This is a genomic window from Diplocloster hominis, assembly GCF_032380655.1.
In the GTDB taxonomy this organism is placed as follows: domain Bacteria; phylum Bacillota; class Clostridia; order Lachnospirales; family Lachnospiraceae; genus Diplocloster; species Diplocloster hominis.
This window is the reverse complement of sequence record NZ_JAWDIY010000010.1, coordinates 115,344-173,014: the sequence shown is the minus strand read 5'-3', so window position 1 is coordinate 173,014 and position 57,671 is coordinate 115,344. Positions and strand designations below refer to the sequence as shown.

Here is a 57,671-nt window from a genome sequence, read left to right as displayed (position 1 = left end):
ACTCTCCCAGCAATTCTTCCAGCGTCACATATCGTACCTCTTGCCCGGCAAGACCGGGATCCTGATAAGAATCATATGCCAGAATCTTCATGCCGAGAGCTGCGGCCAGCCTGGCTGTCTGCTGTCCGATCCGTCCGAAACCGATGATCCCCATGGTTTTCCCGTCCAGTTCGATCAGCGGATAATCCCAGAAGCACCAGTCCGGGCAGGCCTCCCATTTCCCCTGATGGACCACATCGCTGTGATAGCCGATATGATGGCAGATCTCCAGAAGCAGCCCTATAGCGAACTGGGCAACGGCAGCTGTGCCATAGCTGGGTATGTTGCTGACCACGATCTTTTGTTTTTTTGCCGCCCGGATATCCACCACATTATACCCAGTGGCCAATACCCCTATGTAGCGCAGGTTTTGCGATGCCTGTATGACCGCTGCACTCAGAGGAGTCTTGTTGGTAAATATAAGCGCGGCATCCCCAATCCTGCTTTGAATCATCGAGTCGTCATGAGGTGTACGCTCATAAACGGTCAGCTCTCCCAGCCTTTCCAGTCCTTCCCAGGACAGATCCCCGGGATTTTCGGTATATCCGTCCAACACTACGATTTTCATATTGATATAGCCTCCTTTTTCTGCTTTAGATATCTCTTCTCTGGTTCTCTTCCATCCATTTCATAATATACGTATAGTTTTTATCTCCTCCCCCCTGATTCGAAACCGCTTTGTACAGCTCATATATCATGGCGGACAGAGGAGAAAACGCCTTCTCCCGCTCGGCCGTCTCCCTGTACAGGCCGATATCCTTCTTCATAAGATCCAGCCGGAATCCCGGAGTATGGTCTCCGGTCAGGAAAAACTTTGGTACATTATTTTTGAAAATATAGCTTCCGCCGCTGCTGTCGTTGACCACGTCGCAGAGTGTCTGAAGATCCAAATCCAACTTTTTCGCCAGGCAGACAGTCTCAGCGGCGATCGCGGTGTTGGCGGCATTCAGCATCTGATTGATCATCTTGATATCAGATCCGCTGCCGGTGTCCCCGCAGTAGACGATCTTCTTTCCCATTGCCGAAAGTACCGGCCTTATGATCTCCAGCAGTTCTCTGCGGCAGCCAGCCATAATGGTCAGGGTCCCGTTCTCAGCTCCCGTTACTCCCCCGCTCACCGGTGCATCCGCGAACCCGATCTGCCTGCCGCGCTGGCTGATGTGCTGTAACACCTGCCGTTTGGTATCTCCCAGAGCCGATGTCATATCGATGCAGACCAATCCTTCCCGGGCATGCTCCAGAATTCCGTCTTCTCCCAGATAAATGTCCATAATTTCCTGGTCAGCGGGTACGATAGTGATGATCATATCCAGGGTACGGGCCATCTTTGCAAAAGAGGCAATCTCATGTCCTCCGGCTTCCTGGATACGGCTGCTGCTTTGCCTGTTCGAGGAATGCACATATACCGGATAACCGGCTTTGCATAGATTCAATGCCATCGGCAGCCCCATTTGACCCAGTCCGATAAATCCAATTTTCAACACCATATACTCCTCCTCTTGTTTAATTGCTATATTTTTAACATTCTTTTTATACTATTTTGTGTAAATTGCCATATAATGCATCATGCATTGTTTTTTCACCGTTAAAATACCACATAGATTGTAGAATGTCAATCTATTTATTTATAAAGTATGGCTTTCTAAACGATATTCGGCAAAATGTGCCGAATATCGTCCTGCCTCAGCGAATCTTCATTCCCACCTGAATGCATCGGAACATCCTGTTCGCGGCATCATCCAGCATTTCCTGTGCATGGGCCATCACCTCTTCTTCACTGGTGACAGAAGATACGGATGTAAATACAGTGTCTATGCCATAGTCATAAATGTCCGAAGCATTCCTGCCAATAGCCCCCACCAGGGCCACAACCGGTATGTTCTTTTGTTTACACCGCAATCCCACACCGCTTGGCACCTTGCCAAACGCAGACTGCCAGTCCAGCTTCCCTTCCCCGGTAACTACCAGATCCGCTCCTTCCAGAAGTTCATCAAAATGCAGCATATCCAGGACAGTCTCGATGCCGGGTTTTATCTGCGCATGCAGGAAAAAATGCAAAGCCGCACCTATTCCTCCGGCCGCCCCGCCGCCCGGTATATTGCGGATCTCAACATTATATTTGGACTCCACAACAGAAGCGTACTGCAGCATACCTCTCTCCAGCTCTTCCAGCATACCATCGGTAGCGCCTTTCTGCCTGCCGAATACATGGGTTGCCCCATCGGCTCCAACCAAAGGATTTTTAACATCACAGATCAGGGTAAACTCACAGCCGGCAACCCCTGGATGCAGTCCCGTAGTGTCCAGGTCCCGGATATGGATCAGATTTTCACCCGCCGGTTTCAGTTCTGCTCCATCGTCATCCAGGAAGCGTACCCCCAGCGCGGCCAAAGCACCCATCCCGCCATCATTGGTGGCACTTCCGCCCAGTGCGATGTAGATATGCTTAAAATTCTGATCAAGCGCCGCGCGGATCAGCTGCCCGGTTCCATACGTAGACGCCCGAAGCGGATTGCGTTCCTCCTTTTTTAACAAAGGCAGGCCCGAAGCTTTCGCCATCTCGATAATCGCAGTGCTCTCATACAGCTTTCCAAATCCGCTCTCGATCTCCCGCCCTAACGGATCTAACACGAGCTGCCGGATATATTCCCCCTTGGTCTGATCGACCAGGGTTTCCAGCGTTCCTTCTCCGCCATCCGCGATCTGCACAGAGACCGTCGTCACATCACCAAAAACCTTCCGGGCCTCCCGGGTCAATATCTTAGTAACCTGCAGAGAAGTCAGAGTCCCTTTAAAAGAATCCGGTGCAAAAACAAATTTCATACATTTTCCTCCAAAGGCGCCCTTTTTCCTGCACGCCATTCTTTTAAAACTATTGTAAAAGATCTGCCGCAATATTCCAACCGGCTTTAGCACAAAAAAATGCCATAATTTTGTGCCGTGGGCACAAATTACGGCATCTTTATCCGATCCCATTCCTGAACTGCTCATTTACGACATCCGCTGCCTCACCTGCCGCTCTCCAGATAACGGCACAGATACTTCAGGAATTCTCTCTCCCTGGTCTTCTGCACCGGATTCACATTCAGCAGCTCCCTGATCTTATTCAGCCGGAATACCAGTGTGTTTTTATGTATAAACAAATCCTGGCTGCTCTTTACCAGATTATAGTCATTCCGGTCCAGCGCCCGGATAAGCTCTACCAGCGTCTCCTTCGTCTCCCCGTCCAGCTCCGAACAAAAGGCATGAAACATCCCATATAATTCCGTCACCGGCACCAGGCTGCTAAAATACTCATCCACAAAATCATAAAAAAATAAAAGTTCCCTGTTATCTGCCGTCCGGTCCTTCAGCCACTGGCAATGACGGAATCCCACCTGATATTGATCCAGAGAATTTTGAATCGACCCCACAAAATACCGGCAGCAAATTCCCTTTTTTTTCGCATCATCCGCAAAAGACTCCACATATGTCCGGATCTCATCCCTATATCTGCCCGGCACATCCTTCGCGCTGCAACCCACAGTCTTAAAAATCAAGACCATCCCTTCCCCCGGAATAAAAGATATATCCTGTTTTCCATGAAGCGGACTTTGCTTGATTCCCGCCAGCAGCTGTTCCTCTGCGCTGTACCGCTTGGTCCCATCGCCGCTCTGCACGCCTGCCAGAATGGGTATCCTCACAACATGCCTCTCATAGTTCAATCTCTTAGCCAGCTGATACAGCTCATCCCGATCCCGGTATCCGCCGTACAGCAGGAATCCCATAAACTTTTCTTTCTCATTCCTGCGCCTGGCCATATCATCCTTGTAATGCTCGTATTCCAACATCGTCTCCACCGCCATCTTCATCACCAGCGCGATCTGCTTAATCTCCCGGGCCTTCCCCGTAATCCCGATCACCCCGATCCGCTTCCGGTTCTCAACGATAGCAATATTTACCCCTTCCTTCACCCCCAGGAACTCGTCCTTTTCACTGACACTGATCTCATCCCCCTCCCCCTGAAGAATCCGATAAGCGACCTCATGAAAGCTCCCCACTCTCTTCTCATCCTTGCTGGCGATAATAATCCCCTTTTCATCCATAATATTCACATTATAATCCGTATAACTGCGCACCCGCTCCATAAACTTCCCGGCCAGAACCTTATCCAGCATGCTATCACCTCCATGTCCCACTCTAAAACTCTGTCACATAAACGCAACGATCACGATCTCGTTTCCGTCCATATCACCTAAACACTTCGCAGGCCCCCCAATCGTATTTCACAGCTTCGGGCAGCGAAAGCCCTTTTTCCTTCAAACATTCCATCAGGGCACCATTCGAAACGCTATTATTTCTATTCGAACGCTATTATTTCTATTATAACCGAATCATCCCTCTACAACAATACTCATACCATCTCCATATCCAATCGCATCCAACCGCAATCCAACCGCCCCTCCCCCATCATCAATCTATGTCTATGCAGATACGCCCAGCCATAAAAATGTTTTCCCAAAAGTATGGAGGGAGCCGGCTGTTATGGGGCTGGGGCGCAAGCGGCGCCCGGCTCTGACAGAGATCCCGGCCTTGCGGGCGGAGCGCATCCGTCTGTTCCGGCACTTAGGGCGCCCGAGAGAAATCTTAATGAAATCTGCCCCGGCTGTTATGGGCAAAATTCTGTTTTCCAAACAGAATTCCGGTGGCTTCTGAGCTGCGATTGCATCAAGCAATCGGAGCGAATAAGCCACGCACCCATAACAGCCGGGGCAGATTTCATTAAGATTTCACTCGGGATCAAGCCCTAAGTGCCGGAACAGACGGATGCGCTCCGCCCGCAAGGCCGGGATCTCTGCCAGAGCCGGGCGCCGCTTGCGCCCCAGCCCCATAACAGCCGGCTCCCTCCATACTTTTGGGAAAACATCCCCTTATTCCCTGCGCAGCGCCTCAATCGGGCTTAACTTCGCCGCCTTCTTAGCCGGATAAATCCCAAAGAACAATCCCACTGCAGTAGAGAACAATGTCGCCACAATAACCGTTCCAAAGCTGGTCTTCGGAGCAATCGTCCCGCCGGAAAGCATTCCGATCAGCGCCGCCCCGCCTACTCCGACCAGGATTCCGATAATACCGCCGATCACGGTGATAATCGAGGATTCGGCCAGGAACTGAAGCATGATCGATCCCGTTCTGGCGCCCAGCGCCTTACGGATACCAATCTCCCTGGTACGCTCGGTTACGGATACCAGCATGATATTCATTACTCCGATACCACCCACCAGCAGGGATATGGCGGCGACCAGAGCGATAAATGTAGTGATCATATCCAGCATACTGTTGATCTGGGCCATCTGGTCGTTGAAATCCTGCATCATGTACGCGCCTTTTCCCGCGTTCTGATGTCTGGCCTCCAGCATCCGTATGGCTTCATCGGCAACAGCGGCTGAGTACTTATTCCCCTCTGTTACAATGTAGATGCTGTAGAATCCGGTATCCTCCGGATAGTAATCAAATGCCGACATGGCCGTGTACGGCATCTCGATACTCATGGGCATTCCATCATAGGTATAGGTGACGAATGTTCCGTTTTCCACTTTTTTTACACCTACGATAGTCACTTCCTTGGTAATATTCCAAAGAGTAACTTCCATAGTCATGCCGATTACATCATCGGTACCGAACATGGCGATGGCATCTGTCTGGCTGATGACGCCCACCAGCCTGCCGTCTTCAAAGTCTTCCTCGGTAAAATAATGTCCCCGGGCAAGTTCCTGATTCATAACATATTGATAATCAGAGGTCCCTGCCGTAATCTGCAAGTCAAAATTTCCTTTTCCAGTCAGAACGCTTCCGTAGAATCCTTCCGTAGGAGACACCCCTTTTACATGGGCAATCTTGCTTTTGATGGAGTCGATATCCTCCTGCGTAATATAACTGCTTCCGCCTTCCGCGTTTTCATTTACATAGATATATACCTGGCCTCCGGCGATGGCGTTCAGTTCATCGCTGAACTGGCTCTTTACACCGGTACCGATCGACATGATCGCGATAACCGAGGCGATACCGATAATGATTCCCAGCATGGTCAGAAAGGAACGTCCCTTATTGGATCGGATATTATCTATGGCCATCTTGAGATATTCTAATAGTTGTGCCATATGTTACTGCTCCTTCCTGTTACTCCTGTACAGCTCCTGCTTCATCAGCCTGAGCTGCTCCGGCAGTTCCGGCTGCGGCTGCGTTCACATCCACCGGATTTACCTGCATGCCTTCCTGCATATTGACAGTCACGCTGGTGATTACCTGATCTCCCTCGTTGATTCCTTCTTTTACCTCGATATATTCATCGGAAGAAATGCCGGTGGTCACCATTCTCTTGGCTATTTTCCCGTCCACTACCACGTAGCAGAAGGTTCCGTCCGTTCCGGTGTTGATCGCTTCAGAGGGAACCAGCACAACATTTTCCGCATGATCGCCCTGAATGGACACCTTAGCCTCTACACCCAAATAGATATCTTCATCGGGATTGTCAAATTTTACTTCCGCTGCCACTACCGGGGTTCCCTTCTCATTGACGGAAGCCATGCGGTTGATTCTGGTCACTTCACCCGTATATTCTTTTCCCACCATGGTAATGACCGCTTTCTGGCCTACCGCTATCTTTTCCAGATCGTATTTGGATACTTTGATTTCCAGAACCACATCCTTGTTACTGGATACCGTGAACAGTTCACCGCCCTGTGTTGCAGGGCCGCCCTGCTGTGCGCTGACCTTGGTCACCACGCCGGAGAAATCCGCGGAGATTCCCTCGCGCCCTTTTTCCAGTAATTCTTCCACACTCAGTCCGCTTAACTTGGTTAATTCGTTATTCGCTTTCAACTGAGCCGAAGCGTTTCCGGTCAGGATGGAAGCCTCTGCTGAAGATTTCTGAGCCTCGTACTCGGATTTTTTTGCCTGTAATTCAGCCAGTTCGGAATTAGCGCTCTCCAGACGTGCCTGCAGTTTTGCATCAGCAGTGTATGTAGGCATATCACTGGCCGGAGTCTGCGTAGGGACCGGGGTAGACGGTACCGGTGTCGCATTCGGATCTGCCGGATCCGGGGTGGCTGTCGGAACCGGTGTGCTCTGAGGCGCCTGCTGCTGTTCCTTTTTCCAATCCTCCAGCTCCTGCTGGAATTCTATCGCATCCGCATTCATCGCATCCTGAATACGGGTGATCTCATCTTTCTTTTCCCGGATCTGCTGATCCAGAGTATCCAGATTTGATTTCGCATCGTTTAAGTCAGCACTGCCTTCCCGGCTCTTCTGCACGGAATCCTGATAACCGTACTGGCTTGCGGCCTGCTGCAGTTCCGCTTCTTTATTTTTGTCTTCCAGATCCGTCAGATCGAATACGACCAGCTTATCGCCTTCTGATACGGGATCCCCTTCTCTTACATTTAACTCCTGGATCGTGGCATTTACGGGCGAGAAATAGGTCTTGACCTCCTCGCTTTTAACGATGCCGCTGGTATCCAGTGATGTCTGAACATCTCCCTTTGCCGCGGCCGCTACATTTACCGAAGGGTAAACAGGTTTCTGAAATAACTTCGGCACTACAAACAGTACCAATAACGCGAGAACTACCCCCAGTGCGATGAGTATCCGTACCAGATGTTTATGTTTTTTACGGGGCTTAGGCGCCATCGGCGCCGCGCTCTGGGCAGGTGCACCTTCTGCTTTATTCTGCTTTTTCATTTTCCACACACTCCTCACTCTTGTTGTAATAATCAGCTTCGACATAACCGTCTTTGATCCGGATTACCCGCTTTACCTGCGCGGCAATGTCGTTATCATGTGTAATCAATATAACCGTTCTGCCCGTCCGGTGCAGCTCCTTTAACATTTTCAAAATGTCGGCGCTGGACTTGGAATCCAGATTACCAGTCGGTTCATCGGCCAGTATCACCGGGGGTTTCGCCGCCACTGCCCGGGCGATAGCCACTCTCTGCTGCTGCCCGCCGGACATCTGGGATGGCTTGTGATCCATACGATGGGACAGCCCCACCAGGTTCAGTGCTTCCACCGCCAGTTCATGCCGCTGTCTTTTTCCAATTCCCCGGTATATTAAAGGCAGCTCCACATTTTCAATGGCAGTCAGATTAGCAATCAAATTGAATCCCTGGAAAATGAAACCGATCTCACGGTTTCGGATATCCGACAATTCATTATCCGTCAGTCCCGAGACATCCTGGCCATTCAGATAATATAGGCCGGATGACGGTACATCCAGACATCCCAGCATATTCATCAAGGTTGATTTACCGGAACCGGAGTGTCCGATAATCGCCACGAATTCTCCCCGATCAATCTCCAGGCTGACATGGTCCAGAGCTCGCACTTCATTTTCGCCCGGATTATAAATCTTGCTAAGATCCTGCACTTGAATGAGCATATCCATGTTCCCTTCACTTCTTTCTAGTTTTTGTATTACTTGATTAATACAATAATACGAACCGCTTATTTTGTCAACATATTTTTTCCATCTGTGAGTATATCAGGGGTTTCTTCATTTTTTGTGGTGGAAATTCAAAAGTTTTTCTTAAGAAGAATAAGCGGTATCTTCCTTTCCGCCGCAATGCGATCCCCGCGGAGCGTTTTATTTCATAGGAGCACTTTCCCCTATGAAATAAGAAACGCCATCAGAATCCTTCCTGATGGCGTAATCTGCGCAGCTCATATCTGCGTTTACCACTTTCCCACTCAATTCTGTCCATCTCTGTTTCCAGTCTGAGGCCGGGTACTTCCTGCGCTTTTCCCTGCTCGTCGATGGCTACCATCACCACATATGCGGTATTGATCAGACGCCTGGTGCCATCCAGCGCTTCCACATAAGTATCTACACGGATCTCCATGGAGGTCCGTCCTACATAGGTTACTTTCCCTATTAGTACGATCGTCTGGTTTTTATAAGCAGCGTGTTTGAAGGTCAAATGGTCAATAGCCGCCGTGGTGATCTCCATTCCGCAGTGTCTCCTGGACACGATTCCCGCCATCTCATCAATCCACTGCATGAGCATTCCACCGAACAGCCTTCCATAACCATTGATATGTTTCGGCAATAATACATATGCCTGTTCTGTCTTGGAATCCTCCACTCTCTTCGTAATCATGGTGTTTGCCCTCGCTTTCTATCTTCTGATTATAGACTTGCCGGGCAGGGTTGTAAATATGTAATTAAGTGGGAATGCCAGGAGCCTTCCCGGCTCAGCGGCTTCCTCTATGAAGGATCGGGCTGATGTATTTGTAGAGAAGGAAGGTAATCAGGGAGACCACCACTCCTTTCAGGATGTTAAAGGGGGCTACCATCAGGATGACGAAGGTGGGCAGGCTTTTCACGACCGGGTTGATCGCAGAACCCATCTCTATGATGGACGTTAGCGGCCAGCCAAATGCGGAAGCATAAGCAGGGAGCAGCACGTAGGCGTTGAGAAAACAGCCCAGGATCGTCATGGTCACGGTGCCTGCTGCCATTCCGATGATAGCGGTCTTTCTGGATTTGCGGTGCTTATAGATCATACCTGCAGGCAGGATGAAGGCACAGCCGATCAGAAAGTTGGCGGCTTCACCGACTCCGGCTGTTATGGTACCGTTGATGACCAGATTCAAGAGGATCTTGACCAGTTCGATGAGTATCCCCGCTACAGGGCCCATAGCGAAACAGCCGATGAGGACCGGAACCTCGCTGAAGTCCAGTTCATAGAAACTGGGGGCCATAAAGGGCAATGGAATTTCAAACAGCATTAGTATGGTGGCGATGGCGGACAGCATGCCGATCTGAACGATGGTGCGGATGTTTACTCTGCTTTTTTTGATGACTCCTACGTTTGTGCTCATGTTTGCACTCTCCTTATTCTGTTATGATGGTGGTTTGTGTGTATAAGGATTTTCCTGGCGGTTTCATTATTTTGCGGCGGACCGCGTAAGCGGCATCTTCCTTTCCGCCGCAGTGCAATCCTGCGGAACCTTTTATTTCATAGGAACTCTTTTCTATGGAATAAAAAATAGTAACGCTCGAAATAGCCTCGCTGACTATTTTCATACATCACACGTAAGTGCCTTAAATACAGGCACTAAGTGCTCATAGCCATAAAAAATAGCCCTGAATGTAATATTCAGGGCATTGTAATTAGACTTATATACGGATCTGTGCTGATTCTATCACAGATCAGCAACGGTGTCCATATCTCTCTTCTTTCATCCAGACTTTACTGTCGGTCCTGGAATTGATGCATTTCTATTAGAAATGACACTCACCAGATCAGCCGCCTTGCAGCGGGTCGCGGACTTTACCGCCGGTCGGGAATTCTTCCATTAACGGAAGTCACCCTGCCCCGAAGAATCTCCTTATGCAGTTCTCTGTTATCATACTGCGGCTGGGAGCACTTGTCAAGAATTTAAAATCCATTTATGTTAACAAAAACTCTTTATGCCTCTATTATCTTGCGAATAATTTCATTAATATTACTTTGACTCACAATTTTCTCCGCGTAAAATAATTGCAGGATACATTTTCCTTCTCCAAAGTTATCTACCGGATCAACCACACTCAGGCCGTAAGCCCTTATGCGCGAAGTTACAGGATCATAGTCAGCTGAATTCTCTTTTTCGCCAGATCCACACTCATGACCTTTACTTCTACAATGTCACCGACGCTGACTACTTCCAGCGGATGCTTCACGAACTTCTTGTTGGTCAGCTGGGATATATGAACCAGACCGTCCTGATGGACGCCGATATCCACGAATACCCCGAAGTCAATGACGTTGCGGACCGTGCCTTTCAGCACCATTCCGGGGGTCAGATCTTTCATTTCCAGCACGTCGGTGCGCAGGATCGGCTTGGGCATCTCCTCTCTGGGATCACGGGCCGGCTTTTCCAGCTCCTTTACGATATCCCGCAGGGTGATTTCTCCGATCTCCAGTTCCTGGGACAATTTCTTATAATCCCGCACTTGTTTGGTAATGCCGTTTAGCCGGCGTTCTTTGATATCTTCCTTGGTATAGCCTAACTTTTCCAGCAGCTTCTCCGTAGCTGCGTAACTCTCGGGATGTACACTGGTGGCGTCGAGGGGATTGTCGCCGTCCAGGATTCTTAAGAAACCGGCACACTGCTCGTAGGCCTTCGGCCCCAGCTTGGCCACTTTCAGCAGGCCTTTTCGTCCCCGGAACCTGCCGTTTTCCTCCCGGTAAGTGACGATGTTCTGGGCGATGACTTTGGAGATACCCGAGATATAGCCCAGAAGGGAGGCGGAGGCGGTGTTCAGATCCACTCCCACTTTATTTACCACGTCCTCCACTACGCCGCTTAACTGCTCACCCAGCTTTTTCTGGTTCATATCATGCTGGTATTGGCCTACGCCGATGGATTTGGGGTCGATCTTGACCAGTTCGGCTAAGGGGTCCTGCAGCCTTCTGGCAATGGAAGCGGCACTTCTTTGTCCTACATCGAAGTTGGGGAACTCTTCCGTGGCCAGCTTGCTGGCAGAGTAGACGGAGGCTCCGGCTTCGTTGACGATCACGTACTGTACCCGATGGGGGATCTCTTTTAAGAGGTCCACGATGATCATCTCGGATTCCCGGGATGCCGTTCCGTTGCCAACGGAAATCAGGGTGATATTATATTTTTCAATCAGTTTCTTTACTATTTTCTTCGATTCTTCGACTTTGTTCTGAGGAGCTGTGGGATAGATGACAGTGGTGTCCAGCACCTTGCCGGTGGCGTCCACCACCGCCAGCTTACAGCCGGTCCGGAATGCGGGGTCCCAGCCCAGCACCACCTGATTCACGATAGGGGGCTGCATGAGCAGCTGCTCCAGATTTTTTCCGAATACCTTGATGGCTCCGTCCTCGGCTTTCTCAGTCAGGTCACTGCGGATTTCCCGCTCGATAGCCGGGGCGATCAGACGTTCATAGCTGTCTGCCGCCACTTCTCTAAGGACAGGTGTGGTGTAAGGGTTGTCCCGGGTAATCACCTGTTTTTCCAGATATCGAAGGATCTGCTCTGTGGGGGCCTCTATTTTAACAGTCAGGAATTTTTCCTTTTCCCCCCGGTTCAGCGCCAGAATCCGGTGGCCTACGGCTTTGGCGATCGGTTCTTCGAAGTCATAGTACATCTCATAGACAGACTGAGCCTTCTCATCCTTGGCTTTGGAGATCAGTTTGCCGGACTGCACCGTAGCTTTTCGAATATAACTGCGGTAGTCCGCTTCGTCTGATATTAACTCTGCCAGAATATCTTTTGCACCGGCGATGGCCTCCTCCACTGTATTGACTTCCTTCTCCGCGGAAAGGTAGTTTTTGGCCTCCTCTTCCACAAGCTTGTCCGTCAGCTGCAGCTGGATTACCGAAGCGAGACCTTCTAATCCTTTTTCTCTTGCAATCGTGGCGCGCGTGCGGCGTTTTGGCCGGTAGGGGCGATACAGGTCATCGACCACGACCAGCGTCTGGGCAGCCAGGATCTGGGCCTTTAGTTCCCCGGTCAGTTTCCCCTGCTCTTCAATGCTGGACAGCACCTGCTGCTTCTTCTCCTCCAGATTCCGAAGGTAAGTCAGCCGCTCCCCTAAGTTACGCAGCACTTCGTCATTTAAAGATCCGGTCACTTCCTTACGATAACGGGAAATAAACGGTATCGTATTGCCCTCGTCCAACAGTTTCACAGCGGCGTCTACCTGCTCGATATGCACCCCTAATTCTTTTGCCAATACCTCATTAATATTCATAAAATGCTCCTTTGTAAACAGTTATCTAAAGATTAATTATAAATCATCCAAAACTGTGATTCAAGAAAGAATTGTTTTTCAGTGGTCTTGGTGTTACAATAGGGGCAGTATCCATAACAATGATAAAAGGAGAGGAAACCTTTATGGAATATAATAACGATCCGAATTCAAACTATAATCCGAGTCCTTATGGCAATTCGGATTCCGGACAGAATCCTGATCCTAACGGACAAAATTCGAATCCCTACGGTCAGAATTCCGATCCCTATGGACAAAATTCAAATCCCTACGGACCGAAGACCCCGCCGCCCTATAATCCCAACTACCGGCAGACACGGCCCAATGGAATGGCCACAGCCTCCATGGTAATCGGTATTCTATCAATAGCCGGCCTTTGCTGCGGCGGACTGGGGGGGCTTATGCTGGGCTCCCTGGCCCTGATCTTAAGTCTGCTGTCCCGGCGTTCTTCGGAACCCAGAAGCTCTCAGGCGCTGGCTGGTATGATCACGGGCATTATCAGTATGGTTATGGGGGTTGTCATCTTCCTCGTTTATCTGATCTTCATCTTCAGCTCCTCAGATTTCGAGAATATATATGAAAATTATTACAACAATCTCCCCTATGGCGGTTATTACAATGATTTTGACTACAACGGTCAGTTTGATTATAACGGCCTGGATGTCAATGTTCCGAAAGATGTCTGAATCTGCCGCCCTTGATCTTAATTACGAAATCTATAGAAATTGGAGTGTATACCATTATGAAACGAACTTCTGCCCAATTGAAACAAATGGCAAAAGACAGGCTGATTGGTAATTATGGAATGTGTATCGCCCTGTCTATCATCGTAAGCGTAATCTCCTCCGCAGTGATGTTCGTCTGCGAATTTGCCACCGGCATATATCGCTATCCGATGACAGCCACCCCATATATCATGTATTTTGTTCTGGTGATCATTCTGTCGCTGTTAATCTCTGTTTTCAGCGCCGGTCTCACCTTTTATTATATGAATCTGTGCCGGGGCCGCAAAGCGGATATCGGAAATCTGCTGTTTGCATTCAAACATCACCCGGACAAATTTATTCTGGTCTCGCTGCTTCTTTTTTTATTAACCTTCCTATGTCTGGTTCCCGGTTACGCCATCCTGTTTATCTGGCTTTTCACACATACCGGATCTGAACCGCTGATGGCATTTTTAGTTATTGTCCTGCTGATCATCGGCGTGGTGATCGATTATATCCTGATGCTGATGTTTTCCCAGCCCTTCTATATCCTGCTGGATGATCCGACAAAAGGCGTGATTCAGTCTATGAAAGAAAGCGCTCAGCTTATGAGAGGAAATAAGGGACGTTATTTCTATATCCTCTTAAGCTTCATCGGCTGGATGCTTCTGGGCGCTCTTTCCTTTGGGATCGGTATGCTCTGGGTCAGCGCTTACCTGTCCGTCACTCAGGTTTATTTCTACATGGATATCACCGGGGAACTTGACCGTCCCGCCGGGCCTGTTGTGGATGCCCAGCCAGAACCACAGCAATATATATATTGAAAAAGAGTTTCGCTTGCGAAACTCTTTGCCTACGGCGGGCCGCGTAAGCGGCATCTTCCTTTCCGCCGTAGTGCGATCCCCGCCGATTCGGCGCCCCCTGCCTGAGAGGCATGCATTACGGGATGCCAGGAATGGTATCCCTTTTTATTACATGAGGCTGTCGGGAAATGAATCCGTCTTACCGGATTTCCCGACAGCCCCATATTTGACAAGCTGTACGTTAACTGTCAACCTTTATCTCTACATTCCTCTTCCGGTCCCCACTTTAATCTTGCGGACCGCTCACACTTTAATCTTCCAGTCCAAAGTAATCATGGACAGCCACCATGGCTTTTTCCGCTTCGCTCTCATTGATGAGAACCGTTACCCTGATCTCTGAGGTTGATATCATCTTAATATTCACCCCTGCGTTGTACAAAGCTTCGAACATCTTGGCAGCCACTCCCGGATTCGACATCATACCGGCTCCGATCACAGATACCTTCGCCACATTGTCTTCATACGTAATCTTTTGGGCGGTGATTCTGCCCTTGTTTTCTTCCAGGGTATCCAATGCCTCCCTTAAGTCCGTACGGTCCACCGTGAAGGAGATATCTTTGGTCCCGTCCCGGCCGACAGACTGCAGGATAATATCTACATTGATGTTCTTACGCGCCAGCACATTAAACAATTTGAACGCGATACCCGGTTCGTCTTTCAGTCCGATCACAGAAATTCTGGCTGTATTCTTATCAGCGGCAACTCCGCTTAATAACATTCCTTCCACTTTAACTTCCTCCTTCACAACTGTTCCTTCAGCGGTATTTAAACTTGAACGCACGACTAACGGCACTCCATACTTCTTTGCCATTTCCACAGAGCGGTTGTGGAGCACTTTGGCTCCCAGTGTAGCCATCTCCAGCATTTCGTCGTAGGTGATCTCCTTTAACTTCTTAGCATTGGGTACAACTCTTGGATCGGCAGTATATACGCCTTCCACATCTGTATAGATCTCGCAGGCGTCTGCACGAAGCGCGGCTGCCAGCGCTACCGCCGTGGTGTCGGAACCTCCGCGGCCCAGCGTCGTTAAATCATCGTATTTATTGACACCCTGGAAGCCTGTGATGATTACGATTTTCCTGCTGTCCAGTTCATGCCGGATCCGTTCGGAATCAATTCTTTTCAGTCTGGAATTCCCGTATTTGGAAGTGGTGTGCATGGCCACCTGAAACGCATTCAAAGAGACGGCCGGTACTCCCAGATAGTCCATCGCCATAGCCATCAGTGCCACACTGGTCTGCTCACCGGTCGTCAGCAGCATATCCAGTTCCCGCTTAGACGCAAGGGGGTTGATATCATAAGCCTTCGCCAGCAGCTGGTCCGTGGTTTTTCCCATAGCAGAGAGCACCACCACGATATCGTGACCGCGCTTATAATCCTCAATGCATCGCACAGCCACATTCATGATTCTCTCTTTATCAGCCACTGATGAGCCACCAAATTTCTTAACAATCAGCATATTTACCTCCTATACCGCATTACACACGGTGTATCTTCTACTGTCCGGAAAACAGATAATCTATCATCTTATAGCCTTTGTCCACACGGTTTCCGCTCTTCTGCGCTTCCCTCTCATTATATTTCCAGCTATATGAGCCGGGGGCACTGCTGTCATACAGCAGATAGGGAACCGGATCTGATGTGTGCGTCCTGACACAGATCGGGGTGGGATGGTCCGGCATAATCAGCATTCGAAAGGGTTCCCCGGACGCACTTAACTTTTCTTTTAACGGCCCGATCACCCGGCCGTCCAGGTATTCGATGGACTGGACTTTCCGCTCTATACTTCCCTGGTGCCCCATCTCATCCGGAGCCTCTACATGAACATAGACGAAATCATACCCCTCATTTAAAAGCACGTCGGCCGCCGCCTGGGCCTTTCCTTCATAATTCGTATGTAACGTGCCGTCTGCGCCTTCCACGATAATATTTTTCATACCGGCACCTACCGCGATTCCCTTCAACAGGTCTACCGCGGAAATCATGGCTCCCTTTTTATGGTTTTTCTCCTCAAAGGAGGACAGGGCCGGCCGGGTACCGGCTCCCCAGAACCACAGGGAATTCGCAGGATTCAACCCCTTTTCCCTGCGGGCCTGATTCACCGGATGATGCACCAGTATATCGTAGCTTCTCTTCATCATATCCCTAAGAACCGGATCTGTGGGAAGATGTTTACCGATCTGCTGTCCCAGCACATCATGGGGCTGCGCCAGATCGATCACCTGTCCCTGATCCCAGATCAACAGATGCCGGTAGCTGGTTCCCACGTAAAACTTGTATCTGTCGCTCTCAAGTTCCGCTCTCACCGCCTCCAGTAGCTGCGCCGCTTCCTGTGTACTGATCTCTCCAGAGCTGTGATCCAGAATCACTTTCTCCTCGTAGGGCACGTCATCCTCCGTCAGGGTGACGATATTACAGCGCATGGCGATGTCGGTCGGTTTCATATCCACACCGATGCTCAGCGCTTCCAATGGGGAACGGCCGGTATAGTAGTCTCTGGGATTATAACCCAGCACCGCCAGATTGGCCGTGTCGCTCCCGGGTTTCATCCCTTCCGGGATCGTCTGCACCAGACCGATCTCTGAAACAGCCGCAAGTCCATCCATCACCGGTGTCTTGGCATATTCCAGAGGAGTCATTCCCCCCAGCTCATCAATAGGCCGGTCTGCCATACCGTCCCCTAAAACCACAACATACTTCATGATATCCTCCAGTACCGCTGTTTGCGTCTATTTACGTTGGTATTTTATACCACTTTTTATTTTTCTTTTTCAATCTACTATAATTACTTCGTTTTTAATCGCTTTTTACTTCATTTTTTAAATTCGCTCTTCCACACGGATTCGTTTCAGGATTCCAGGCACTTTTGCCGCTTTTTTCTCATAATCCGCCTCGCTCATCAGCCCGCTGACAAATCCGAACTCATCTTTATATTCCGGGACCTGAACCAGCTTCACATCGCCGAATACTTCTTTTATTTTCCCTAAATCCGTGTCCGCGTTTCCGGAAACCCGAACAAAAAATTTACTCCTGGAATCCGCGATATCGCCCAGCTCCAGCTTCTGGCTGCTCCAGGATACCATAATATTGCGTTCCTGATGCTTCGCCGCATCGATCACATCTGAAACCACTGCGCTGGCGGTCGGCAGTTTACCTGCTCCGCTTCCATAGAACATCACATCTCCCAGCACATTCCCATGCAGGAAAATAGCGTTAAACACGCCGCTCACGCTGTAGAGCGGATGATCTTCATTTAACAGGAAAGGCGCTACCATCGAATAAAACCGTCCATTCTCCTTCCTGCTGGTCGCCAGAAGCTTGATGACCATTCCCATCTGCTTCGCATAGGCGATGTCATGTACGGAGATCTTCGTTATTCCTTCCGTGTATATATCCTGATAATCCACCTGCTGTCCCGCAGCCAGGGAGGTCAAAATCGCGATTTTCCGGCAGGCATCGTAGCCCTCCACATCCGCTTCCGGATTCCGCTCCGCATAACCGCGGTCCTGGGCTTCCTTCAAAACCGTGTCGAATTCCAGCCCCTCTTCTGACATCTTCGTCAGGATATAGTTCGTCGTACCGTTCAATATACCGGTAATCTCATCAAATTCATCCGCAGTCAGGGAGGAGTTCAGCGGCCGGATAATGGGTATTCCGCCGCCTACGCTGGCTTCAAACAGATAGTTGATATTCTTATCCTTGGCAATCGCCAGAAGTTCAGCTCCATGCTTCGCAACCAGCTCCTTGTTGGAGGTACACACGCTTTTTCCCGCCAGGAGGCTGCGTTTCGAGAATGTATAAGCCGGTTCCACACCGCCCATTGCCTCCACTACAATTTTAATTTCCGGATCATTTACAATCGTCTCAAAGTCATGTACCAGAACCGGTTCCACCGGATCTCCCGGGAAATCTCTCAGATCCAGGACATATTTCACCCGGATTTCCTGACCGGCTTTTTGATCAATGCTGCTCTGATTTGTATTTAACACTTCCACTACTCCGGACCCTACCGTTCCGTATCCCAATACCGCGATTTTAATCATCTCGTCACTCCCTAGCTAATATTTTAATATAATGAATTCCATTATTACGTTCAATAGTATCCAGCATCTGTGTCACATCCCCGGTTGTCGGTAAAATATCCACGCTGAGGGTCAGCGACGCGATCCCGTTAACAGGAATACTCTGGTGTATCGTCAGAATATTTGCGTGAAAATCCGCAACTGTCTTAAGCACCTCAGACAATAATCCCGGTTCATCGTCCATCTGCATCACAAAAGTTATGGTCTTTCCCCGGACATTATCATGAAACGGAAATATGTCATCCTTGTACTTATAGAAAGAACTTCTGCTGATCCCCAGCATTTCCGTAGCCTCCTGTACGGTTTCGACCTTCCCCGATTCCAGCAGGCGCTTGGCTTCGATCACTTTCAACAGCACCTCAGGCACTGCTTTTCGTTTCACCAGATAGTATTTACTTTCTTCTGCCATATGATCACCTTTCGTGTTTGCACAGGAAATACATTTGTATTCACAACAAAGATATTATCACACTTACCTGCTTCATGCAACCTTTTTTTCGGTTTTGGGGCTGGCGTGGGGGGACTGGAAATGGGACTGGAAATGGGACCGGGATGAGAGGGAGACGGCGGGGGCCTGGCGGGGGGCGGAAAACCTTGTGGGGCTATATCGCTTCGGCCGGTCCTAAGAACGGGTAACTCCGATGGAGGGAGAACCTCTTATTAGCAGGGTCCGGGACAAACTCGCCAAAAACCGGCTCGGACAGTGTCCCGGGCCCTGCGAGGTTCTCCCTCCATCTGCGTAACCCGTTCTAAGGCCGGCCTCAAGCGATATAGCCCCACAAGGTTTTCCGCCCCCCGCCAGGCCCCCGCCGTCTCCCTCTCATCCCTGCACTATTTAAAGCCAGTTTCCATGTTTCGCAGACCGGGTTATGTTTGTTCAATATTTTCAATTAAATAACTGTCAAAAGGAATTAAAGATAAAGAATTAACTTGCATTTTTATTTTCTGCTGATATCTTAGCCCGGATTCACCGGAACCTAAATTTTGCCATTTTCGCAGAAAATCAATTATAAGTAAGTGCCTAATCTTAAGCACATGCATCTTAAGAATGCTGTAAAGCAGGAGCAGGCTGCCGTGGGGAGCTGAGGGCCGGAGCGGGCTGTCGTAAGGACTGGCTCACAGAGCGGCGGCCCAAAAGTAACGGGGGCCAAATCGCTTGAGGCCGTACCTTAGAACGGGTTACGCAGAAGAGGGCGAAACCTCGCAGGACCCGGGGCACTGTCTGAGCCGTACTTTGGCGAGTTTGCCCCGGGTCCTGCTAATGAGAGGTTTCGTACTCTTCGGAGTTACCCGTTCTTAGGTACGGCCGATGCGATTTGGCCCCCGTTACTTTTGGGCCGCCGCTCTGTGAACCAGTCCTTACGACAGCCCGCTCCGGCCCTCAGCTCCCCACGGCAGCCTGCTCCGGCCCTTCTTTACAGATCACTCCGCTGTAGTTTTATTGGAAAGGCTCTGCCATTTTAGATATGCGCTGATAAAGGGGTCCAGATTTCCGTCCATTACGCTGTCTACGTTGCCGGTTTCCTCGCCGGTGCGGTGGTCTTTGACCATGGTGTAGGGCTGCATGACATAGGATCGGATCTGGTTGCCCCATCCGATCTCTTTGACTTCACCGCGGATGTCTGAGATTTTATCTGCGTTTTCCTGCTTTTTCAGCATGTAGAGTTTTGATTTTAACATCTGCATGGCTTTGTCTTTGTTGCTGTGCTGGGAACGCTCGTTCTGGCACTGGACCACGACCCCGGTGGGTATGTGGGTGATCCGGATGGCGGAGGAGGTCTTGTTGATGTGCTGTCCGCCGGCTCCGCTGCTTCGATAGGTATCGATCCGAATGTCGTCGTCGTTGATTTCCACGTCCAGATCTTCTTCGATGTCGGGCATGACATCGCAGGAGGCAAAGGAGGTCTGCCGTTTTCCTGCCGCGTTAAAAGGCGAGATTCGTACCAGACGATGGACTCCCTTCTCGGACTTCAGGTAGCCGAAGGCATTTTCTCCGGATACCTGGAAGGTGACGGATTTAATGCCGGCTTCATCTCCGTCCAGATAGTCCAGCACTTCCAGTGAGTAGCCTTTGGACTCGGCCCACCGGCTGTACATCCGGTAGAGCATTCCGGTCCAGTCGCAGGATTCTGTGCCGCCTGCTCCGGCATGGAGTGTGACGATCGCGTCGTATCCGTCAAACTCATCGGAGAGCAGGGTCTTGATACGGATCTTATCCAGATCGGAGCTAAACCCGTCCAGCATCTCCTGAATCTCCGGGATCAGCGACTCATCATTTTCCTCGTATCCCATTTCGATCATGGTCTGAATATCGTCGTAGGTCTGCTCCAGATCACGGCAGGTCTCCACATCCGACTTCAGGCCTTTTAATTCTTTCATCAGCTTCTGGGAACGATCGGTGTCATCCCAGAACCCGGGAGCTTCCATTTCCCGCTCCAGCTCTTCGATTCTCTTCTCTTTGACTGCTAAGTCAAAGTGAATCCCTCACTTCCGCTAATGGAGTCTCATATGAGCTGAGTGTAACTTTGAATTGATCTAATTCTACCATTGCTTCACCTTCTTTCCTGTATTTCACATCGTTTTGCATGTTGGATTTACAATCTTTCATTTCGCGGCGTCTGGGCCTGAACTGTTAAGCGCGGCGGCCGCAGCATTGTTTGTATTTCTTTCCGCTGCCGCAGGGGCAGGGATCGTTGGGATAGACTTTTTCGGACTCGCGGCGCTTGGGCGCTTTTACAGCGCTGTCATCTTTGTTCGTCCCGGTTACTTTGGCTACCTGCTCACGTTCCGCTTTCTCTTCCACACGGATGTGCATCAGAATGCGAACCGTATCCTCCTGGATGCTGGCGGTCATGACGTCGAACATCTCGTAGCCTGCCATCTTATATTCTACCAGCGGATCTCTCTGGCCGTAGGCCTGGAGTCCGATCCCCTGACGGAGCTGATCCATATCGTCGATGTGGTCCATCCATTTCCGGTCGATTACCTTTAACAGGAATACACGCTCCAATTCACGCAGGGTCTCTGCTTCGGGGAATTCCGCTTCTTTGGTCTCGTAGAGCTTAACGCCTTCCTCCTTCAGTTTGTGTTTTAACTGGTTCTTTTTCAGACCAGCCACTTTCTCTTCGGTGATCGGCGCTACCGGAATGATCTGGCGCAGCATCAGATTCAATTCTTCCAGATTCCATTCTTCCGGATCCTGGTCGTCTCCTATAACAGTATCTACACAACTTTCCGTAATATCCGTAATCATCTTGTAGATAGAATCCCGCATGCTCTCTCCGTCCAGCACCCGGCGCCTCTCTTCGTATATAATTTCCCGCTGCTCGTTCATTACCTGGTCGTATTGCAGCAGATTTTTACGGATTCCAAAGTTATTATTTTCAATCTTCTTCTGGGCGGTTTCGATGGCGTTGGACAGCATCTTGTGCTCGATCTGCTCGCCCTCGGGAACACCCAGGGTATTAAACATGGTCAGCATCCGCTCAGAACCGAACAGACGCATCAGGTCATCTTCCAGTGAAATATAGAAGCGGGATTCTCCGGGGTCTCCCTGACGTCCGGAACGTCCCCGCAACTGGTTATCGATACGTCTGGACTCATGACGTTCCGTACCGATGATCTTCAGCCCGCCCGCTTCCCTGGCCGCGTCGTCCAGCTTAATATCCGTACCACGGCCGGCCATATTGGTCGCGATGGTCACAGCGCCGTGGATACCGGCCTGAGCGACGATCTCGGCCTCCAGCTCATGGAATTTCGCATTCAGCACGTTGTGCTGGATTCCTTTTTTCTTCAGCATACCGCTTAAGAGTTCAGAGGTCTCGATGGTAATCGTACCCACCAGTACGGGCTGTCCTTTGGCATGGGACTCCACGATCTCGTCGATGACTGCTTTGTATTTTTCTTTCTTAGTCTTGTATACCGCGTCCTGATTGTCTTTACGGATCACAGGACGGTTGGTGGGGATCTCCACAACGTCCATTCCATAAATCTCACGGAATTCCTTTTCTTCCGTCAGTGCGGTACCGGTCATACCGGATTTTTTCGTATATTTATTGAAGAAATTCTGGAACGTAATCGTTGCCAGGGTCTTGCTCTCTCTTTTTACCTGCACATGCTCTTTTGCTTCGATCGCCTGGTGCAGACCGTCGGAATAACGTCTGCCGGGCATCAGACGGCCGGTAAATTCATCCACGATGATGACTTTATCTTCCTGAACCACATAATCCTGATCCCGGAACATCAGATAGTGGGCCCGCAGCGCCAGGATCATATTGTGCTGGATCTCGATATTTTCCGCATCCGCCAGGTTTTCAATCTTGAAGAATTCCTCTACTCTGCGCACGCCTTCCGCAGTCAGGTTCACCTGCTTATCTTTTTCATTTACAATAAAATCACCGGTCTCCTCGATGTCCTCTCCCATAATGGCATCCATCTTGGAGAATTCTTTGCTCTCCTCACCGCGCTTTAAACGTCTGGCCAGCATGTCGCACACTTCATACAGTTTGGTGGACTTGCCGCTCTGGCCGGAGATGATCAACGGGGTTCTGGCCTCATCGATCAAGACGGAGTCGACCTCGTCGATGATCGCATAGTGCAGCTCCCGCTGTACCAGCTGGGCCTTATAGATCACCATGTTGTCCCTCAGGTAATCAAACCCCAGTTCATTATTGGTTACGTAGGTAATATCGCAGTTATAGGCAACGCGTCTCTCATCGTTGGTCATGGAATTCAATACAACGCCGACTTTCAGGCCCAGGAACTCATGTACCTTTCCCATCCACTCCGCGTCACGGTGCGCCAGGTAGTCATTGACGGTTACGATGTGTACGCCTTTGCCTTCCAGCGCGTTCAGATAGGCCGGCAGCGTGGATACCAGCGTCTTACCTTCACCAGTCTTCATCTCAGCAATACGGCCCTGATGAAGAATGATGCCTCCAATCAGCTGTACCCTGTAATGTTCCATATTCAGTACACGTCTGGCCGCTTCTCTGACCGTTGCAAATGCTTCCGGCAGAATATCATCCAGTGTCTCGCCGCTTCCCAGACGCTGCTTAAACTCTCTGGTCTTGTCCCGCAATTCTTCATCGGACAGGGACATCATCGTATCTCTCATAGCCTCGATCTTGTCTACGATTGGATAGATGCGCTTCAGCTCATGGTCGCTGTGGGTACCAAATACTTTTTCTATTAATTTCATACCTTGTTCGCTCCTATTTTATCTTTCTATATGGTCACATATACCACATTGTAACACCATCGGGGGGCGAATTCAACAAACTTCTGGTGAACTTCTGCTGAAATACTGCTGAACTTCCATGATTTGAATTGATGGACTCATCCGTTATTCTCTCCCCTATACTGAAAAAATGTGGCCGTAACAGTCAACTATTATTGTTACGGCCACTTTTTACAAACTGATATGAAGCTGCATCCGGCTTAAGGAGAATCTCCTGTGCGGGGAGATCTGTATTTTAGGATCGTATTCAGTGAGCCTGGGGGGAGGGCGATTTTATAGGACAATAGGGTATTTTACAGCATGGCTCACATATACAGGGTGGTTTTGGCGGGCACGGCGGTTCTGGAGGGCACGGCGGCTTTGGAGGACATGGCTTCGGCGGGCACGGCGGCTCCGGAGGACATGGCTTCGGCGGGCACGGCGGCTCCGGAGGACATGGCTTCGGCGGACACGGCGGCTCTGGAGGACATGGCTTCGGCGGACACGGCGGCTCCGGAGGATATGGTGGTTTAGGCGGGTATGGCGGATACGGCGGTTCTGGTGGATATGGGGGTTTAGGTGGATAAGGCGGGTATGGTGGTTTAGGTGGATATGGGGGGTACGGTGGTTCTGGTGGATATGGGGGTTTAGGTGGATATGGCGGGTATGGTGGTTCTGGTGGATATGGGGGGTACGGTGGATATGGTGGTTTAGGCGGATACGGAGGTCTAGGCGGATAAGGCGGCCGATCAGTATCCTGCGGACACATCCACCATGGAATACAACACGGCCATCCTATAAAGGGCGGATATGGCAAACCACATATCAGGCCGCCGGCATTTCCATTATTGTTACTGTTATTATTCGTATTATTATTGTTATTGTTGTTATTATTGTTGTTATTCAGTATTTGGATACCATTGCCATGGCTTTTCCCCTTGCCTACTAATTGAGGGTTGATCAGGCATACGCAGATATCAGCGGACTGTGTTACAGTCTGATCCTCAAAGGTGGCGCCGATCGGCTGATAGTTTAACGCTGTACTGTTAGGTTTCATTGTGATTACGCGGGTGATCGTCCCGGTAAGGGTTGCTTTTACGCGAAAACACAGGCTGTTGGAACACATACGCAGTGCGATATAAAACTCTTGATTTAACGTCGGATAGGTTATCGGATTACCGCAAAAGTCCACGTACGTGGCTGTGAAGTCATCGTCACATACGCACAGAGGTTCTATCGTAATCGCGGGCTGGCCGTTAAAGTTGGAGAGAAGCCGGAAAGGTCCCACCATTACCCGGTCACAGACCGTGCGTATTTCATTTGGACAGCCGCGAAATATGAGATATGGCGTTGCTGGATTACCGGGTATACTGCCTTTGTTGCAGCAGTTGATGAGTTCATTGCTGCAGGTACAGGTAGATGCCCCCAAAATGCTGGAATTACCGGTCGTGCCGGCATCTGCGTAGCTGCCGGCCAGTTCCAGAAGTTTTAGTACTGCGGCTCTTAAGCGGTCGGATTTGGGATGGGGCGCTCCGGTTGTACAGTCCAGAAAGTAGACTTCGTCCGGGGCGATCTGGCCCAGCAGTACCCACACCGCTATCTGTACCACCGCATAGGCATCGTTGTTATCCAGAACCGGGGAGGCTTTGTCGTCGACACCGACCAGCGCGAAGGTATCGGAAGCGTTTACTGTGGGGAATGCGTTTGCCAAAATCCATGCCAGCATAGTTTTTTGCCTGGCCGTTGCATTTGGAAACAGGCTTTCGAATGTGGTACTTTGATAAGGGACGTCACCGTAGGGGCCATCGGCGAATTTATCCAGGCAGTAAGCCAGTCTCTCACTCCCCTGCGCGGTAAGGAAAAACTGGAAGATCTGATTGTGGTCTTCTCTGTTCAGGCGATACCGGGAAGCTCCTGTATAGGACAGGCTGCAGTAGCTTTCCGGCCCTGCATTTCCATCAACGGTTCCTGTAATATCCGAACCCTCGTATATAAGGAAGGGACGCGACAATGATACCTGCAGCGCATTATCTATTTCTATCATTTTAATTACTCCTTTTATAGTCCATTGGTAAATAGTTCTTACCTATAATAGATTATGCCGGTTAAATGAATGAGTTCCGGCCGTACGGAGTTTTTATGCAGCAGGTATCCCAAAACATGGTTTCCCGGTAAAAAAGCGCTGTCGTTCAGATTGTCCTCTGATAACGACAGCGCATCTTTATTCTATATCTTTAGAATTCCGGTTCGATCAGTCCGTAGGTATTTCCTTTTCGTTTATAGACAACATTTACTTCGTCTGTTTCCGCATTGCGGAAAACGAAAAAGCTGTGTCCTAACAGTTCCATTTGAATACAGGCATCTTCCGGATACATGGGTTTCATTCCGAAACGCTTGGTACGAATAATCCTGATTTCGTCATCTTCCTCATAATCCTTGTCAATATAAGCCTGTTGGAAGTTCCCCGAAGCCTGCTGCTTTTTATCTACGATTTTGTTCTTGTATTTCTTTAACTGCCGCTCGATCACTTCTTCCACCAGGTCGATGGAGACATACATATCATTGCTGACCTGTTCTGAACGGATAATGTTTCCTTTTACCGGAATGGTTACTTCTATTTTCTGTCTTTCTTTCTCAACACTCAAAGTTACGATAACTTCTGTTTCAGGAGTGAAGTACTTTTCTAACTTTCCTAGCTTGTCCGTAATTGCTGACCTTAAACCTTCTGTCACATCGATATTTTTTCCGCTGATTATAAAACGCATGATGCTCAACTCCTTTATGAATTATTCCCACATTGGAGCGTTTTACCGCATTCACATATGGTATTATTATTATACCATATTAACAGTTTTTTACAATCATTTTACCGGATCTTTGCATTGATCAAGCTTCCCCGGGATCAGAACCTCAGCTTCCGCCCCCGGCGCCTGCGGCGCGGGCGTCTGAATATCAGGATCAGAACAACGATCAGTATGACGGCCAGGACCGCCGCGGCTGCGATGATCCAGGGATTAATCTTCAGTATCCCTTGGGCGGAATTCTTCCGGCTTAGATTTGTAGAAGCCTGGAACTTGTACGCATTCTCTGCGTTTAACACGACTCGTCCGGTACCGACATAGTAACCGTTATAGGTATAACGCATGCTTCCGGCCGTCTCATCGTCCTGGGCATCGGGTATGAACTCTGCCTCGATCTGGTCCCAGCTGGCCGGTCCGGGAATCACGATGTAGTCCTCGGAGTTGATGCCTAACAGGGGCTGTTCTTTCATAAAATCGCCCAGCCCCAGTGGATTGTCATCCGATTCCTGTTCTGCCGTCTGGGCGTCTGCATCTGACAGATTCATACGTTTAAAATTCTGAAAGCCGTAGTCCAACAGCGCCTTGGTATCGGTATATTGGCCTGTCTGGGAAGATTTCATAATCACGCAGATCAGATCCATATTATTTTTGTGGGCAAATGTGACCAGGGTGTATCCGGCAGAGGCTGTCCAGCCGGTCTTTCCTCCTGTCCAGCCGTCGTACGGATATTTCCCATTGGACTTCATCTCGTGATGATTCGCCCTGGCTCTGGGTTCCGGGCAGTACTCATCCGCCGGTATCGTGTAAACCATGGTTTGCGCGATCTGGCAGAACACCGGGTTTTTGAGGGCTTCCTGAGAAATCAGCGCCATATCATAGGCTGTCGTATAGTGTTCCGGGTCCGGCAGGCCGCTGGCATTCATGAAGTGGGTATTTTCACAGCCCAGCTTTTTTGCCTCTTCATTCATCATGTCCACGAATTTGGATAAGCTTCCCCCTATATGTTCCGCTACCGCATAGGACACGTCATTGGCCGAAGCCAGCATAACCCCATAGAGGCACTGCTCCATGGTCAGCTTATCCCCCTCGTCGATCCCCCCCAGTTTGGCATCCGAAGCACCTACGCTGAATACGGCATCATGAGAAAAAGTCACGGACTCATTTAAAGAACTGTTTTTAAGCGCCAGCAAAGTTGTCATAATTTTGGTGATACTGGCCGGATATAATTCTTCATGACTATTCTTTTCATATAAAATAGCTCCGGTGCTGGCCTCCATGACGATGGCGGACTCCGCCTCCACACTGGGCCCCTGGGGCCATCCTTCCGGGAACTCCGCAGTTGGCACGGCCGCCAGCGCAGTCATAGCGTTTTCTATGAGAAACATATATATAATAATGGAAACTATGATATATTTGTATTTCTTTCGAAACATGAGTTCTCCTTTAAACCTGTCTGTATTGAGAATCCGGTTATAGACATGCCCGGATATTATCTGCATACTAAAATTTCCGTATCCATTATAGCAGAGAATTTTGTCTGAAATTCTTAACTTTTTGTGAAATCTTTCGTTAAAACACGAAAAATGGAGAATTCTGTCAGAATTCTCCGAATCCGTGTTCCCTATCTACTCTTATTCCCTGGACGCTTCGCAAAAGTCCAGCACTCTATTATAATCCATGGAGCCGCCAAAAAGGTCCAGCGCACTGCCGATCGTCACATCCAGGCGATTCTGTCCCAGTATGTATAATTGCTCCAGATGGTCGAAATTTCCAACACCGCCGGCATAGGTGACCGGGATTCCCTCCCACTCCCCTAACATTTCCACCAGATCGTACTCGATTCCCTGTGCCCTGCCCTCCACGTCCGCGGCATGGATCAGAAATTCGTCGCAATAGACGGCCAGTTCATCCAGTGTTTCCGGATTCACTTTGACTTCCGTAAAATTCTGCCACCGGTCCGTTACGATATAATAACCGTCCTCTTTTTGCCGGCAGCTCAGGTCCAGAACCAGGTGTTCTCTCCCCACCAGACGGCTGATGGTCTTAAGATTTTCCTCCTGAATTTTCCCTTCCCGGAATACATAGGAGGTCACGATCACATGGGAAGCGCCCATCCGCAAGTAATCCAACGCGTTGTTAAGGGCGATCCCCCCGCCGATCTGAAATTCTCCCGGGCAGGCTTTTAACGCCAGTTCCGCCTGGTGCCTTGTGGCCTCATAATAAGGGGAGTCCCTGTGATTCAGCAGTATGATATGCCCGCCGCTAAGCCCGTCTTTGTGATAGAACCGGGCATAGTAGGCCGCATCCTTCTCTGCCACGAAGTTCTCTAAAGCCTGGTCTCCCTGGTCCTGCAGGCTTCCTCCGATGATTTGTTTTACCTGTCCGTTATGTATATCAATGCATGGACGAAATTTCATATACAAAGCCCTGCCTTTCTGATAACGCTCCTTTGCAAAGGGGAAAGTGTTCTTCACTTATTATCCTATAAGGCGATGGTCTTGTAAATATATACTTTTATCTTTCTGCTCAATCCTTTCTGCCAAATCCTAGTTCTTCTTAAAATTCCTCTTAAAACTGTCCATACTGATTGCCAGCAGCAATACGAACCCTTTCACCAGAAGCTGATAATACTCACCCACATTAAGAAGTGTCAGGCCGTTGTTCAGCAAGCCGATGACTATCACTCCCAGGATGGCGCCGAGCACATCGCCCTCGCCTCCGAGAATGCTGACGCCTCCCAATACAATCCCGCTGATCACGTCAAATTCAAAGCCGTTTCCGGTGGTAGGCTGTCCCGAGTTGACTCTGGAAAGCCAAACAATACCGGCCAGACCTGAGAAGAATCCGCAGACACTGTATGCAAGTACTTTTACCTTTGTCGTATTGACTCCTGAAAGGTTGGTGGCTTCCTCGTTTCCGCCGATGCAGTAGAAGTATCTTCCTATATAAGTTTTGTTGAGGAATACCGCCCCCAGGACCGCCACAATGATTAATACGATTACCGGAATAGGTATCGCTCCCACATATCCTTGTCCCAGTATCTTAAAGGACTCGTTAAATCCAAAGATTGGCTGGCCTTTGGAAATAATATAGCTCAATCCTTTCAGCATGTTTTGCATACACAGGGTCGCGATCAGCGGTATTAATTTGCCATAGGCAACCAGAATGCCGTTAAAGGTTCCCAGCAGGGTTGTGATCAGAATCGCCGCAAGGCTTGCGGGGACCGGATGCATCCCCATATTTACCATCATAAATGCGCAGACGATATTTACCAGGGTAACCTGCGCGCTGATGGACAGATCGATTCCGCCGGTCAGCATTACGCAGATCATACCGATTCCCGCAATCCCAATCATGGAAATCTGACGGAATACATTCAGAAAATTATCAAAACTTAAGAATGCCGGAGACAACACGGTAAAGAATATAATAATACCAATCAGCAACAAAACAATCGGCAGTTTACTGGATTTTCTTATTTCTAACACAATTCCTTTCATCTTCCATCCTCCTCCATTATGTCCCGGAGGCCAGTGACAGGATACGCTCCTGGCTGAACTCCCCTTTGGTAAGTTCCCCGGTCTTACGGCCCTCACACAATACGATAATCCGGTCTGAGACACCGATCAGTTCTTCCATCTCCGATGAAATCATGAGTATACATTTTCCTTCCTCCGCCAGCCGATTCAGGAGCTTATAGATCTCCTGCTTTGCGCCGACATCGATTCCTCTCGTAGGCTCGTCGAAAATCAGATACTCACAATTGGCTCCCAGCCATTTGGCCAGTACTACCTTTTGTTGATTACCGCCGCTTAAGTTTTTGGCTTTCTGTTTCATGGAAGGAGTCTTTATGTTCAGCGCGGTTTGCTGGTCTTGTGCCATTTTCCCTTCCTGTCTTTTCCTGATCATGATCCCTTTGGATATCCTCGGCAGGGACGGCAGGGATATATTTTCCTGCAGGTCGAAATCCAGCAGCAGTCCCAGCTGCTTTCTGTCTTCCGGAATCAGGCCCATCCCGCAGCGCACGGCCTGCTTCGGCGAACGGATTGCGGTCCGTTTTCCGTCCAGGTAAAGCTCTCCGGTCTCCGTTTTTTTCAGGCCGTAGATCAATTGGGCCAGCTCCGTCCTTCCTGCCCCCACCAGGCCTCCAAGGCCCAGTATCTCACCGTGCCTTACGGACAGGCTGATGTCCTTCACTCCGTTTCCGGAGAAGTTTTTAATCTCCAGCCCCACTTCCCCGATCCTGCTGTTGCGGGCCGGAAATGTCTCGTTTAAATCCCTGCCTACCATATAATGAATTAATTCCGTTTTATCCGTATCCTTTGTGTTCAGTGTGGTAATATACCGGCCATCCCGCAGCACGGAGATCCGGTCTGTAATCTGGAACACCTCATCCAGCCTGTGAGAGACGTAGATGATCGTCACACCAGCTTCCTTCAGCTTCAGAACCAGCCGCAGCATGGTCTGGACTTCTTCTTCCGTCAGGGCTGCGGAGGGTTCGTCCATGATCAGGACTCTCGCATTCTTTGACAGTGCTCTGGCGATTTCGACCATCTGCTGATAGGCTACGGTCAGCTTTCCCACCGGTTTTCTGACATCTATTTTGATACCCAGATCCTCAAATATTTTACGGGAACGCCTCTCCATCTCTTTTCGCTCGATCATCACGCCTTTTCGAACCGCAGAGCCCAGGAAGACATTTTCCGAGGCGGAAAGGGCAGGTACCATCATTAATTCCTGGTAAATAATCGCAATGCCCAGATCCTTGGATATCTTCGTATCCATGGCTTCTATTTTTTTTCCGTCCATATAGATGGCGCCGCCGTCCGGCTGAATCGCCCCGGCGATCACCTTGATCAGCGTGGATTTTCCCGCGCCGTTTTCTCCCATAAGCGCATGGATCTCCCCTTTTCTGAAATCTAGGCTGACCTTGTCAAGGGCTTTTACCCCGGGGTATTCTTTCACGATTTCCTGAACCGATAGTATGTTGTTATTTTCCATATCTTCACCCTTTGCTTCTGAAATTGCATGTGGTTCTGTTCTTCTGAAATCTAAACTTCCCTCATTTGAAATTGCGGGCTTCCTTCTTTTAGAAGCTTCCTTCTCCTGAAATTGCGGGCCGCCGATTTCATCTAATCTGCACAGCCCGTCTCACATAAGGCAGGCTGTGCACATTTTTGCTATTTCAGATATTCATCCACATTGGAGCTGTCCACGACTTCATTCGGGGTATAATATACTTCTTCATAGCTGCCGCTGAAAAGCGCCTGCAGAGCTTCCATAATTCCTTCCGCCTGTCCCTTCGGGCTGCCCAGGCTCACAGACATTTTAAAAGGTGTATTGTTTTTGATCTTTGTCAGCGCTTCGTCGGTTCCGTCGATGGAGAAGATGCCGACTTCATCGGCCCCTGTTCCCTTTGCCTCCAGAACCTCGCTTGCACCCAGGGCTCCGCCGTCGCCAAAGCACATAAATGCTTTCACGTCCGGGTGTGCCTGCAAAATATTTTCCGCGTTGGACATGCCGTCGGTTACGTTGGCCGCGGATGCGGATGCCACCACCTGTGCGTTGGGAGCGGTCTCTTTTAACCCTTCCTTCATGCCATCCACACGGTCGATACATTCTTTGATGGAAGGCCATTCATAGATCGCGACCTCTGTCTTCGCATCCTCTCCGAACGTTTGATTCAGCCATTCGCCGCAGGCGGTTCCCACCATTTTCCCTACGGTAAAGTTATCATTAATATAGGAAAGATCCGCTTCCGGGAAAGATACGCCGTCCGCCATCATGTAGATGTCCTTGTCATGCGCTTTCTTCGACACGTCCGTCAGGGAATTCGCATCCGCCGGCTGAACGACCACTACGTCCACACCGCTGGTCACAAAGTTCTCAACCTGGGTGATCTGCTTTCCGGAGTCTGCGCCATTATCGACCGCTGCTACCTCCCATCCCAGCTCATCGCACATTTCCGTGATATACTGAATCTTAGCCGCCCAGGTGGGATTTGCCAGATCCTGTATGGTATAACCGATCTTATAGCTGCCTTTCTCTGCTTTCTGATCCTCTGTCTGCGCCGCGTCTGGAGCCGCCGTGGTCTGAGCCGCCCCGGCTTCGGTTCCCTGGGGAGCGTCTGCATTTGCAGGTTCTTCCGCCTTTGATGTACATCCTGTCGTCATCATGAGGCCCGCCAGTATGGCCGCCAATACACTTTTCATAAGTTTTCTTTTCATTTTCCTTCTCCTTTTAACTTTAATATTTTTTGATTTTATTTCCAGGGCGAAATGACATATTTCCCCTTGGCTCTTCGTTCCGGGCTGCTAAGTATGCCTGCCAGATCCGTAAGTCCCGCGGTTTCGCAGATCATGGACTGCACATCCACCTGGCCGGAATCGATCAGATCCAGCGCTCTCTTCTGGGTATAGGGATTAATATAGGAAGATTTCAGTTCGATTTCCTTTTCAAATATTTCAAAAGGCCTTATGGCCAGCTCATCATCTGGTTTCGTGAGGCCGAACATCATCACAACCGATTTTTTCCCTGCCAGGTCAATGGCCTGGCGGATGGTATTTACATTGCCTACGCACTCGATCACCGTGTCCAGTCTGCTGATTCCCTGTTCTGCCAGTAGCTTCCCGACATCCGTCCCGATGGGGTTCACACACAGATCCGCTCCCATCCTGCGCCCCATGTCCCGTTTGCCTTCTACCGGTTCCAGCAGGATCACCGAGGCCGCTCCGGAAAGCTTGGACAGCTGTACCATCAGCAGCCCGATCATTCCGCCGCCGATGACCGCCACATGGCTGCCGGGATGAATCCCGCACATGTCTATTCCGTGCAGACAACACGCCAGTGGTTCTGTCATCGCGCCCTGTTCAAAGCTGGTATGCTTTCCCAACCGGTACACCTGTCTGACATCCACGCTGCAATATTGGGCAAATCCCCCGTTCACGGTAGTCCCGTAGCCGGTCATGTGCTCGCAGTAATGTGCGATTCCATCGCGGCAATAGTCACATTTTCCGCAGTAATGATTGGGATCCACGCTCACCCTGTCCCCAACCTTTATGTCCGTAACCAGGTTTCCCACCGATTCCACAACTCCTGAAAACTCATGGCCCAGGATCGTGGGAGGCGTACAGGCCGCCGCGCCCTTATCCCCTTCAAAAATATGTACGTCCGTACCGCAGATCCCGCAGGCCTCCACCTTGATCCGCACATCTCTTTCGCCTACCTGCGGCATGGGCACCTCTTCTACTTTCATCTCATGTTTTCCGTAAAAAACTGCTGCTTTCATTGTCTGCCTTCTTTCTTTAAATGCTGGTTTAAAAATTCCAAAACCATCTGTTTCACTTCCTCCTGCACAAATGGCTCATCCGCATGTTCCGCGCCTTCGATAATGCAGCACTCTGACGGTATCCCGCGGTCAGTCAGCGCCCAATATAGTTCCTCGCTCTGTCCGAACGGCACCTGTGTATCCGCGTCGCCATGAAGCAGCATCACCGGCGGTGTCCGGTCACTCAGCAGATCCGGTATATCGGGGTAGCGCTTAAAATCCGGAGGCACCGGAACCACTTCAGGGCAAAAATCCATTTCCGATGGTTTGGTCACCGGATAGAACGCCACAACCGCCTGTACCTTTTCCGGATATACCTCATATCCGCCGGTCTTATACGTCTGATCCTCACCGGTCGCTCCGGCCAGCAGGCTTAGATATCCGCCGGCGGATTCCCCTACCAGGGCAAAACGCTCCGGATCCAGATTGTACTCTTTTTCATGGGCCCGCAGGAACCGTATCGCTGATTTTATATCTTCCAGCTGCTCGGGAAAACGGGTTCTGCAGGTGGTACCGTATTCTACGCTGGCAACCGCGTATCCCCTCTTCGCGAACCAGGCAAGCTCCGGAATCCAGACGTTCCGGTCCATTGTGGTAAATCCGCCTCCGCACAGCCAGATCAGCAGCGGCAGTTTTTCTTTCCTGTCGTATTCAAAAAACTGTCTGCTGCGCATCAGGCTTAATTTCAAAGGCCGGTAGGTGGAGTCACACCATTCGCTGCGCTGCCCGTAAACGATTTCCGATGCCAAAGTGATGACCCGGTTTTCCTTTGGTATTGATAAATGTCGTAGCATTTCCGCCCCCTTTTGCAATTCACTTATGTAAATGTGTTTTGTTAAACTAATTATTATATTATCAGATTTGCAATCATATAACAATTCCTAATTTTGCTAAATTTAAACTATATATTTTGTGCATAATTCACATAATTTGGGATATTTATTTTTATGATGTAATCTTTACAAGTAATATTTATAAGTATATATCTTGATATATCTTATATATCTTTAATATATCTTGACACGTACCACGATACTTACCGTGACGTGATATCATATCCTGAATCGGTCTGTATTTGTAAAAAAATCTATATAAATGGCTATGAGACTATAAGGATGATAAGAGAACCTCCGTAAATCTGGCTGAGATTGAGTAGAAATTTGTGGTTAATCAGATAGATAACGGAAGGATTGACATTTTTATTACTTACTGCTATATTAGTTTTATACATAACTTTTGCAAAAGTCCTATGAGGTGAATAAATTGAGCGTAACTACACTAACATCCACAGATTTAAAGAAAATTAACCGAAGTAAAGTATTTGAAAATATCTATAATAATAAAATCACCTCCCGTCAGACGATCGCCGGCGATCTGAATCTCAGTCTGCCCACCGTAAACCAAAACCTGAAAGAATTAGAGGAAATGGGACTCATCGAAAAGAATGGCCTGTATCAGTCAACCGGAGGCAGGAAAGCGCAGATGATCTCCTGTGTCCACACAGCCCGAATCGGTATCGGAGTAGAAATTCTAAAATCGATCTCCTACATCGCTGCGATCGATCTCTATGGCCACTCGCTGGAAGAATCTTCGCTTATGCTCCAGTTCGATAACACAGAGGAATGTTTCCGAAAATTAGCGGACTGGATCAACCAGTTCATCCGTGAAATTCCATATCCCGCTGAACATATTCTGGGAGTGGGCATCGGAATTCAGGGGCTGACCTCACAGGATGGCAAACTGGCAACTTACGCGGAGATCCTGGGTGCCACCGATATGTCTCTGGACAGCTTTTCCAGGTATATTACCCTTCCCTGCATCTTAATCCACGATTCGGAAGCCGCCGCCTTCGCTGAGCTCTGGCACCAAAAAGAGATCACAGACGGTGTCTATATATCGCTGAACCGGAATCTGGGAGGAGCGGTTATACTCAACAAACATATCTATCACGGCCAGGAAGCCCGAAGCGGCGTTTTTGAGCATATGTGTATGGTGCCGGACGGAAAGCCTTGTTACTGTGGGAAAAAGGGCTGTGTGGAAGCGTATTGCTCAGCCAACAGTCTAAAAGAATTAATGAAAGAATCTGGGATAGAAGAAGATTTCAACAGCTTTTTTAACTATCTGCGGCATGGCGATAAGATACGGCAGGACCTCTGGACCGCCTATCTGCGCAAACTGGCACTGGCAATCAGCAATCTTCATACGGTTCTGGATAATGATGTGATCCTGGGCGGGCTGGTTCAGACCTATATCCGGGAGGAGGACATTACGGTTCTATATGACTTTGTGCGGGATTATTATCCATTTCCGCTTCATGACTTCTCCATAAAGCCAGGGGTCTGCGGGGAACGGTCCGCTACCATCGGCTGCGCGCTTTATTACATTGATCAGTTTTTAAAAAGTATCTGACTTCTGCCGTCACGCACAGAACGGCAAAAAAAGGGCACCGGCCTATAGGGCGGTGTCCCTTTCAGGTTTACCCGTACTGTATTACTGTGCTGCACCGTTCGGGGTTGCAGTCGTTTCCACACCATCGTTGGTTCCGTTTCCGGTCAGATCATCAGCGGCATCTTTCACGCCGTCTACCGCTTCATCAACGGCTCCGGCAGCTCCATCGATAATATCCCCGGCAGCATTTCCTGCTGTGCCGTCATTATTGTCGGTGGCATCAGTTCCTTCGGTAGCACTGTTGTTGGTGGTTCCGGGTGTAGCTGTAGCGGCAGGTGTCGCTGTGGCATTGGTTCCGGACTCCGTGGTGGTACCTGTACCGTTATCTGTGGTGTTGTTATTATTTTTCTTGTCGTTGCTGCAGGCCGTAGCCAGGCAAATCATAAGTAATACTGTCACACTTAAGAATAATTTCTTAAACTGTTTCATAATAGTATCTCCTTTTCCATATTCTATAGACAGCAATGTTCTTGCTTTTCTGTTTTTAATATGGGCAATTTTCCTTTTTTTATACATGAATTATTTGTGGAAATCACAAACCTTTTCTTATAATGTATGGTTTGCCTGGAGATCCTATTTATTATAGCTATGAACACTTAATGCCCGTTTTATGGGCATTTACGTGCGATGCATGAAAAATAGTCAGCGAGGCTTTTTCGAGCGCTACTATTTTTTATCGCTATGAGCACTTAATGCCTGCATTTTAATCCTTTAAAAGCCCAGTTCTTCACCGATAAGAATCACATGAATCCGGTCTTTCTGACAGGAATATCTCGTCACCACCAGATGACCGCAGATACAGTCGTCGCTGAGACAGTCACCGCAGCGCCCGGTAATGGAACAAGGCGTCTGGCAGCCCAGCCGGACGGTTTCTGAAGGAGCCGCCTGATTGCGTATTCTTAAGACAGCACTGTTAACATCGGCTGCCAGTTTGTTCATCCCTGCCAGAATAAAGACCTGTTTGGGACCTTTCATGAGGCAGGATACTCTGCTCCCGGTCTGATCGATATTCACCAGTTCCCCATCCAGCGTAAACGCATTCGTACTCATAAAATAGCAGTCGGAACAGATCGTTTTCGCATAGACGGCCAGCTTTTCTTCCGGTGTTCTGGCGGCTTTCTTATCGATCAGAGTAAGGCCCGCCTGCACTGCAGCGTTCAGCACTCCCGTCTGGGCTACGGTCTGGGAGCTTCCGCAGCCGATGACACCCTGGGGCGGAAGCAGCTTTAAAACCTGTTCCACCGCGGCTTCCCTGGAATCACAGTAATATCCCCGGATTCCTCTTCTTTCCATATTTTTAATAACCGTTTTAGCTGCATTTTCATAATATTGCTTTTTGGGCTGCATACATACCTTCCTCTCTTTCATTTATGAATTTTTCCACTCTCTCACGATCAGGCATCGCAGGCATTCCGGTATGTCCGGCAGCGCACAGCGCTCCCGCCGCATTGGCATAACGGACCATCTCTTTTCCTGCATGCTATGTCCTGGTTCTCCCACCTTCTTTCCTGATTTCGCCTATCCGATGGGAGATACCGGCTGTCGCCGGGTATATCCTTACATACTCCTCATAAAACTCTGTATAGATGTTGTAATTTTTCCTATTTGTGTAAAATCTGCCTCCGGTTTTGACATAGAATGGCACGGTTTGGGGGAGATCCGTGTAGATTCCGGCACCTATTCCCGCCAGCATGGCGGCCGCGGCGCAGCCGGCCTCCGGACAGGATACTTTATATATGGTCTTTCCGGTAATATCTGCCTTTAACTGCAGCCAGAAATCAGAACCGGCCCCGCCGCCGGACGCGTACAGGCTGGGTAGCGGACGGCCGCATCCACGTTCCAACTGCTCCATATTTTGTCTGAGTTCATAGGTAACCCCTTCTAACACGCCTTTGATCAGGTCTTCCCTGGTACTGGAAAGACGTAGGCCCAGAATAGCTCCCAGAGCCCCGGCGTCTTTGCTGGGAGGGCCGGAGCCCGCAAAATGGGGGAGCACCAGCAGCCCCGTCGGCCCGTCCGGACACTGTGCCAGCAGTTCGCTGTATACATCCGTACCGGCCGCAGCGGCTTTTTGCTTCTCTTCACGGCCCAGCTGGTCCCGGACCCATTTTAACATGGCTCCGCCGCATACATTAGTTGCTGTACAGGTGTAGGAACCGGGAATCACATGGTGATTACAAGGATAACCGCCTGCCAGAAGCGCGGAAGAAAGAATCGGCCGTTCACTACACACAGACAGGGATTCCATGGTTCCGGTCCCTACCATGGCGCTGTCCTTTTTATACACTCCGGCGCCCAGCGCAGCACAGGACTGATCGAATCCGCCTGCCACCAGCAGAGGCGGTGACCGAAACCCAAGCTGCTCGGATATGGCGGACTGCACCATCCCCACCACCGTTCCCGGGTCCACCGGTGCGGAAAGTCTGTCCTCAGGGATGGAATATTTCTGCAGAAGCTTATCACTGTACCGGTTCGTCCGGATATCGATGAGCATGAACCGGGCCAGAACACTGCGGCCGGAACAGCGGATGTCTTCGCCTGCCAGTCTTTGAAAAATCAGATCCTCCCAGGACAGATACCGTCCGATGCGCTGTTCCAGATCCGGCCGGTTATTCTGATACCAAAGCATCCGCAGCAGGCCGTATTTGTGGTGCAGGGGCAGACCGGTCATTTGATACAGCTCTTCCTTTGTGTACTGCTCCAGCAGCTGTTTCGTTTCCTCCCGGCCTCTTTCATCCATGGACATGATCACCGGGCCCAATGGTTCGCCATGCTGTCCTGCCGGGACAAACTCATCTCCTGACACACTGGCTGCCAGGGCTGTCACCGGGTCTTTTTTTACTTCATGGTTTACGGCCTGTATACATTCAAACAGATCTATGATCACCTGCTCGGAATCCAGCTCGTATATACCATCCCGTTGTATGATCCGGCCATGTTTATTCCTGCCCTGTTCCTGACTGCTTTGGCTTACGGCTCTTTTCTTTTGCCCGGTATAACTTTCCTCGTATCGGCTTCCCTCATTCGGTATACCACTGCTATGATTCCTTGGGCCGTATTCCCTGTATTTTCTGCTGAGCAAGGTCCCATCCTCCGCAAACGCGCAGACTTTACAGCCGGTGGTTCCGATATCGATCCCCATCAAACTCATAAGGCCACCTATCGGTTCGCGAAAATCCGCATCAGCCGGGCAACTTCTTTCGTCACACCGTGTTTCGCCTCCACCAGAAGTTCCGGGAACCGCATACAGCCATTTTCCAGAACCCGCGCGATCTCATCGACCGCTGCCGTGGATACTCTCGTAAAGATACTGATCTTGTCAACGCCAATCTCTATGGCCCTGCGGTAAGCATCATCGGACACGCCGCTTCCCCCGTGCAAAGAGATGTAGACGTCGGTCTTTTGGCAGATCTTTTCCAGCCTGTCATAATCCAGATGGCTCTCGCCGGGTGTCTTTCCATGCATGGTACCGACCGATACCGCCAGTATATCCACACCTGTTTTCCGGGTAAACTCGTCTACCAGCTCCGGATCGGTGATGGCATCGTGATCATATTTTGCCGCCGCGTCTTTTCCCACAGTCCCTATTTTCCCAAGAGGCGCTTCCACCAAGGCGCCGGACGCGTGGGCCATTTCCACGATTTCCCTTGTCTGCCTGATTTTTTCCTCAAATGCCAGCTCATATCCATCGAACATCACCGTGGAGAATCCGGCTTTCAGCGCTTTTTCCACGGTCCCGAAGGTCTTGCTGTGATCCAGCTGTAAAGCGATTTTCGCCGTGGATTTTTCACTCTGGTTTTTCATGATGTAGGAGATCAGCTCCCAGTCTGAGAATTTGATATGGCTTTCCGCCAGCGGCAGGATCAGCGGGTAATTGACCTCCTCCGCAGCCGAGATGATTCCCTGGACCATCTCGATGTTAAAGCAGTTAAATGCTCCCACCGCGTATTTTTCTTTTCTCGCGTCTTCCAGTAACTCCTGCATTTTTACGATTGACATAGATTTTCTCCTTTCTTTCTTCCCTGTGCTCTTTTCTTCAGGGAGTCTCCCTCATGGACTTCATAGTTCAGAATATAATTGGTAATCTGGCATTTCGCCTGGGACTCGGCGTTCCGGATGATATGCTCCACCGCAGTCCGGGCTATTTTTTCCACTGGCTGCAGAATACAGGTCAGCCTGGGACGGATCAGCCCCGTAAAGTCGATGGCGTCGAAGCATACGACGGAGATATCCTCCGGTACATACAGACCCGCCTTCTCCAGGGCGAGAATCGTGCCGTAGGCCTGTATATTGTTTGATACATAGACCGCAGTAGGCAGGTTCGGCCGGCTTATGATACGGCTGACCACCTCAGATGTACTCTCCGAAGTATATTCTCCGATATATACATCCCCTTCCTCACAGGACAGCTCATGATCCCGCATACAATCACGAAATCCCTTAAGCCGGTCTATGGCTGTCGTCTCCTCCAGGGTACCGGATATAGCCACGATGTCCTTATGACCGTTTGAAATCAATTTTTCCGTCAGTTCGTAGCCTGCCTTATAGTTATCAATCCCCACAAATGAATAGCTGTTTTGGGTTACCCGCGGTATATTGTCCACGAACACCACATTTCCAAGCTCTTTTTCCCGCTCATAGATGTCATTCCGGCAGGCCTGGGAGATAATAATACCCATAACATTTTTAACTTTCAGCAGATCGTAGTACATCTGTTCTCTCGTTATATCTTCGTCGGTATTACAGAAGATCATATTATAGCCATGATAGCTCAGCTCCCGGTCGATGGCCTGCAGCATCCGGGTGTAGAATACATTGGTGATATCCGGCAGGATCACACCCACGATGGAACTGCTGCTGAGCTTTAACGATCTGGCCATATTATTCGGCACATAGGATAATTTGTTGGCCGCATCCATTACCCGCTGCCTGGTTTCCTCTGATATCCGCCCTTTTCCATTCAGCGCCCTGCTTACGGTTGAAATGGACAGTCCAAGGTATTCGGAGAGATCCTTCAGATTCGAGCTCATATCGGCTTACCTTTTCATATAATCACAGACGATGCGGATCTGCGCTCCAAAATGTACGTCATGGCAGAGTGTCGGAATGATTAATTTTGCTATATAATTCATACGATTCTTCCTTTCCTTCTATAGCGCAAACGTTTGCTCACAAAATTGAAAACTACTGCCCCGGCGTGAATAGAATATTCTAAGGCAAGCACAGGACAGTAGGTCTAAGTTTGGGGGACATGTCCATTTCAGTTTGGGACATGTCCATTCCAGTTTGGGACATGTCCGTTCAGTTTGGACATGTCCCAATTTGAATAAAATTGTCTGATTAGCAGTCGATTTCGTGGATAGTGCCTATCTGGGGGCTGAGTAAATCGCAGCCGCTTTCGGTGATAACAATGGGTTTTTCCCAGCGCAGACCGAAGTTCGGTCCCATGGCAAAAGTATCGATTTGGAACGTCATGTTGGGTAAAAGCGGATAATCCGAGATTGTTTCCATCCACGGTGCTTCCACTTCGATCAAGCCCAGCCCATGGCAGGGACCGTACAACAGGTTATCGCCATATCCGTTGTCCTGAAAGTATTTAATGAAATCTTTGGCGATATCGGCTGCAATTACACCAGCTTTTAACTGTTTCTCTGTCCACATATGAGCTTTCAGACAGAATTCCACCAGGTCTTTTTTGAGTCCGGCCAGCGGTCCCATGGATACGGGCATCCCAATAGAAGGGGAATACCCGTCTATCTTGGCTGCCAGATTAATCTGGACAATGTCGCCTTTTTGGATTTCTCGGTAGGAGGAACGGGAAATGGCGTGCTGGGTTGATTTCTCCGAGAAAACGTAGAGCGGAAGACCTTCGTACTCACCGCCGTTTTCATAGATTGCCTTCTGGGCGATACCCACCATCTGCAGCTCAGTTACGCCCGGACGCAATGCCCTGATTACTTCCTGTGTGGCGATCTCCGTAATCCGTGCCGCTTCTCTTAAGCAGGCGATCTCATTATCGGATTTTACACTTCTTAAAGTTGTCATAATGTCGTCACAACGGATCAGTTCCGCCTCAGGATAACACTCTTTGATGCCTTCGTAGATCACAAGGTTCGTATCCAGCCAGGCAGCCATTCCGATCTTAATGTGATCACCGGTAACACCTAATTCTTTGAATACTTCCCTAAAGTTTGTGGGATGCAGCTCCGGATACTGGGGATTCGCTGACTCCCGGTATTCACGGAGCACGCGGACCTTTTCAATATGACCAAAATCAGAGGCAAAAATTTGACTTTCCGGGCCTACCATCAAGGCGCAATCTCCCGCCGGGGTGATGGCCACGCCGGCTCTTTCAAATACCGGCCAAAAACCGGAGAGATATCTGGTGTTGGCATAGTCGGCCTCTGAGCCGTTTACCACTAATATATCGAGTCCTCTCTCGCCGGCCAGTTTCGCCGCCCTTAAGATTCTTTGTTTATATTCTTCGTCAGGAATCATTACTCTGTTCATATGTTGTTCCTCCATTATTTTTATAATCTATTTATTGTTCAAAGCCGTAACCCATTACCGTATAATAGGCCAGGTTTGTCTGTCTCGCATCCAGCCTGCCGTACTGTACGATAACTGGTACATCACTCTCCACTTTCATTGCGTACTGTCTGCATAGGGCCTGGGTGTGTTCTCCAAAGTATTGCTCTTCGTGGGTTTTCATGCACCGAACCCTGTAAGCTTCTATCGTAATTCCTTCTACTGTATCCGGATCCGCATCCTCGTAGTAAAAGGTTATGCGGATATGCGCATCCCGGTCATTAGGATTTAGCACAACCACGGATTCATGTCCCTTTAATTCACTGTCTCCAAATGGCGGCCTGTCCCCATCTGGAAAGAACCAGACTTTTTTCCCATATTCTTTCACGTTCCGTCTCCTGTCGTTAAATTCTTATCTTTGTGGAAATATATCTCTTTTTTGTGCAACGGGCGAGCAATCGATTGCTCACCCGTAAAATCACTTTATAAACTTTACGATATTGTCGGAGCAATTGGTCTAATTAATCTTCTTCAGGGAGCTTCCCTCAATAAATGTATAATCCAGGAAATTCGTAACGGTCTTTAAATAATTTCCATCATTCTGAAGATTGTCAATGATCATCTGTACCGCAATCTCTCCGATCCGTTCTATCGGCTGGCTGACTCCTGTAAATACCGGTTCAATCAGCTTAGCGTCGTCCAATCCGTCGAAGCAGACCAGCGAAACGTCCTCCGGCACCCGGACTCCTCCTTCTTTCAGCGCATACATCGCGCCGAAGCCTTCTACGTTATTATGAGCGTATATTATAGAAGGAAGATTATCGTGTTCGATTAGTCTCTTTGTAATTTCATATCCGCTGGTATAGTGACAGTCGCCAATATAATGCCGTTTCGGATTAAAGGGTATACCGTAGTCGGACAGACAATTTTTAAAACCTGTCACACGGTCAATGCTGGAGGATTCATCCAGATTTCCGCTGATCATAGCGATGTCCCGATGGCCATGATCGATTATCTTCTGAGTCAGTTCATAGGAAGCCCTTTCATTATCCACACTCACAAAAGAATATGGTTTATTTGTAATATACGGCGCATTGTCCACGAAAACATAGTTGCCCAGCTTACTCTCCTTTTCATAGATATCGCTTTTACAAGTTGTCGCGATAATCATTCCGCTTACCTTCTTGGATTTCAGCAGCTCAAAATAAGCCTTTTCCCGTTCGATATTCTCATTTGTATCACAGAATATAATGCTGTACCCTGCATCCCATAACATCTGGTCTATACTTTTCAGCATTTTTACGTAAAAAGTATTGGCCACGTCCGGGATAATCACTCCTACTGTGGAGCTTCTCTGCATTTTTAGTTCACGGGCTGTTTCATTGGGACGATAATGAAATTTCTCTACCGCTTCAAATACTTTTTTCCTGGTCTCTTCACTAATACGTCCTTTGTTATTCAATACTCTGGATACACTAGAAGGAGATAACCCCAAATATTCAGCGATATCTTTTAATGTTGCGCTCATACCTGCTCCTGTATTTTAAAATTTCCATATCTTATGTGTCTGCCGTTGCTAAAAAGCATGGCTTATTGGGATCCGTCGAGCGAATTGCTTCCTTGTGGTTAGTATGGATATGGTTGTCTAAATTGTAACATTGTTCTTTTTTTTACGCAATCCAAATCCATGTTCACTAATCATTTACAAACCTTAGTAATCAGTTACAAACCTTAGTAATCAGTTACAAACCTTGACCTTACACAGCTGTCCTTCCAGGGAATTTGAGGATTAATCGTACAGTAACGGCGCTATCTTCGGATCATCCATATTACTAGCGTCATACCAATAGCAACCGGTATCGACAAAGGATTCTACACTCTCTCCGTTGACCAGCTTTACTGCAGCTTCTACTGTCTTGTAACCCATTCCAACCGGATCCTGGGTAATCGCCCCTGCGATTTCACCATTTTTGATTGCTTCTTTCATGGCTGCTGAGGAATCAAAGCCAATCAGCTTTATGTCTTTTAGTTTATTTGCTTCTTTCAGTCCATTGTAAGTACCGACACATGCCCCTTCATTAGATGTATAAATCAACTGGATATCCGGGTTAGCCTGTACCATACTTTTAGCGATCTCTGCAGATTTTAAGTGGTCACCCTCGCCATACTGTTCATCGACAATCTCGATATCCGGATAATCTGCCTCTATCTTTTCTTTGAATCCTACAACTCTCTCTACAGCATCAACAACTGTCTGGGAATGTCCAACTATGCCAACTTTTCCTTTTCCGCCCAGAAGCTCAGCCGCATGTTCTGCTGCCAGTGCGCCGGCCGCCTTGCTGTCGGTCGAACATTTCGCATCGGATTCCGCTTCGCCTACACCGGCGTCAAAGCCTACCACTTTGATTCCTTTTCCTTTTGCTTCCTGGAGAATACCGGCTACGGATTCATTGTCAATCGCTGCCATACAAACAGCCACCGGGTTGTTTCCAAGAGCAGTTTTCAGCATGTCGACCTGTTTGTCTACCATGGTCTCCTGCTCCGGCCCTTCAAAAGTAATTCTCACGCCCAAATCGGCAGCAGCGTCTTCAGCGCCGGATTTTACCGCCTGCCAGAACTGATGAGAAAATCCAAGCGCGATCATAGCTACATAGGGTTCTTCTCCATCAGCTGCCGGCGCGGAAGCGTCTGCATCTGCGGGAGCCTGGTCCGATGCAGCGTCGTTCTGCGCAGGTTCACTTTTTGCCGGTTCCTCACTCTTGGAGCCGCAGCCTACGGCGGCGCCTGCCACCATCGTTAAGGTTAAGAGAACTGCTAATAACTTTTTCATTACTTTTACCTCCTTTTATTTTGATAAGTAATGGTATATGCTAAGCCCTTATGGGCTGATAGCCGGTTGATAGCCTTTTTTCTTCTTAAAATCAGCCTTTTTTCCTTCTCATCTGATCGAAGAATACGGCCAGAGCCAAAACCAGGCCTACGATAGCCGATTGGATCTCCGTGGACACGGCCATAATACGAAGCCCATTGGTCAGAGAACTGATAATCAGCGCTCCGATCAGTGTCCCTACAATGCTTCCCTCGCCGCCGGTCAGGGAGTTCCCTCCTATTACAGCCGCCGCGATGGCTTCCAGCTCATACCCGGGCCCCAGTTGAGGCTGCGCGGAATTCAGACGGGATGACATCACCAGGCCCGCAACGCTACAAAACAGCCCGCAAAGAGAATAGATACCAATCTTCCACTGATTCACTTTGATACCGGAGAGTCTGGCCGCTTCCTCATTGGAGCCGATCGCCAGATCGTAACGTCCGATCAGGGTTCTGGAAAACAATATATGAGCGACCACCGCCGCGATAATCAGAATGATAATCGCATTGTAGAATCCGGGAATCCCCAGGAATTCACCGATGGCAATATTCTGATATCCTTCCGCCCCGGTAAAATAGACGGGTTTGATTCCGGACACCACCAGGGAAAGCCCTTTCGTAATCATCTGCATGGCCATGGTAGCAATAAACGGCGGAAGCATCATTTTAGCCACGGCGAATCCGTTGATCGCGCCGCACAAAGCGCCTATAAAGAAACCGAACAGGATCGCGAGCCAGATCGGAAAATGCCATAGCGTAAACGCCGTACCGCTCATTACGCAGGAGAAGGTCATAACCGTACCGACGGAAATATCGATTCCACCTGTGATGATGACAAAGGAACATCCCAGAGCCAGCAGGCCGTTCACACAGGTGGCCAGCAGGATCGTCATAATATTGTCATAGCTGGCGTAGCTGGGCTTCATAATGCTGAAGAAGATAATCAGCAGAAAAAAGGTTGCCAGTATGATCAGTTTGTGGGAAACATCTTTATTTTTCAGTAAACTTTTTACTTTCATTGTTCTTTCCTCCTTCTCCCTTATGCCTCTCGTTTGGTGGCATATCCCATGATGACATTCTGATCGATCTCGTCCCCCATTACCTCTCCGGTAATTCTGCCCTCACACATGACCAGAACTCTGTGACAGGTCCTTATAATCTCCGGTAATTCCGATGAGATTACGATGATCGTTTTGCCCTCAGCCGCCAGTATATTCAGCAGCTTATAGATTTCATTCTTGGCTCCGATATCGATCCCTCTGGTGGGTTCGTCGAAAATCAGGATATCGGAATTCCGGGTCAGCCATTTGGCAAGTACGACCTTTTGCTGATTCCCGCCGGATAGAAGTTTTACTTTCTGTTTGATCGAAGGAGTTTTGATACTCAGCGATTCTTTTTGTTTTGTCGTATTGTCACGGGACTTTTTGAAGTTGATAAATACCAGCGCTTTCAGGAAATCTTTCATATCCGCCATACAGACATTTTCATCTACCGAAAGGCCTAGCGCCAGCCCGTACCGCTTACGGTCCTCAGATAAATAGGCGATTCCTGCATTTACCGCGTCGCTGGGACAGTTGATCTTCACCTGCTTGCCGTGCACCAGGATCTCTCCGCTCTCGTGGGGATCGGCTCCGAATATGGCGCGGGCTGTTTCGGTTCTTCCGGCTCCCACCAGACCTGCCAGTCCCAGGATCTCTCCCTCTCTTGCCTGGAAGGTTACGTTCCGTACCATACGGCCGGCGTTCAGATTCCGGACTTCCAGGGAGACTTTCTTGTCTTTCTCTGCGAAAGCTTCCTGTTTTGTAACAAATATTTCCCGGCCGACCATCATCTTGATAATCTGGTCGATGGTGGTATCCTGCGTATTCACAGTATCCACATAGCCCCCGTCCCGCATGACCGTGATGCGGTCCGAGATCAGTTTCAGCTCTTCCAGCCTGTGGGATATATGTATAATCGCTCTGCCTTCTTCCCGCAGCATCCGGATCACCCGGAACAGGTCCTCGATCTCGTTGTCCGTTAAGGCCGCGGTGGGTTCGTCCATGATCAGAATCCTGGAGTCATAGGAGAGCGCTTTTGCGATCTCTACCATCTGCTGCTTGGCTACGGTTAAGTCCCCAACCTTTACCGCAGGATCAATATCCTGATTCAGTCTCTCGAATAACTTTTTCGCCTCCTGGTTCTGCGTCTTTGCATCCAGGAAAATCTTTGCTTTAGTTTTGTACTCCCTCCCAATGAAAATGTTCTGCGCAGCTGTCAGATGGTTCATCAGATTTAATTCCTGATGGATCATAATGATGCCCTTACGCTGAGCATCCCTTACATTGTTGATGCTGATTTCCTCCCCATTCAGCAGGATCCTGCCGGAATCCTTCGTATAGACGCCGGTCAGCACCTTCATCAATGTGGATTTTCCCGCACCGTTCTCGCCGACCAGAGCATGTACTTCCCCTGCCTTGAGCTCAAAGGACACGTCATCCAACGCCTTGACTCCCGGGAACTCTTTGCAGATATGCTCCATTTTGATCAGTTCTCCAGCCATTTCCTATCACCTCTTTCTCCTTGCTGTTCCTTCCACCGGTTACCTTTTTCATATACTTCATATTGGATCTGATTGCAGAACCTCTATTTAGCAAGGGTTGAGCAATCGATTGCGCACTCAGGAATAAAAAATAGTAGCGGAATGTCTGTGAATGCTACTATCTGATGCCTATGAAGTTTTCCCTTTGGATAACTCTAGCTTATTACACCAGAAATTATCTGTCAACGACATTTTTTGCGCAAAATTGATGCGCAATTCTGACTATTAAGCTGTGCTTATAAATAGAAATATGGTCATGGGTATGCGTAATCTTGATTCATTCGAGATTCTAAGATGAGCTTTTTATGAATACAGTTTGAAAATGATCACTCTTTTTATTATATTTTTTAATAGGTATTTGTGCATTTATCACTCTATTTTTGCGCATTTTGCGCATGTTTCTATATATATTTACGTTTATTCTATGTTTTTTTCACATTCTTTCGTCATTAACTCCAACATTTTGTGATCTGAATTGTTTTTTATGCGCATTTCTTACCAACAAAATATTAAATTTATTCCCCTGTGACAATTTTGTTATCCTGCTATTTTTCTTCTTCGTACGATCAGGACAATGATTCCCATAGCTGCTAGCAGCATGAGGAGCAATGGCATAACAGGTGCCTCATCCCCAGTCTGTGCTCCGCCTGCGTTCTGATTACCGCTTTCTCCATTTCCAGACCCGGAGTCCTTAGAATCATTGTTACCATTATTGTCTGATTTCTCCACATCTTTGTAAGTGACTTTCTTTTTATCCAAATCAATCCGCTGTTTATGAATACTAAAAATAAGTGACAGAAATAAGTGCAAAACCGATGTGCACAATTCTCAGATAAATCCCAAGTAAAAATGCATTTAGACAAGTAAGGAGGAAAAATATGATGCAGAAAAAGAAATCAGGCTACCCACAAACAGATCCTGTTACTTTTCACCTTTCACTATTAAAAGAATATCAATCTATGCAAAAAGAAATAAAAGACCTTCAAAAAAGAATTTCCGAAACTGAAAGACGTTTAAAACAGTTAAATCCTGACAATGCAGGAGATATCACAGGAATACTCAGGGAACGGTACAATATTCTGAATAAGGAAATGGATCATTTAGAGAAATTGACAAATTCTGTACTTTCCTATATTGAAACACTTCCAACTAGTGAGTTAAGAACATTATTTCGTCTATATTATTTGGATAACTTAACATGGATACAAGTTTCATTTCGTATGAATACATATTTCCCAAATAAGATTTATTCAGAGGATAGCTGCCGAATGAAACATAACCGATTTTTAAAAAAATAATAATTTTTTCAGAACATGTGTTCTGTTGTGTTCGCTTATCCTCTGTTATGATCTGATCAACGGAAGTAATTATACCATTATAAAACCTGTGTAAGTCAGCCTTATCGTCAAACCTGTTATCAAAAGATTATAAAAACTAAATAAAGTGATACAAAAAGGGGGTGATTTTATTCTTGATCCAAGCAACCAGGTTTATACAATTCTAAAAAACGGTATTTCAGATCTTAGTCCCGGGTTTATCAACGCAATTCCTTCAGAGCCTCCGCCCTATCCTTATACCTATTTTAAGGCAGCGGGGGCAAAGGAGACAGCATGCGATATGGAAAATAACGAAAATGCGGTTGTCTCCACAATAGAACTGCAGGTTTATTTCGACCAAAATTATGAAGAAGCCCATCAAATCATAACCGCAGAAAGTGATATCATGCGCGGACTAGGTTATCAGCGAATCAGCGGGCCGCTTTGTACGGATGATGCTGAAAAGACCGGTATCAATAAGCTAACCGCAAAATATGAACGTATCTTTTGCGATGGGGACGAGTTATAGGAAAACTTCCGTTTACAGACTGTACAGGTAAACAATAACGATCAGCACGCCGAAGAGCGTGTATACAGGGAGGAAATATTATGTCAACAAATACAAAAAAAGCAGTTAGTACAATCAGTTCCATTTTAGAAACCAGCGAAAACGGAACCACATGGGAAAAGTTATGTACGATCAAATCCTATCCCGCATTAGGCGGAGCTCCTGAACAGCTGGAAACAACAGATCTGGAAGATGATACACAGACCTTTGTGCCTGGTGTACAGGCTATGGAAGCCATGGAATTCTTAGCCAATTATACATTGGATTCCTATCTTGCTGTGAAACAAAAGTCCGGTAAGGAATTACGTTATCGCATGTCCATGGGAAAAGACGGAGTCGATGGAATCGCTTCCTGGAGCGGCCAGCATTTTGTATATCTCAATGAAGGGGAAGTAAATGGCGTACGTGAGATGACCATCTCCGTATCCCCCTCAACCAAAATTGATATAGCCGCCAAAGAAGTACCGGCCAATGCCTGATTAGAAAGGAAAACGTATTATGACCTTAAAAATCAATCAAAAATCGTATGAAGTACCACAGTTGGGGTTTAAAGATATGGTTCATATGGAAAGCATGGGATTTTCAATTATCGAAATGTTCCAGAAACAACATTTCTTCTCACTTGCTGCCGCCTTTGTCGGTATCTGTGCCGGCTGCAGCCGGGAAGAGGCGGAGATTCTATGCGAACAGCATGTCCTGGGTGGTGGTAATATTGAAGAAATATATACTGCTTTTATGGAGGCTGTCAATTCCAGCGGTTTTTTCCAGAAACTCCTCTCGAAGGAGGAGTAGACACATCCGCTCGCGAGGAAGCAGTGGAGGCCGATATCCGGACATATCAAAATTATACAGATTTGATTTATCGGAATTGGCTTCCCTGCGCAATCCGTTATGGGATATCCTATGAGACATTTTGGGATCTCAATCCCAGGATTATGGACATTTACCAGGCGGAATTTAGGCGGCGTGAATCAGCCAAGCTGGATTTAATCGATTATTCCGCCTGGCTGAACGGCGCTTACATAGTCAATGCGGTACAAACCGCATTAAGCCCTCGAAAAGTAAAATATTCGAAAATGCCGTTACATACATCGAAACAGGATACACCGATCAATGACGCGGAAAAATTCAAGCTCTGGGCTGCTGAATTCAACAGGCGTTTTGAAAACATTCAGGCCCAGACCTGATAAACCGCAGATAGGTCTGTATCCTGTAAGAAAGAGTGGTGAAAAAAATAAACTCTATAACCGAACAATTAGAAACGAGTATCGCCAAAAGTACGGAAGCACAAAAACAATTAGATAAGCTATCCGGAAAATTATTACAAATTGATACGCGTTTATTTAAATTAAAATTTGAAAAATTTGAGAAGGTCGAAAAAAATGTTAAATTGTCTACTCAGGCAATAAAAAATATGTCCTCCGAGATGACCTCCTACTCCAATGAAATGACCGAAGTATCCAAGAAAAATGAAACACTGGCCACATCGGTAGAAAAAACAAGTTCGGGCTTTGAGAAATTCCGTGATTCCGCCGTCGGCATGTGGAACGGGGTCGAAAAGTCCTCCCAAGTAGTACAGAATATTGGCGATTTTCTCGCAAATATGCGCAGCGGCGAAGGCGGGGAAGGCCCAGGACTATCCCTCGGGATAGATCCGGATAAGCTGCAGAAACTTCAGGATCTGTTCGCTCCGCTGCAGAATGTGGCGGGTACTATTTTAGGCATTAACGATGCGCTGACGCAGTTGACCGGCTGCGATATGGGAGAATTGTTTACGAAGCTTACCGCTTTATTCGGGCAGGGCGGATTCTTTGGCCCCGGCGGACTAATCGCCGGCGCCTCCGCACCTATTCTTCTTTTAATCGCAGGCCTGGCAGCTCTGGCTGCCGGATTGGGTTACGTATTTGCAACCAATGAAAACGTCCGCCAAAGTTTTTCTGATGCTTTGAGCACGATCGCGGAAAGCTTTACACCCGCCATACAATTCATATCTGACACTGTTATGCCCGACCTCAAAGACGGTTTTAACAGGTTTTTGGAGATTCTGCAGCCTTTGGGTGACTTTCTTTCAGAAATGTTCACCAGTATATGGATGGATATGATCATTCCGGCTATGCAGTATATCGGAACCGAAGTCATTCCGCTTCTCACAGAGGCTTTTGAAAATTTGTGGAATTATGTGTTAGTACCTTTAGGCAGTTTCCTCGGGGACGTATTTACTCCAATCATCTCCATTGTGTCCGATTTATTGTCGGGATTGTGGAATAACGTAATTCTGCCATTGGCCGATGCGATCGGAGGAATCTTAGCGCAGGCGTTTGAAGGATTGGTGGAAATTTTCAATGAAATGATTCTGCCGGGTCTGAACCACCTCATCTCCGTATTTCAATTTCTTTGGGACGAAGTACTCTCTCCGATCATTGATTTTCTTGTGGAAGTCTTTAAGCCCGTATTCGACGATGTCTTCAAAGGAATAGGGGAAGTCATCGACGGGTTGTCCAAGGCCTTTGGGGGACTGATCGATTTTGTTGTGGGCATTTTTACCGGTGATTGGGAAAAAGCTTGGAAAGGTGTCCAGGATATCTTCTGTGGTATTTGGGATGCCCTATCCGGCCTCGTGAAAATACCGCTGAATGCGATTATCGCACTGTTTGAGGGAATTGCCAATAAGATTATTGATGGCTGGAATGCTGTTAAAGAATTATTAAATGGGTTCTCCTTCACAATCCCGGATTTTGTACCCGTATTCGGAGGTCAGAACGTAGGATTTCATCTTTCCATGAGTTCTCATATCTCCCTGCCCAGATTCGCCGGAGGAGGTTATCTGAATACCGGCGAAATGTTTATTGCCAGGGAGCGCGGTCCTGAGCTGGTCGGACGTATCGGCCGCCGGGGCGCTGTGGTAAATAACGACCAAATCGTGGAAGGTATCCGGGCGGCTGTGGCAGACGGTATGCTTGACGTATTATGTTCCGGCGTAAATCTGTCCGCTCCTGGAACTCCCATCCTGGATTTCACATTCATGGTGGATTCTGAAACCGCGTACCACCTGGTAGAAAAAGGCCGCTTAAAGGCAGACAGGAGATATCACGTGGTTGCCGCTATATAACATCAAAAAATAACAGGCCAGTCATCAAGGGAGGTGAACCTATGGCCATACTCAAAGTCGATGGAATCGCATTAAAAACTCCCGCTGCTCTCTCCTGGGGGCTGGAAGATATCACTGCCGGGGATTCCGGCAGGACCGAAGATGCAGTCATGCATAAAAACAGGATTACACAGAAACGGAAGATTTCATTGAGCTGGAACAATCCTACACAGGAAGAAACCGCAGTGATCCTGCAGGCCTTCAATCCGGAATATATAAAGCTTACCTATCCGGATGCCATGAGCGGGACAGACCGGACCGGAACATTTTACGTAACTGACCGCTCCGCGCCCGTGAAAATATGGACCGTTGGTACCAAGAGGTATTCTTCCGTATCTTTTGATCTGATAGAAAGGTAGAACGATATGATAAATACAAGTATGCAGTACCGGCAGGCACTCTATGAAGATCACAGGGTTTTTCTGTCCAAGGCCACGATCGAGCTGGCAGACGGTACTATACTGAGCCTGCCTCCTTCACACATCATGCAGGGGGGGATCAAGATCTCGGATGCTGTCAGCGGGAGCGGGAGTTTTGACATCGGCTCCGCCATCATTAATAAACTGACACTGAACATTAATAATATGTATGATACTTACAGTAACTATAACTTTTCGGACGCAGTCATAACCGTTTTTATCGGCCTGCAGCTTTCCGATCATACGGAATGGCTGAAAAAAGGTGTCTTTCTGGCAGATGATCCCTCCAGTGTTTCCGGCATTATTACCCTGGAAGCGCTTGATTATATGACCAAATTTGATCAAATATATCGTGGCGGTCTTGGATTTCCGGCTACGCTTAAAGACATCGTCCTTACCTGCTGCTCCCAATGTGGCGTAATACCCGCATCGGTACAGTTTGACCACAATAATTATATCGTGGATCATAATCCTTTTGATGAAAATGATACCGTAACCTGCCGGGAACTAATTTCTTACTGTGCGCAGATAGCCGGTTGTTTCGCCCGGTGTAATGCGGACGGTAAGCTGGAACTCAAATGGTATGATACAGCTGTGTTTCCTATTTTGGAACAAAGTGACGGCGGGTACCTGAACGATTACCGGTCGGGTGCTGAACTGGACGGTGGAGATTTCAAAGATTACAGCACGGGAGCCAATACAGACGGGGGAGACTTCATAGGTCTTCCTGCTTATCACCATATTTATAGCCTGTCTTCATTAAAAATCGCTACCGACGATGTGGTAATTACCGGAATCCGGGTGAATGCCTCTGATGGTATGGATGGAGAGGGTAAGACATTAAAAGGGGAATCCGTTCTGTGCGGAACAGAAGGTTATGTGCTGGAGCTTTCTTCCAATCCTCTTATTGAGTATGGACGCGCTGCTTCTGTGGCGGATTTTTTAGGAAGAAAAATTGTCGGTATGAAATTCAGGCCATTGGAAGCTTCCGCCCTAAGTAACCCGGCGATCGAAGCCGGAGACTGTATGATCGTCACTGACCGGAAACAGAACAGTTATTCCTGTTTCGTTACGAACCTTTCGTTTACTACCAGCGGCTATGAAAGTCTGGTCTGCGGCGCACAGCCGCCTGCCAGGCAGTCCAGCGAACGGCAGTCCGCAGTTACTAAAGCCATCATAGAAGCAAGAAAAAATGCACAGCAGGAAATATCCCGTTATGACAATTACGCCCGACAGTTAAACAGTCTGGCCATGAACGCAATGGGTTTTTATGAAACGTCGCTTATACAGGATGATGGAAGTATCATCAAGTACCTGCACGATAAGCCTTTGCTGACAGATAGTCTTATCATCTACAAAAAAAGTATCGATGGGTTTTTCATAAGCAAGGACGGCGGTCAAACCTATATCAACGGATTTGATCATGATGGAAATGCAGTGTTAAATATTCTGGCTGCGATCGGTATCGAAGCGGACTGGATCGATACCAGAGGGCTTACCGCTACGGATGACATGGGGAACACCACTTTAGAGGTGGACGCTTCCACCGGTAAAGTTCGAATTATCGCGGATAGTTTCTCTTTACAGGGAAAAACCATACCCGCTTTAGCCTCCGAAGAGGCGCAAAAATCGGTAAGTGCCCTGAATGCCTCGCTTGGCACGGATGAAATATTCAGACGTCTGACCAATAACGGTGCGCTCCAGGGGATCTACATGAAAAACGGATCTCTGTATGTCAACGCCAGCTACATCATGTCTGGTATGCTGACACTGGGCGGAAACGGTAATACGAACGGTTCCCTACGGCTGCTTTCAGCCGACGGAGGTACGGAATATGCCCATATGGATAACCGGGGCCTTTTGGCCTATAGGGGTAAAATCGGCAATTGGATTTTTGATAATAACGCAATCTATAACGGTCCCTGGCCCACCGGTACCAGAGATAATAATAGTACCGGCATGGGTACCTGGAATCCGGATTTTGCGTTTTGGGCTGGTAACGGCAAATTCCGTGTCACACAAAACGGCAAAGTATTTTGTTACGACATGGAAATAAACGGCAATGCATTCGGAGATGACTGTAAATGTACCATTGTAAACGGATCCGGAGACCATACTACCTATCTGTATGGCAGCGGTCTGCAGGTGCATCATAATCCACGCAGCAGTGAATATTGTTCCATGAACGCAACCGGCGTCTCCGCCCATAACGGTAAAAATTGGTCCCAAATGCATGCCACCTTCTTTGTCGTTCAGGACAGCACAGGCAATAAAACCGAATATACATCCAGTGGACAAATCGTATCTTCCCTGGAACGTTGGAAGACAGACATTGAAGAAGAAAACTCATTGTTAGATGAAGTACGAAAGACCAAAGTATATTCCTTTCGATACCGTTCTGAGCCAAAGAACACGGGTCCAAATACCCCTGATCCTCAAAACGTAAGCTCCGGTAAAAAATATGGATTTGTCATCGGCGATAACTATCCACTTACCGATAAGATCATCGCTACGAACGGCCAGGGAATCGATTCCTACAATGCAGTCGGCGTCCTGTGGGGCGGAGTGAAAGAGTTAAGTAATAAAGTCGATGTATTGGAACACAAAATTCAGGAATTGGAAGGTATCATTCACAAGTTAATCGGAGGTGATAAGAATGGCAATTAGAATGAGAAGAGGCGCTTATGGTGACTTAAATCCGGCGCAGCTTCTGCCAGGTGAATGGGCGGTAGTCCTTAAGGACGATCCGCTCTGCAAGGATGGAAAATCGGTATATCTGTGTTTCGCCGGAGGAAATACAAAACGGATCGCAACTTACGAAGATATGGTGGAACAATTCGGCGATCTCACAGACGAGATCATACAAAGGCTGACCGGGGAAGTCAATGCGGCAGTCATACTTTCCAGGGAGGCGGCTGATTATGCCACAATGCAGGGAGACCTGGCGGCTGCCAGCACTCAAGCTGCCGAAGCAGCCGCCCAAAGTGCCGCCGATACGGCAAGTGATCTCGCGACGCGGCTGGAACAGGGTGAATTCATCGGTCCACAGGGCATACAGGGACCCAAGGGGGATGTCGGTGACTCCGGTCCCAGAGGCCCGCAGGGAATACAAGGTATTCCCGGTCCGCAAGGCCCCATGGGTGCTGTTGGCGCAACAGGCCCGCAGGGGCCCGCGGGGCCAATGGGCAGCACCGGGCCGCAGGGACCACAGGGCAAACAAGGAGACAGCGGTGTCTCCGTACCAATCAGTACCTTATACACCCTGTCCGTAGATGACTCCGGGAATCTTTACGCTTATTTTGCGGAGGGCAGCACCCCGCCCGAGTTCGAATATGATCCGGTAACCGGAGCCGTTTACTATTTGACACCGGAAGAAAATGAATAGGGGGAAAAAGATATGGCAAAAGCATTCATTGGTTATATCCGCGGGCCTAAGGGAGAACCCGGACCACAGGGGGCTACCGGGGCACAGGGTCCGATAGGAGCAACCGGAGCTTCCGGACCACAGGGACCGAAAGGCGATATCGGAGAAACAGGACCGCAGGGTCCGGCCGGCATCCAGGGTCCCAAAGGGGAAACCGGACCTGCAGGTCCGCAGGGGCCCAAAGGGGAAACAGGAGAGCCAGGGCCACAGGGGCTTGCAGGTCCGCAGGGGCCAAAGGGAGATACCGGTAATATTAACATGGCCACTCCCGTAACATTTACCATACCAGCAGTTGATTCCGATTTGATCAGCGGAAGCACCTTATCAAATTTATTCGGTAATATCCGGAAACGATTTGATGTAATCAAAAACACTATCGGCAGCCTGGCTGATTTGTCTACCGAACATAAGACGGATTTGGTTTCTGCGGTCAATGAGGTAAAAAAAATCGGCCAGGAAGGAATGGACAGCTTATCAACACAAATTACGGAAATTGGCGGCACATTGTCCACCATAAATAATACTTTATCCGATGAGATCGATATTACAAATGCTTCCTTATCAGTGCTGGAGTCAACCG

The 57,671-nt window shown here is 48.6% G+C and carries 50 protein-coding genes, 1 pseudogene and 1 riboswitch (2 of these 52 cut by a window edge); of the genes and pseudogenes, 14 read left to right on the top strand and 37 right to left on the bottom strand.

All coding sequences use genetic code 11. The annotated features are described in order from the left end of the window. The 10 genes from ABC831_RS11665 to ABC831_RS11620 all read right to left on the bottom strand — a co-directional run. On the bottom strand, positions 1-607 hold the 5' portion of the coding sequence (locus ABC831_RS11665) for a D-2-hydroxyacid dehydrogenase (RefSeq protein WP_343248300.1). 359 nt of this gene lie to the left of the window's left edge; 607 of the gene's 966 nt are visible here — the first part of the coding sequence; its start codon is at positions 605-607; the stop codon falls past the left edge of the window. Between the two features lie 25 nt (positions 608-632). Beyond that, a complete protein-coding gene (locus ABC831_RS11660) occupies positions 633-1,526 on the bottom strand; it encodes an NAD(P)-dependent oxidoreductase (RefSeq protein WP_343248299.1) in 894 nt (297 codons plus the stop codon). 196 nt (positions 1,527-1,722) lie between these two features. Continuing rightward, the gene (locus ABC831_RS11655; protein WP_343248298.1) at positions 1,723-2,862 is read right to left on the bottom strand and encodes a glycerate kinase family protein; all 1,140 of its coding nucleotides are present in this window, start codon (positions 2,860-2,862) and stop codon (positions 1,723-1,725) included. Between the two features lie 185 nt (positions 2,863-3,047). Next, positions 3,048-4,196 carry a CdaR family transcriptional regulator gene (locus ABC831_RS11650; protein ID WP_343248297.1) on the bottom strand — a complete coding sequence of 383 codons (1,149 nt, stop codon included), beginning with the start codon at positions 4,194-4,196 and terminating at the stop codon, positions 3,048-3,050. Between the two features lie 753 nt (positions 4,197-4,949). Next, complete coding sequence (locus tag ABC831_RS11645) at positions 4,950-6,176, bottom strand: ABC transporter permease (protein WP_343248296.1); 1,227 nt, start codon at positions 6,174-6,176, stop codon at positions 4,950-4,952. A gap of 19 nt (positions 6,177-6,195) precedes the next feature. Then, positions 6,196-7,755, bottom strand: coding sequence for an efflux RND transporter periplasmic adaptor subunit (locus ABC831_RS11640; RefSeq protein ID WP_343248295.1), 1,560 nt, complete (start codon positions 7,753-7,755; stop codon positions 6,196-6,198). Continuing rightward, on the bottom strand, positions 7,739-8,458 hold the full coding sequence (locus tag ABC831_RS11635) for an ABC transporter ATP-binding protein (RefSeq protein WP_343248294.1): 720 nt from the start codon (positions 8,456-8,458) through the stop codon (positions 7,739-7,741). The genes ABC831_RS11640 and ABC831_RS11635 overlap by 17 nt, the downstream gene beginning before the upstream one ends. A 241-nt stretch (positions 8,459-8,699) precedes the next feature. After that, positions 8,700-9,170, bottom strand: a complete 471-nt coding sequence (locus ABC831_RS11630) for an acyl-CoA thioesterase (RefSeq protein WP_343248293.1) — start codon at positions 9,168-9,170, stop codon at positions 8,700-8,702. Between the two features lie 94 nt (positions 9,171-9,264). After that, entirely contained in the window at positions 9,265-9,894 is a 630-nt protein-coding gene (locus ABC831_RS11625) for an ECF transporter S component (RefSeq protein ID WP_343248292.1), read from the bottom strand. Positions 9,895-10,242: 348 nt separating this feature from the next. Then, positions 10,243-10,403: riboswitch (FMN riboswitch) on the bottom strand. Positions 10,404-10,633: 230 nt separating this feature from the next. Continuing rightward, positions 10,634-12,778, bottom strand: a complete 2,145-nt coding sequence (locus ABC831_RS11620; protein ID WP_343248291.1) for a Tex family protein — start codon at positions 12,776-12,778, stop codon at positions 10,634-10,636. Between the two features lie 143 nt (positions 12,779-12,921). Here ABC831_RS11620 and ABC831_RS11615 point away from each other — a divergent pair, with 143 nt between their 5' ends. Both ABC831_RS11615 and ABC831_RS11610 read left to right on the top strand, forming a co-directional pair. Beyond that, complete coding sequence (locus ABC831_RS11615) at positions 12,922-13,482, top strand: hypothetical protein (RefSeq protein ID WP_343248290.1); 561 nt, start codon at positions 12,922-12,924, stop codon at positions 13,480-13,482. A gap of 56 nt (positions 13,483-13,538) precedes the next feature. Continuing rightward, complete coding sequence (locus tag ABC831_RS11610; protein ID WP_343248289.1) at positions 13,539-14,324, top strand: DUF975 family protein; 786 nt, start codon at positions 13,539-13,541, stop codon at positions 14,322-14,324. 289 nt (positions 14,325-14,613) lie between these two features. Here ABC831_RS11610 and ABC831_RS11605 read toward each other — a convergent pair whose 3' ends face one another. From ABC831_RS11605 to secA, 6 genes are all read right to left on the bottom strand, one after another. Then, complete coding sequence (locus ABC831_RS11605) at positions 14,614-15,822, bottom strand: aspartate kinase (protein WP_343248288.1); 1,209 nt, start codon at positions 15,820-15,822, stop codon at positions 14,614-14,616. A gap of 37 nt (positions 15,823-15,859) precedes the next feature. Further along, a complete protein-coding gene (locus ABC831_RS11600) occupies positions 15,860-17,065 on the bottom strand; it encodes a cofactor-independent phosphoglycerate mutase (RefSeq protein WP_343248287.1) in 1,206 nt (401 codons plus the stop codon). A gap of 117 nt (positions 17,066-17,182) precedes the next feature. Continuing rightward, the gene (locus tag ABC831_RS11595) at positions 17,183-18,406 is read right to left on the bottom strand and encodes a homoserine dehydrogenase (RefSeq protein WP_343248286.1); all 1,224 of its coding nucleotides are present in this window, start codon (positions 18,404-18,406) and stop codon (positions 17,183-17,185) included. A gap of 4 nt (positions 18,407-18,410) precedes the next feature. Then, complete coding sequence (locus tag ABC831_RS11590) at positions 18,411-18,854, bottom strand: ACT domain-containing protein (protein ID WP_343248284.1); 444 nt, start codon at positions 18,852-18,854, stop codon at positions 18,411-18,413. Between the two features lie 1,013 nt (positions 18,855-19,867). Beyond that, positions 19,868-20,993 (bottom strand): peptide chain release factor 2 gene (prfB, locus tag ABC831_RS11585; protein WP_425524583.1). Its coding sequence is split into 2 segments (ribosomal slippage): positions 19,868-20,929 and positions 20,931-20,993, totalling 1,125 coding nucleotides; the frame shifts between segments, so codons are not numbered across the junction. Positions 20,994-21,077: 84 nt separating this feature from the next. Then, positions 21,078-23,645 (bottom strand): preprotein translocase subunit SecA, encoded by a 2,568-nt coding sequence (secA, locus tag ABC831_RS11580; RefSeq protein WP_343248282.1) that lies wholly within the window; start codon positions 23,643-23,645, stop codon positions 21,078-21,080. 339 nt (positions 23,646-23,984) lie between these two features. Between secA and ABC831_RS11575 the strand changes: the two genes are divergently transcribed. After that, positions 23,985-24,197, top strand: a complete 213-nt coding sequence (locus ABC831_RS11575; RefSeq protein ID WP_343248318.1) for a hypothetical protein — start codon at positions 23,985-23,987, stop codon at positions 24,195-24,197. A 961-nt stretch (positions 24,198-25,158) separates the two neighbouring features. On the opposite strand, the pseudogene ABC831_RS11570 reads toward ABC831_RS11575, so the two are convergent. The 9 genes and pseudogenes from ABC831_RS11570 to ABC831_RS11530 all read right to left on the bottom strand — a co-directional run. Further along, a pseudogene (locus ABC831_RS11570) lies at positions 25,159-25,707 on the bottom strand (thioester domain-containing protein); the annotation flags it as partial. A 190-nt stretch (positions 25,708-25,897) separates the two neighbouring features. Further along, positions 25,898-26,428 carry a ribosome hibernation-promoting factor, HPF/YfiA family gene (hpf, locus tag ABC831_RS11565; protein ID WP_343248281.1) on the bottom strand — a complete coding sequence of 177 codons (531 nt, stop codon included), beginning with the start codon at positions 26,426-26,428 and terminating at the stop codon, positions 25,898-25,900. A 137-nt stretch (positions 26,429-26,565) separates the two neighbouring features. Beyond that, entirely contained in the window at positions 26,566-27,897 is a 1,332-nt protein-coding gene (locus ABC831_RS11560; RefSeq protein WP_343248280.1) for a D-alanyl-D-alanine carboxypeptidase family protein, read from the bottom strand. Between the two features lie 198 nt (positions 27,898-28,095). Then, positions 28,096-28,881 carry a phosphoribosylformimino-5-aminoimidazole carboxamide ribotide isomerase gene (gene hisA, locus ABC831_RS11555; RefSeq protein ID WP_343248279.1) on the bottom strand — a complete coding sequence of 262 codons (786 nt, stop codon included), beginning with the start codon at positions 28,879-28,881 and terminating at the stop codon, positions 28,096-28,098. Positions 28,882-29,010: 129 nt separating this feature from the next. After that, entirely contained in the window at positions 29,011-29,964 is a 954-nt protein-coding gene (locus tag ABC831_RS11550; RefSeq protein WP_343248278.1) for an ABC transporter permease, read from the bottom strand. A gap of 16 nt (positions 29,965-29,980) precedes the next feature. After that, positions 29,981-31,465, bottom strand: coding sequence for a sugar ABC transporter ATP-binding protein (locus ABC831_RS11545; RefSeq protein WP_343248277.1), 1,485 nt, complete (start codon positions 31,463-31,465; stop codon positions 29,981-29,983). 179 nt (positions 31,466-31,644) lie between these two features. Further along, the gene (locus tag ABC831_RS11540) at positions 31,645-32,691 is read right to left on the bottom strand and encodes a sugar ABC transporter substrate-binding protein (RefSeq protein WP_343248276.1); all 1,047 of its coding nucleotides are present in this window, start codon (positions 32,689-32,691) and stop codon (positions 31,645-31,647) included. A gap of 35 nt (positions 32,692-32,726) precedes the next feature. Continuing rightward, on the bottom strand, positions 32,727-33,752 hold the full coding sequence (locus ABC831_RS11535; RefSeq protein ID WP_343248275.1) for a zinc-dependent alcohol dehydrogenase family protein: 1,026 nt from the start codon (positions 33,750-33,752) through the stop codon (positions 32,727-32,729). After that, positions 33,749-34,585: a prolyl oligopeptidase family serine peptidase gene (locus tag ABC831_RS11530; protein WP_343248274.1), complete on the bottom strand. Its 837-nt coding sequence runs from the start codon at positions 34,583-34,585 to the stop codon at positions 33,749-33,751. Before ABC831_RS11530 ends, ABC831_RS11535 begins: the two co-directional genes overlap by 4 nt. Before the next feature lie 469 nt (positions 34,586-35,054). Between ABC831_RS11530 and ABC831_RS11525 the strand changes: the two genes are divergently transcribed. After that, the gene (locus tag ABC831_RS11525; protein WP_343248273.1) at positions 35,055-36,200 is read left to right on the top strand and encodes an ROK family transcriptional regulator; all 1,146 of its coding nucleotides are present in this window, start codon (positions 35,055-35,057) and stop codon (positions 36,198-36,200) included. A gap of 81 nt (positions 36,201-36,281) precedes the next feature. On the opposite strand, the gene ABC831_RS11520 is transcribed toward ABC831_RS11525, so the two are convergent. The 12 genes from ABC831_RS11520 to ABC831_RS11465 all read right to left on the bottom strand — a co-directional run bounded on the left by ABC831_RS11520 (position 36,282) and on the right by ABC831_RS11465 (position 48,975). Then, on the bottom strand, positions 36,282-36,668 hold the full coding sequence (locus ABC831_RS11520) for a hypothetical protein (protein WP_158346277.1): 387 nt from the start codon (positions 36,666-36,668) through the stop codon (positions 36,282-36,284). A gap of 282 nt (positions 36,669-36,950) precedes the next feature. Further along, complete coding sequence (locus tag ABC831_RS11515; RefSeq protein WP_343248272.1) at positions 36,951-37,586, bottom strand: lactate utilization protein; 636 nt, start codon at positions 37,584-37,586, stop codon at positions 36,951-36,953. A 133-nt stretch (positions 37,587-37,719) separates the two neighbouring features. Continuing rightward, entirely contained in the window at positions 37,720-39,390 is a 1,671-nt protein-coding gene (locus ABC831_RS11510) for an FGGY-family carbohydrate kinase (protein ID WP_343248271.1), read from the bottom strand. 8 nt (positions 39,391-39,398) lie between these two features. Continuing rightward, positions 39,399-40,238, bottom strand: a complete 840-nt coding sequence (locus ABC831_RS11505; RefSeq protein ID WP_343248270.1) for a class II fructose-bisphosphate aldolase — start codon at positions 40,236-40,238, stop codon at positions 39,399-39,401. Next, on the bottom strand, positions 40,226-41,269 hold the full coding sequence (locus ABC831_RS11500; RefSeq protein ID WP_343248269.1) for a LacI family DNA-binding transcriptional regulator: 1,044 nt from the start codon (positions 41,267-41,269) through the stop codon (positions 40,226-40,228). The genes ABC831_RS11505 and ABC831_RS11500 overlap by 13 nt, the downstream gene beginning before the upstream one ends. 310 nt (positions 41,270-41,579) lie before the next feature. After that, positions 41,580-42,749, bottom strand: a complete 1,170-nt coding sequence (locus ABC831_RS11495; RefSeq protein ID WP_343248268.1) for a M24 family metallopeptidase — start codon at positions 42,747-42,749, stop codon at positions 41,580-41,582. Between the two features lie 31 nt (positions 42,750-42,780). After that, positions 42,781-43,155 (bottom strand): sensory rhodopsin transducer, encoded by a 375-nt coding sequence (locus ABC831_RS11490; protein ID WP_343248267.1) that lies wholly within the window; start codon positions 43,153-43,155, stop codon positions 42,781-42,783. 129 nt (positions 43,156-43,284) lie between these two features. Beyond that, a complete protein-coding gene (locus ABC831_RS11485) occupies positions 43,285-44,295 on the bottom strand; it encodes a LacI family DNA-binding transcriptional regulator (protein ID WP_343248266.1) in 1,011 nt (336 codons plus the stop codon). A 261-nt stretch (positions 44,296-44,556) separates the two neighbouring features. Beyond that, positions 44,557-45,597, bottom strand: a complete 1,041-nt coding sequence (locus ABC831_RS11480) for an ABC transporter substrate-binding protein (RefSeq protein ID WP_343248265.1) — start codon at positions 45,595-45,597, stop codon at positions 44,557-44,559. Between the two features lie 91 nt (positions 45,598-45,688). Next, positions 45,689-46,654 carry an ABC transporter permease gene (locus ABC831_RS11475; protein ID WP_343248264.1) on the bottom strand — a complete coding sequence of 322 codons (966 nt, stop codon included), beginning with the start codon at positions 46,652-46,654 and terminating at the stop codon, positions 45,689-45,691. Positions 46,655-46,674: 20 nt separating this feature from the next. Then, entirely contained in the window at positions 46,675-48,177 is a 1,503-nt protein-coding gene (locus tag ABC831_RS11470; RefSeq protein WP_343248263.1) for a sugar ABC transporter ATP-binding protein, read from the bottom strand. 576 nt (positions 48,178-48,753) lie between these two features. Beyond that, positions 48,754-48,975, bottom strand: a complete 222-nt coding sequence (locus ABC831_RS11465) for an LPXTG cell wall anchor domain-containing protein (RefSeq protein ID WP_343248262.1) — start codon at positions 48,973-48,975, stop codon at positions 48,754-48,756. A gap of 119 nt (positions 48,976-49,094) precedes the next feature. Here ABC831_RS11465 and ABC831_RS11460 point away from each other — a divergent pair, with 119 nt between their 5' ends. From ABC831_RS11460 to ABC831_RS11415, 10 genes are all read left to right on the top strand, one after another. Continuing rightward, the gene (locus ABC831_RS11460) at positions 49,095-49,514 is read left to right on the top strand and encodes a hypothetical protein (protein WP_343248261.1); all 420 of its coding nucleotides are present in this window, start codon (positions 49,095-49,097) and stop codon (positions 49,512-49,514) included. A 319-nt stretch (positions 49,515-49,833) separates the two neighbouring features. Then, complete coding sequence (locus ABC831_RS11455; RefSeq protein ID WP_343248260.1) at positions 49,834-50,061, top strand: hypothetical protein; 228 nt, start codon at positions 49,834-49,836, stop codon at positions 50,059-50,061. A gap of 80 nt (positions 50,062-50,141) precedes the next feature. Then, positions 50,142-50,579: a phage tail protein gene (locus tag ABC831_RS11450; protein WP_343248259.1), complete on the top strand. Its 438-nt coding sequence runs from the start codon at positions 50,142-50,144 to the stop codon at positions 50,577-50,579. Between the two features lie 19 nt (positions 50,580-50,598). Continuing rightward, positions 50,599-50,892 carry a hypothetical protein gene (locus ABC831_RS11445; RefSeq protein WP_343248258.1) on the top strand — a complete coding sequence of 98 codons (294 nt, stop codon included), beginning with the start codon at positions 50,599-50,601 and terminating at the stop codon, positions 50,890-50,892. Positions 50,893-50,954: 62 nt separating this feature from the next. Beyond that, positions 50,955-51,287: a hypothetical protein gene (locus tag ABC831_RS11440; protein WP_343248257.1), complete on the top strand. Its 333-nt coding sequence runs from the start codon at positions 50,955-50,957 to the stop codon at positions 51,285-51,287. 227 nt (positions 51,288-51,514) lie between these two features. Next, positions 51,515-53,209, top strand: a complete 1,695-nt coding sequence (locus ABC831_RS11435; protein ID WP_343248256.1) for a phage tail protein — start codon at positions 51,515-51,517, stop codon at positions 53,207-53,209. A 41-nt stretch (positions 53,210-53,250) separates the two neighbouring features. Next, complete coding sequence (locus ABC831_RS11430; protein WP_343248255.1) at positions 53,251-53,607, top strand: DUF6711 family protein; 357 nt, start codon at positions 53,251-53,253, stop codon at positions 53,605-53,607. Positions 53,608-53,613: 6 nt separating this feature from the next. Further along, positions 53,614-56,334, top strand: coding sequence for a hypothetical protein (locus tag ABC831_RS11425; RefSeq protein ID WP_343248254.1), 2,721 nt, complete (start codon positions 53,614-53,616; stop codon positions 56,332-56,334). Beyond that, positions 56,324-57,052 carry a hypothetical protein gene (locus tag ABC831_RS11420; RefSeq protein WP_343248253.1) on the top strand — a complete coding sequence of 243 codons (729 nt, stop codon included), beginning with the start codon at positions 56,324-56,326 and terminating at the stop codon, positions 57,050-57,052. The genes ABC831_RS11425 and ABC831_RS11420 overlap by 11 nt, the downstream gene beginning before the upstream one ends. A 12-nt stretch (positions 57,053-57,064) precedes the next feature. Then, on the top strand, positions 57,065-57,671 hold the 5' portion of the coding sequence (locus tag ABC831_RS11415) for a tail fiber domain-containing protein (RefSeq protein WP_343248252.1). It continues 647 nt past the right edge of the window; only the first 607 of its 1,254 coding nucleotides appear in the window; it begins with the start codon at positions 57,065-57,067; its stop codon lies off the right edge, out of view.

Bases quoted from the DNA above. Each gene is read 5' to 3' on its own strand.
- ABC831_RS11560 (WP_343248280.1), bottom strand. From the start codon at position 27,897: ATGTTTCGAAAGAAATACAAATATATCATAGTTTCCATTATTATATAT.
- ABC831_RS11660 (WP_343248299.1), bottom strand. From the start codon at position 1,526: ATGGTGTTGAAAATTGGATTTATCGGACTGGGTCAAATGGGGCTGCCG.
- ABC831_RS11485 (WP_343248266.1), bottom strand. From the start codon at position 44,295: ATGAGCGCAACATTAAAAGATATCGCTGAATATTTGGGGTTATCTCCT.
- ABC831_RS11650 (WP_343248297.1), bottom strand. From the start codon at position 4,196: ATGCTGGATAAGGTTCTGGCCGGGAAGTTTATGGAGCGGGTGCGCAGT.
- ABC831_RS11460 (WP_343248261.1), top strand. From the start codon at position 49,095: ATGATGCAGAAAAAGAAATCAGGCTACCCACAAACAGATCCTGTTACT.
- ABC831_RS11600 (WP_343248287.1), bottom strand. From the start codon at position 17,065: ATGAAGTATGTTGTGGTTTTAGGGGACGGTATGGCAGACCGGCCTATT.
- ABC831_RS11510 (WP_343248271.1), bottom strand. From the start codon at position 39,390: ATGAGTTTGATGGGGATCGATATCGGAACCACCGGCTGTAAAGTCTGC.
- ABC831_RS11530 (WP_343248274.1), bottom strand. From the start codon at position 34,585: ATGCTACGACATTTATCAATACCAAAGGAAAACCGGGTCATCACTTTG.
- ABC831_RS11595 (WP_343248286.1), bottom strand. From the start codon at position 18,406: ATGATTAAAATCGCGGTATTGGGATACGGAACGGTAGGGTCCGGAGTA.
- ABC831_RS11575 (WP_343248318.1), top strand. From the start codon at position 23,985: ATGGCTCACATATACAGGGTGGTTTTGGCGGGCACGGCGGTTCTGGAG.
- ABC831_RS11505 (WP_343248270.1), bottom strand. From the start codon at position 40,238: ATGTCAATCGTAAAAATGCAGGAGTTACTGGAAGACGCGAGAAAAGAA.
- ABC831_RS11455 (WP_343248260.1), top strand. From the start codon at position 49,834: ATGGAAAATAACGAAAATGCGGTTGTCTCCACAATAGAACTGCAGGTT.
- ABC831_RS11640 (WP_343248295.1), bottom strand. From the start codon at position 7,755: ATGAAAAAGCAGAATAAAGCAGAAGGTGCACCTGCCCAGAGCGCGGCG.
- hpf (WP_343248281.1), bottom strand. From the start codon at position 26,428: ATGCGTTTTATAATCAGCGGAAAAAATATCGATGTGACAGAAGGTTTA.
- ABC831_RS11500 (WP_343248269.1), bottom strand. From the start codon at position 41,269: ATGAGCTCGAATCTGAAGGATCTCTCCGAATACCTTGGACTGTCCATT.
- ABC831_RS11590 (WP_343248284.1), bottom strand. From the start codon at position 18,854: ATGGCAGAAGAAAGTAAATACTATCTGGTGAAACGAAAAGCAGTGCCT.
- ABC831_RS11480 (WP_343248265.1), bottom strand. From the start codon at position 45,597: ATGAAAAAGTTATTAGCAGTTCTCTTAACCTTAACGATGGTGGCAGGC.
- ABC831_RS11620 (WP_343248291.1), bottom strand. From the start codon at position 12,778: ATGAATATTAATGAGGTATTGGCAAAAGAATTAGGGGTGCATATCGAG.
- ABC831_RS11430 (WP_343248255.1), top strand. From the start codon at position 53,251: ATGGCCATACTCAAAGTCGATGGAATCGCATTAAAAACTCCCGCTGCT.
- ABC831_RS11435 (WP_343248256.1), top strand. From the start codon at position 51,515: ATGTCCTCCGAGATGACCTCCTACTCCAATGAAATGACCGAAGTATCC.
- ABC831_RS11545 (WP_343248277.1), bottom strand. From the start codon at position 31,465: ATGGAAAATAACAACATACTATCGGTTCAGGAAATCGTGAAAGAATAC.
- ABC831_RS11475 (WP_343248264.1), bottom strand. From the start codon at position 46,654: ATGAAAGTAAAAAGTTTACTGAAAAATAAAGATGTTTCCCACAAACTG.
- hisA (WP_343248279.1), bottom strand. From the start codon at position 28,881: ATGAAATTTCGTCCATGCATTGATATACATAACGGACAGGTAAAACAA.
- ABC831_RS11610 (WP_343248289.1), top strand. From the start codon at position 13,539: ATGAAACGAACTTCTGCCCAATTGAAACAAATGGCAAAAGACAGGCTG.
- ABC831_RS11520 (WP_158346277.1), bottom strand. From the start codon at position 36,668: ATGAAACAGTTTAAGAAATTATTCTTAAGTGTGACAGTATTACTTATG.
- ABC831_RS11450 (WP_343248259.1), top strand. From the start codon at position 50,142: ATGTCAACAAATACAAAAAAAGCAGTTAGTACAATCAGTTCCATTTTA.
- ABC831_RS11635 (WP_343248294.1), bottom strand. From the start codon at position 8,458: ATGGATATGCTCATTCAAGTGCAGGATCTTAGCAAGATTTATAATCCG.
- ABC831_RS11615 (WP_343248290.1), top strand. From the start codon at position 12,922: ATGGAATATAATAACGATCCGAATTCAAACTATAATCCGAGTCCTTAT.
- ABC831_RS11535 (WP_343248275.1), bottom strand. From the start codon at position 33,752: ATGAAAGCAGCAGTTTTTTACGGAAAACATGAGATGAAAGTAGAAGAG.
- ABC831_RS11625 (WP_343248292.1), bottom strand. From the start codon at position 9,894: ATGAGCACAAACGTAGGAGTCATCAAAAAAAGCAGAGTAAACATCCGC.
- ABC831_RS11515 (WP_343248272.1), bottom strand. From the start codon at position 37,586: ATGCAGCCCAAAAAGCAATATTATGAAAATGCAGCTAAAACGGTTATT.
- ABC831_RS11470 (WP_343248263.1), bottom strand. From the start codon at position 48,177: ATGGCTGGAGAACTGATCAAAATGGAGCATATCTGCAAAGAGTTCCCG.
- ABC831_RS11630 (WP_343248293.1), bottom strand. From the start codon at position 9,170: ATGATTACGAAGAGAGTGGAGGATTCCAAGACAGAACAGGCATATGTA.
- ABC831_RS11605 (WP_343248288.1), bottom strand. From the start codon at position 15,822: ATGCTGATTGTTAAGAAATTTGGTGGCTCATCAGTGGCTGATAAAGAG.
- ABC831_RS11420 (WP_343248253.1), top strand. From the start codon at position 56,324: ATGGCAATTAGAATGAGAAGAGGCGCTTATGGTGACTTAAATCCGGCG.
- ABC831_RS11425 (WP_343248254.1), top strand. From the start codon at position 53,614: ATGATAAATACAAGTATGCAGTACCGGCAGGCACTCTATGAAGATCAC.
- ABC831_RS11540 (WP_343248276.1), bottom strand. From the start codon at position 32,691: ATGAAAAGAAAACTTATGAAAAGTGTATTGGCGGCCATACTGGCGGGC.
- ABC831_RS11495 (WP_343248268.1), bottom strand. From the start codon at position 42,749: ATGAACAGAGTAATGATTCCTGACGAAGAATATAAACAAAGAATCTTA.
- ABC831_RS11550 (WP_343248278.1), bottom strand. From the start codon at position 29,964: ATGAAAGGAATTGTGTTAGAAATAAGAAAATCCAGTAAACTGCCGATT.
- ABC831_RS11645 (WP_343248296.1), bottom strand. From the start codon at position 6,176: ATGGCACAACTATTAGAATATCTCAAGATGGCCATAGATAATATCCGA.
- ABC831_RS11655 (WP_343248298.1), bottom strand. From the start codon at position 2,862: ATGAAATTTGTTTTTGCACCGGATTCTTTTAAAGGGACTCTGACTTCT.
- ABC831_RS11445 (WP_343248258.1), top strand. From the start codon at position 50,599: ATGACCTTAAAAATCAATCAAAAATCGTATGAAGTACCACAGTTGGGG.
- secA (WP_343248282.1), bottom strand. From the start codon at position 23,645: ATGAAATTAATAGAAAAAGTATTTGGTACCCACAGCGACCATGAGCTG.